The sequence below is a fragment of the Gryllotalpicola daejeonensis genome (assembly GCF_039538145.1).
GTDB lineage: Bacteria > Actinomycetota > Actinomycetes > Actinomycetales > Microbacteriaceae > Gryllotalpicola > Gryllotalpicola daejeonensis.
The window spans coordinates 2,348,499-2,405,339 of the sequence record NZ_BAABBV010000001.1 but is presented as its reverse complement, the minus strand read 5'-3'; the positions used below and the strand labels follow the sequence as shown (position 1 = coordinate 2,405,339).

51 protein-coding genes and 1 pseudogene (2 of these 52 running past the window's edge) are annotated in these 56,841 nt (G+C 70.9%); 17 read left to right on the top strand and 35 right to left on the bottom strand.

All coding sequences use genetic code 11. The features are described from left to right. Positions 1-704, top strand: the 3' portion of a protein-coding gene (locus ABD736_RS11710) for a 2-hydroxyacid dehydrogenase (RefSeq protein ID WP_344791950.1). Its footprint begins 244 nt before the window's first position; the window shows 704 of its 948 coding nt (coding positions 245-948); its start codon lies beyond the left edge, outside the window; its stop codon occupies positions 702-704. Between the two features lie 24 nt (positions 705-728). Here ABD736_RS11710 and ABD736_RS11705 read toward each other — a convergent pair whose 3' ends face one another. Continuing rightward, complete coding sequence (locus ABD736_RS11705; protein ID WP_344791949.1) at positions 729-2,015, bottom strand: Ig-like domain-containing protein; 1,287 nt, start codon at positions 2,013-2,015, stop codon at positions 729-731. A 347-nt stretch (positions 2,016-2,362) separates the two neighbouring features. On the opposite strand from ABD736_RS11705, the gene ABD736_RS11700 reads away from it, so the two are divergent. From ABD736_RS11700 to ABD736_RS11690, 3 genes are read left to right on the top strand one after another with little or no spacing between them, the layout of a single operon-like run. Then, positions 2,363-3,829, top strand: coding sequence for a lipopolysaccharide biosynthesis protein (locus tag ABD736_RS11700; RefSeq protein WP_344791948.1), 1,467 nt, complete (start codon positions 2,363-2,365; stop codon positions 3,827-3,829). Next, positions 3,829-4,812, top strand: a complete 984-nt coding sequence (locus ABD736_RS11695; RefSeq protein WP_344791947.1) for a polysaccharide pyruvyl transferase family protein — start codon at positions 3,829-3,831, stop codon at positions 4,810-4,812. The genes ABD736_RS11700 and ABD736_RS11695 overlap by 1 nt, the downstream gene beginning before the upstream one ends. Then, on the top strand, positions 4,809-5,669 hold the full coding sequence (locus ABD736_RS11690; RefSeq protein WP_344791946.1) for a glycosyltransferase family 2 protein: 861 nt from the start codon (positions 4,809-4,811) through the stop codon (positions 5,667-5,669). Before ABD736_RS11695 ends, ABD736_RS11690 begins: the two co-directional genes overlap by 4 nt. 12 nt (positions 5,670-5,681) lie before the next feature. On the opposite strand, the gene ABD736_RS11685 is transcribed toward ABD736_RS11690, so the two are convergent. Genes ABD736_RS11685 through ABD736_RS11660 form a run of 6 tightly spaced genes read right to left on the bottom strand, consistent with a single transcriptional unit; the run spans position 5,682 to position 13,303 of the window. After that, positions 5,682-7,172: a S8 family serine peptidase gene (locus tag ABD736_RS11685; protein ID WP_344791945.1), complete on the bottom strand. Its 1,491-nt coding sequence runs from the start codon at positions 7,170-7,172 to the stop codon at positions 5,682-5,684. A 19-nt stretch (positions 7,173-7,191) separates the two neighbouring features. Then, complete coding sequence (locus ABD736_RS11680; RefSeq protein ID WP_344791944.1) at positions 7,192-9,291, bottom strand: glycosyltransferase; 2,100 nt, start codon at positions 9,289-9,291, stop codon at positions 7,192-7,194. Further along, a complete protein-coding gene (locus ABD736_RS11675) occupies positions 9,288-9,881 on the bottom strand; it encodes an acyltransferase (protein WP_344791943.1) in 594 nt (197 codons plus the stop codon). Before ABD736_RS11675 ends, ABD736_RS11680 begins: the two co-directional genes overlap by 4 nt. Beyond that, positions 9,878-11,173 carry a wax ester/triacylglycerol synthase domain-containing protein gene (locus tag ABD736_RS11670; RefSeq protein ID WP_344791941.1) on the bottom strand — a complete coding sequence of 432 codons (1,296 nt, stop codon included), beginning with the start codon at positions 11,171-11,173 and terminating at the stop codon, positions 9,878-9,880. Before ABD736_RS11670 ends, ABD736_RS11675 begins: the two co-directional genes overlap by 4 nt. After that, positions 11,170-12,096 (bottom strand): glycosyltransferase family 2 protein, encoded by a 927-nt coding sequence (locus ABD736_RS11665; RefSeq protein ID WP_344791940.1) that lies wholly within the window; start codon positions 12,094-12,096, stop codon positions 11,170-11,172. Before ABD736_RS11665 ends, ABD736_RS11670 begins: the two co-directional genes overlap by 4 nt. Beyond that, on the bottom strand, positions 12,080-13,303 hold the full coding sequence (locus tag ABD736_RS11660; RefSeq protein WP_344791939.1) for a glycosyltransferase family 4 protein: 1,224 nt from the start codon (positions 13,301-13,303) through the stop codon (positions 12,080-12,082). The genes ABD736_RS11665 and ABD736_RS11660 overlap by 17 nt, the downstream gene beginning before the upstream one ends. Positions 13,304-13,492: 189 nt before the next feature. On the opposite strand from ABD736_RS11660, the gene ABD736_RS11655 reads away from it, so the two are divergent. The 5 genes from ABD736_RS11655 to ABD736_RS11635 are packed head-to-tail and all read left to right on the top strand — an operon-like array spanning position 13,493 to position 18,826. Then, on the top strand, positions 13,493-14,317 hold the full coding sequence (locus ABD736_RS11655) for a hypothetical protein (RefSeq protein WP_344791938.1): 825 nt from the start codon (positions 13,493-13,495) through the stop codon (positions 14,315-14,317). A gap of 18 nt (positions 14,318-14,335) precedes the next feature. Further along, a complete protein-coding gene (locus ABD736_RS11650; RefSeq protein WP_344791937.1) occupies positions 14,336-15,886 on the top strand; it encodes an O-antigen ligase family protein in 1,551 nt (516 codons plus the stop codon). After that, positions 15,883-16,752 carry a glycosyltransferase gene (locus ABD736_RS11645; protein ID WP_344791936.1) on the top strand — a complete coding sequence of 290 codons (870 nt, stop codon included), beginning with the start codon at positions 15,883-15,885 and terminating at the stop codon, positions 16,750-16,752. The genes ABD736_RS11650 and ABD736_RS11645 overlap by 4 nt, the downstream gene beginning before the upstream one ends. After that, positions 16,749-17,609, top strand: a complete 861-nt coding sequence (locus tag ABD736_RS11640; protein WP_344791935.1) for an SGNH/GDSL hydrolase family protein — start codon at positions 16,749-16,751, stop codon at positions 17,607-17,609. Before ABD736_RS11645 ends, ABD736_RS11640 begins: the two co-directional genes overlap by 4 nt. Next, positions 17,609-18,826: a right-handed parallel beta-helix repeat-containing protein gene (locus ABD736_RS11635; RefSeq protein WP_344791934.1), complete on the top strand. Its 1,218-nt coding sequence runs from the start codon at positions 17,609-17,611 to the stop codon at positions 18,824-18,826. The genes ABD736_RS11640 and ABD736_RS11635 overlap by 1 nt, the downstream gene beginning before the upstream one ends. A 48-nt stretch (positions 18,827-18,874) precedes the next feature. Here the strand turns inward: ABD736_RS11635 and ABD736_RS11630 are convergent, their stop codons facing one another. From ABD736_RS11630 to ABD736_RS11610, 5 genes and pseudogenes are all read right to left on the bottom strand, one after another. Continuing rightward, a complete protein-coding gene (locus ABD736_RS11630) occupies positions 18,875-19,822 on the bottom strand; it encodes a glycosyltransferase (protein WP_344791933.1) in 948 nt (315 codons plus the stop codon). Further along, complete coding sequence (locus ABD736_RS11625) at positions 19,822-21,279, bottom strand: sugar transferase (protein WP_344791932.1); 1,458 nt, start codon at positions 21,277-21,279, stop codon at positions 19,822-19,824. Before ABD736_RS11625 ends, ABD736_RS11630 begins: the two co-directional genes overlap by 1 nt. Before the next feature lie 112 nt (positions 21,280-21,391). After that, on the bottom strand, positions 21,392-22,582 hold the full coding sequence (locus ABD736_RS11620) for a glycosyltransferase (protein WP_344791931.1): 1,191 nt from the start codon (positions 22,580-22,582) through the stop codon (positions 21,392-21,394). Positions 22,583-22,593: 11 nt separating this feature from the next. Further along, positions 22,594-22,743, bottom strand: a pseudogene (locus ABD736_RS16380) (sugar O-acetyltransferase); the annotation flags it as partial. A gap of 535 nt (positions 22,744-23,278) precedes the next feature. Continuing rightward, the gene (locus ABD736_RS11610; RefSeq protein WP_344791928.1) at positions 23,279-23,767 is read right to left on the bottom strand and encodes a hypothetical protein; all 489 of its coding nucleotides are present in this window, start codon (positions 23,765-23,767) and stop codon (positions 23,279-23,281) included. A gap of 128 nt (positions 23,768-23,895) precedes the next feature. Between ABD736_RS11610 and ABD736_RS11605 the strand changes: the two genes are divergently transcribed. The 3 genes from ABD736_RS11605 to ABD736_RS11595 are packed head-to-tail and all read left to right on the top strand — an operon-like array spanning position 23,896 to position 25,710. Further along, the gene (locus ABD736_RS11605; protein ID WP_344791927.1) at positions 23,896-24,408 is read left to right on the top strand and encodes a sigma-70 family RNA polymerase sigma factor; all 513 of its coding nucleotides are present in this window, start codon (positions 23,896-23,898) and stop codon (positions 24,406-24,408) included. After that, positions 24,405-25,124 (top strand): anti-sigma factor family protein, encoded by a 720-nt coding sequence (locus tag ABD736_RS11600; RefSeq protein WP_344791926.1) that lies wholly within the window; start codon positions 24,405-24,407, stop codon positions 25,122-25,124. Before ABD736_RS11605 ends, ABD736_RS11600 begins: the two co-directional genes overlap by 4 nt. Positions 25,125-25,155: 31 nt before the next feature. Beyond that, complete coding sequence (locus ABD736_RS11595; RefSeq protein WP_344791925.1) at positions 25,156-25,710, top strand: COG4315 family predicted lipoprotein; 555 nt, start codon at positions 25,156-25,158, stop codon at positions 25,708-25,710. On the opposite strand, the gene ABD736_RS11590 is transcribed toward ABD736_RS11595, so the two are convergent. The 8 genes from ABD736_RS11590 to ABD736_RS11555 form a co-directional block, all read right to left on the bottom strand. Then, the gene (locus tag ABD736_RS11590) at positions 25,704-26,141 is read right to left on the bottom strand and encodes a hypothetical protein (RefSeq protein WP_344791924.1); all 438 of its coding nucleotides are present in this window, start codon (positions 26,139-26,141) and stop codon (positions 25,704-25,706) included. The genes ABD736_RS11595 and ABD736_RS11590 overlap by 7 nt on opposite strands. A gap of 74 nt (positions 26,142-26,215) precedes the next feature. Then, positions 26,216-26,965, bottom strand: coding sequence for an ABC transporter permease (locus tag ABD736_RS11585; RefSeq protein ID WP_344791923.1), 750 nt, complete (start codon positions 26,963-26,965; stop codon positions 26,216-26,218). 112 nt (positions 26,966-27,077) lie between these two features. Next, positions 27,078-27,539: a nucleoside deaminase gene (locus ABD736_RS11580; protein ID WP_344791922.1), complete on the bottom strand. Its 462-nt coding sequence runs from the start codon at positions 27,537-27,539 to the stop codon at positions 27,078-27,080. Positions 27,540-27,541: 2 nt separating this feature from the next. Beyond that, positions 27,542-28,999: a purine-cytosine permease family protein gene (locus tag ABD736_RS11575; RefSeq protein WP_344791921.1), complete on the bottom strand. Its 1,458-nt coding sequence runs from the start codon at positions 28,997-28,999 to the stop codon at positions 27,542-27,544. After that, positions 28,996-30,075, bottom strand: coding sequence for an FUSC family protein (locus ABD736_RS11570; protein ID WP_344791920.1), 1,080 nt, complete (start codon positions 30,073-30,075; stop codon positions 28,996-28,998). The genes ABD736_RS11575 and ABD736_RS11570 overlap by 4 nt, the downstream gene beginning before the upstream one ends. 46 nt (positions 30,076-30,121) lie before the next feature. Next, the gene (locus ABD736_RS11565; RefSeq protein WP_344791919.1) at positions 30,122-31,552 is read right to left on the bottom strand and encodes a peptide MFS transporter; all 1,431 of its coding nucleotides are present in this window, start codon (positions 31,550-31,552) and stop codon (positions 30,122-30,124) included. A gap of 66 nt (positions 31,553-31,618) precedes the next feature. After that, on the bottom strand, positions 31,619-32,842 hold the full coding sequence (locus ABD736_RS11560; protein WP_344791918.1) for a C40 family peptidase: 1,224 nt from the start codon (positions 32,840-32,842) through the stop codon (positions 31,619-31,621). Between the two features lie 249 nt (positions 32,843-33,091). Further along, the gene (locus ABD736_RS11555; RefSeq protein WP_344791917.1) at positions 33,092-33,838 is read right to left on the bottom strand and encodes a C40 family peptidase; all 747 of its coding nucleotides are present in this window, start codon (positions 33,836-33,838) and stop codon (positions 33,092-33,094) included. A 326-nt stretch (positions 33,839-34,164) separates the two neighbouring features. On the opposite strand from ABD736_RS11555, the gene ABD736_RS11550 reads away from it, so the two are divergent. Next, on the top strand, positions 34,165-34,614 hold the full coding sequence (locus ABD736_RS11550) for a GntR family transcriptional regulator (RefSeq protein ID WP_344791916.1): 450 nt from the start codon (positions 34,165-34,167) through the stop codon (positions 34,612-34,614). A 12-nt stretch (positions 34,615-34,626) separates the two neighbouring features. Here the strand turns inward: ABD736_RS11550 and ABD736_RS11545 are convergent, their stop codons facing one another. From ABD736_RS11545 to ABD736_RS11510, 8 genes are all read right to left on the bottom strand, one after another. Further along, positions 34,627-38,397: a proline dehydrogenase family protein gene (locus ABD736_RS11545; RefSeq protein WP_344791915.1), complete on the bottom strand. Its 3,771-nt coding sequence runs from the start codon at positions 38,395-38,397 to the stop codon at positions 34,627-34,629. Positions 38,398-38,412: 15 nt separating this feature from the next. Then, a complete protein-coding gene (locus ABD736_RS11540; RefSeq protein WP_344791914.1) occupies positions 38,413-39,435 on the bottom strand; it encodes a DNA-3-methyladenine glycosylase family protein in 1,023 nt (340 codons plus the stop codon). Positions 39,436-39,602: 167 nt separating this feature from the next. Beyond that, positions 39,603-40,712, bottom strand: a complete 1,110-nt coding sequence (locus tag ABD736_RS11535; RefSeq protein WP_344791913.1) for a bifunctional 2-methylcitrate synthase/citrate synthase — start codon at positions 40,710-40,712, stop codon at positions 39,603-39,605. A gap of 59 nt (positions 40,713-40,771) precedes the next feature. Beyond that, positions 40,772-41,683, bottom strand: coding sequence for a methylisocitrate lyase (gene prpB / locus ABD736_RS11530; RefSeq protein WP_344791912.1), 912 nt, complete (start codon positions 41,681-41,683; stop codon positions 40,772-40,774). A 10-nt stretch (positions 41,684-41,693) separates the two neighbouring features. Next, positions 41,694-43,229 (bottom strand): MmgE/PrpD family protein, encoded by a 1,536-nt coding sequence (locus ABD736_RS11525; RefSeq protein WP_344791911.1) that lies wholly within the window; start codon positions 43,227-43,229, stop codon positions 41,694-41,696. A 245-nt stretch (positions 43,230-43,474) separates the two neighbouring features. Beyond that, complete coding sequence (locus tag ABD736_RS11520) at positions 43,475-44,026, bottom strand: YbhB/YbcL family Raf kinase inhibitor-like protein (protein ID WP_344791910.1); 552 nt, start codon at positions 44,024-44,026, stop codon at positions 43,475-43,477. Positions 44,027-44,057: 31 nt separating this feature from the next. Next, complete coding sequence (locus tag ABD736_RS11515; RefSeq protein ID WP_344791909.1) at positions 44,058-44,816, bottom strand: polyprenol monophosphomannose synthase; 759 nt, start codon at positions 44,814-44,816, stop codon at positions 44,058-44,060. Positions 44,817-44,889: 73 nt separating this feature from the next. Continuing rightward, complete coding sequence (locus ABD736_RS11510; protein WP_344791907.1) at positions 44,890-46,998, bottom strand: S53 family peptidase; 2,109 nt, start codon at positions 46,996-46,998, stop codon at positions 44,890-44,892. Between the two features lie 109 nt (positions 46,999-47,107). Between ABD736_RS11510 and ABD736_RS11505 the strand changes: the two genes are divergently transcribed. The 4 genes from ABD736_RS11505 to ABD736_RS11490 all read left to right on the top strand — a co-directional run bounded on the left by ABD736_RS11505 (position 47,108) and on the right by ABD736_RS11490 (position 50,350). Further along, a complete protein-coding gene (locus ABD736_RS11505) occupies positions 47,108-48,043 on the top strand; it encodes an aldose 1-epimerase family protein (RefSeq protein ID WP_344791906.1) in 936 nt (311 codons plus the stop codon). Positions 48,044-48,133: 90 nt separating this feature from the next. Then, positions 48,134-49,075, top strand: coding sequence for an ABC transporter ATP-binding protein (locus ABD736_RS11500; RefSeq protein WP_344791905.1), 942 nt, complete (start codon positions 48,134-48,136; stop codon positions 49,073-49,075). Beyond that, positions 49,072-49,905 carry an ABC transporter permease gene (locus ABD736_RS11495; RefSeq protein WP_344791904.1) on the top strand — a complete coding sequence of 278 codons (834 nt, stop codon included), beginning with the start codon at positions 49,072-49,074 and terminating at the stop codon, positions 49,903-49,905. The genes ABD736_RS11500 and ABD736_RS11495 overlap by 4 nt, the downstream gene beginning before the upstream one ends. 34 nt (positions 49,906-49,939) lie before the next feature. Further along, entirely contained in the window at positions 49,940-50,350 is a 411-nt protein-coding gene (locus ABD736_RS11490) for a DUF1304 domain-containing protein (RefSeq protein ID WP_344791903.1), read from the top strand. A 12-nt stretch (positions 50,351-50,362) separates the two neighbouring features. On the opposite strand, the gene ABD736_RS11485 is transcribed toward ABD736_RS11490, so the two are convergent. The 7 genes from ABD736_RS11485 to hemQ all read right to left on the bottom strand — a co-directional run. Further along, on the bottom strand, positions 50,363-50,812 hold the full coding sequence (locus ABD736_RS11485; protein ID WP_344791902.1) for a hypothetical protein: 450 nt from the start codon (positions 50,810-50,812) through the stop codon (positions 50,363-50,365). A 130-nt stretch (positions 50,813-50,942) separates the two neighbouring features. Beyond that, entirely contained in the window at positions 50,943-52,310 is a 1,368-nt protein-coding gene (hemL, locus tag ABD736_RS11480; RefSeq protein ID WP_344791901.1) for a glutamate-1-semialdehyde 2,1-aminomutase, read from the bottom strand. Between the two features lie 72 nt (positions 52,311-52,382). Then, positions 52,383-53,363, bottom strand: coding sequence for a porphobilinogen synthase (gene hemB / locus ABD736_RS11475; RefSeq protein ID WP_344792251.1), 981 nt, complete (start codon positions 53,361-53,363; stop codon positions 52,383-52,385). A 45-nt stretch (positions 53,364-53,408) separates the two neighbouring features. After that, positions 53,409-54,197 carry a uroporphyrinogen-III synthase gene (locus ABD736_RS11470; protein ID WP_344791900.1) on the bottom strand — a complete coding sequence of 263 codons (789 nt, stop codon included), beginning with the start codon at positions 54,195-54,197 and terminating at the stop codon, positions 53,409-53,411. Then, positions 54,194-55,150 (bottom strand): hydroxymethylbilane synthase, encoded by a 957-nt coding sequence (hemC, locus tag ABD736_RS11465; protein WP_344791899.1) that lies wholly within the window; start codon positions 55,148-55,150, stop codon positions 54,194-54,196. Before hemC ends, ABD736_RS11470 begins: the two co-directional genes overlap by 4 nt. After that, positions 55,147-56,253, bottom strand: a complete 1,107-nt coding sequence (locus ABD736_RS11460; protein ID WP_344791898.1) for a ferrochelatase — start codon at positions 56,251-56,253, stop codon at positions 55,147-55,149. Before ABD736_RS11460 ends, hemC begins: the two co-directional genes overlap by 4 nt. Beyond that, positions 56,250-56,841: the 3' portion of a hydrogen peroxide-dependent heme synthase gene (gene hemQ / locus ABD736_RS11455; RefSeq protein WP_344791897.1), read on the bottom strand. It continues 152 nt past the right edge of the window; only the last 592 of its 744 coding nucleotides appear in the window; its start codon lies off the right edge, out of view; its stop codon occupies positions 56,250-56,252. Before hemQ ends, ABD736_RS11460 begins: the two co-directional genes overlap by 4 nt.

Here is a 56,841-nt window from a genome sequence, read left to right as displayed (position 1 = left end):
AGGCGGCCCTGCCGCCCGGACTCGTCTACGCCAATGCCTCGAGCGTGCACGAGACCGCGACCGCTGAGCTCGCGCTCGCGCTGATGCTCGCCTCGCAGCGCGGCATCGACGACTTCGTGCGGGGCGCAGAGCGCGGCGAATGGCGCGCGGGCAGGCATCCCTCGCTCGCCGACCGCGCGGTGCTCATCCTCGGGTACGGCGGCGTCGGGAAGGCGGTCGAGGCGCGGCTCGCAGGTTTCGAGGTGGGCCGGGTGATCCGCGTGGCTTCGCGGGCGCGAGAGGATGCCGCGGGCCACGGCCCCGTGCACGTGCACGGCATCGACGAGCTGCCCGAGCTGCTTCCCCAGGTGGACATCGTCGTCATCGGCACCCCGCTGAACGACAGCACGCGCGGCCTCGTCGGCGTCGCCGAGCTCGCCGCGTTGCCGGACGACGCACTCGTGGTGAATGTCGCCCGCGGGCCGGTGCTCGACACCGCTGCGGTGCTCGCCGAGGCCGGGCGGCTGCGCTTCGCGCTCGACGTCACTGACCCTGAGCCGCTGCCGGCCGACCACCCGCTGTGGCGAGCGCCCGGAGTGCTCATCAGCCCCCACGTCGGCGGCAACGCCTCGGCGATGGAACCGCGCATGGCCCGGCTGCTGCGGCGCCAGCTCGGGCACCTGCTCGCGGGTGAGGAGCCGGAGAACGTGGTGCTGCGCTCGTGACCCGGGCTCACCGCAAACCCGGGCTCACCGCAACGTGAGGGCGACGGGCGCGCTCGTCGTGTAGTTGCCGGCGACATCGCGGGCGACGGCGGTCACGGCGTAGGCGCCCTTCGGGAAGCCGGCTGTCGAGGCGGTGAGCCGGTAGGTGCCGTCCGCGGCCCTGGTCGCCGCGCCGAGTGTGAGGCCCGCCGCCCGGAAGATCACGTCGCTGAGCCCCACGTTGTCCGAGGCGGTGGCGACGAGTGTGACGGTCCCGGTCACCGTCGAGCCGGTCTTCGGCGATGAGATCGCCGTCCGGGGCGGCGTCGCGTCGGAAGTGGTGGCCGTCCCCGTGCCCTTGGGCGTATCGGCGCCGGCGATGGTCGCCGAGGTGGCGTCGCCGTCGATGTCGGTCGCTGCCCGCGGCACGGCGGCGGTGACGGGTTTCACGGTCGCATCCGACGCGGCGGTCAGGTGCAGGTCGTTGCTCGCCGGATCGGCGAACCGCACCGTTCCCGCTCTGTTCCCACCGGACTGCAGCAGCGGCAGGGTCGCACCGCACAGCTTCGTGTTCCATGAGCCGACGATGGAATCGGTCAGCGGCAGAGAGCAGTCGGCGAGGTAGCCGATGATGTTGCGGTCGGCGACCGTGCCCGGCTGGGTCCCGAGGCGCGCGGGGCCGGCGCCGAGCGTGTTGTCGCGCAGCACCAGGCCGACCGTGCTGGGCTCGCGCAGGTCGACGACCGAGCCGCCGCCGCAGCTCGAGGTGACGACGATGCACCCGCTGATGAAGTTGTCCTCGATGGTGACGCCGTAGATGCCGTGGCCCGCCCCGACGGAGAGGATGAGGCCCGAGTTGTAGCAGTTCGAGAGATTGTTCCGCCGCACGACCACGTTGGCTGAGTCGAAGATCTGGATGCAGTCGGCGTGCATGCCGTTGGCCTTCGCCTGGTTGTAGTTGCGCACGGTGTTGCCCTCGATGACGACGCCGTAGGCGTTGCCGACCTGGATGCCATCGATGGACGAGCCGTTCTCGAACAGCGAGCCCGTGACCCTCGCGTCCGTGCCGCGCACGAACAGGCCACCGCCGTTGACGTGCGCGCCGGTCACCGTGTCGCCCGTGCCGGTGAGATAGAACGCGGCGGTCACCAGCACGCCGCTCCAGGTCAGGTAATTCGCCTCACTGGTCACGGTGGTGAGCGTCGCCTGTGCGCCGGAGGCCGGCCGGATCGTCACGGGCGCGGCGGCGGAGCCGTGGCCGCCTTTGACGGTGAGCGACGGGTAGGTCCCCGCACCGAGCTGCACCGTCGCGCCGGCAGGTGCGGCTCCCACCGCCGTGGGCAGAGAGCACGGTGACGCGCTCGAGCAGGCGGATCCGGTCCCGCCGGGCGACGCATAGAGAGTGGTCGCGGCTCCAGCGGGAGTCGGCCTCGCCAGGACGCCGAGCAGAATCAGCGCCGCCGCGGCGCAGACGGCCACGACCCTGACTCGAAGAGCGTGCACCCGGTTGTTCTCCCACCCCAAAGCCATAGTCCGTACGGTGCGACAATCGCGGGCCCGCCGAAAGGGGGTTCCGCGAACGGCTGTGAACCTTTTACATCCCGGCAACATGAGGAAACATCATTGTCAACCTCCCAGGTGCACCCTGAAGTTCGAATCGCCTCTCCGAACGGACTCTGATGTCAGACGCCAACCGCTCGCTCCGCTCGCGAAGCCTTCTCGGTGGCATCTGGACCGCGTTGCAGCGCATCTACGGAAGCCTTCTGAGCGTCGTCACCCTGGCGCTGCTGTCGCGGCTGGTCGGCGCCGAGGACTTCGGCATCGTCTCGCTCGTGTCGGTCTTCGTCGGCATCCTGGCGCTGGTGGGCGATCTGGGGTTCACTCCGTCCCTCATCCGCGCCAGCGCGCCGTCGCGCGTGCAGATCAACACCGCCTTCTGGACGGGGCTCGCCATCGGAACCGCCCTCGGCGCGGCGCTCGCCCTCGCCGCCGCGCCGATCGCGGCGTTCTACGACCAGCCGCAGCTGACGCTCATGATCCGCGTGGCCGCGCTCATGCTGCCGCTCAACGCGCTGTGCGCCATCCCCACCGTCCTGCTGACGCGCGAGCTCAAGATGCGCCCGCTTGCGATCCGCTCCGCCGTGGGCGCGAGCATCGGCGCGGTCGGCGCGGTCATCCTCGCGCTGCTCGGAGCGGGCGCGTGGGCGCTCATCTTCCAGGGCGGCGGGAACATCCTCGTCGACATCGCGATCCTGTGGAGCGCGGTGTCGTGGCGGCCGCGCGCCGAATTCTCCTTCCGCGAAGCGTGGGCGATGCTGCGGTTCGGCCTTCCGACGCTCGCCACCCAGGTGGTGCACGAGGGCAGGGACCGGATGGTCGAGCTCGTGCTCGGCAAGCTGCTCGGCGCTTCAGCGCTCGGGTACTGGGTCGTGGCCACGCGCGTCACCTCCCAGCTGCTGACGCTGTTCGCCTCGGTCGTCAATGCTGTGGCGCTGCCTGCCTTCTCCAAGATCAGGGACGACCGCGCCCGCCTGCAGAACGCGGTGCGCCACGCCGAACGCGTGTGCGCGAGCATGGCGATCCCCGGGCTGTTCGCGATCGCCGCGGTCTCGCCCGTCGCCGTGCCGTTCCTCTTCGGCGGTCAGTGGGCCACGAGCGGCCAGATCGCACAGGTGACCGCCGTCACCGGGGCGATCACGGCGCTGCAGTGGCTCGACGGGAACCTGTGGTGGTCGCTCGGAAGGCCGGGGGTCGAGTTCGGCCTCGTGCTCACCATCTCCGTCGCCCACATCGCCGCCGTGTTCTTCGCCGCTCCCTACGGACTGCTCGCCGTCGCGGTGGCGCTGCTCGCGCGCACCATTCTGCTGGCGCCGCTGCGCGTGATCGCCCTGGTGAAGATCGGGCGGATGCCGCTTGCCATCTACCGCGACATTCCCGGCATCGCCCTGTCGGCCGGCGTCATGCTCGTCGCGATGGTCGCGCTGAGCGGCGTCCTTCCGCACCAGCCCGCGCTTCTCTATCTCGTACTCGAGGCCGTGGTCGGCATCGCCGTCTATGCCGGCGTCGGCCTGCTCGTGCAGCGCGCCGCCTTCCTCGAGCTGCGCACCGACGTGCTCCACATCGTGCGACGGCGGGCGGCCGCCTGATGCCGGCATCCACTGTCCGCGAGCTGCACGAGCTCGCCGTCGCGCAGCTGTCGGACGCTCTCGACGGCGTCGAGCATGTCGACCTGGTCGACTTCCCCGATCACCTGAACTGCGGCGACGCGGCGATCTGGCTCGGGCAACTGGCGGTGCTCGACCGGCTCGGCATCGGCATCCGCTCGGCGATGTCGCGACGCTCCTTCCGGATGGAGGGGCTCTCGCCCGACGGCGCCGTGGTGATTCAGGGCGGGGGCAACTTCGGCGGGCTCTACCCGAGTCATCACGCGCTGCGGCTGCGGCTGCTCGAGGAGCTGCGCGGCCGCTCGATCATCCAGATGCCGCAGTCGATCGAGTACCCGGGCGCCGAGCAGCGCGACGAGCTGCGGCGCGCCGTCGCCGCGCACGGGGCGGTCGTGCTGCTCGTGCGGGATCAGCGCTCGTTCGACCTCGCCGCTGCCGACTTTGACTGTGAGGTGCGGCTGGTTCCGGATGCCGCCCTGGCCCTCGGCCCGATGACCCGCCGCGAGCCGTCCGTCGCCACCGCCGTGCAGGTGCGCACCGACCGGGAGTCCACGGGCGCGGCCGGCCTCGACGGCTTCCGCTTCGACTGGTTGGACGCTCCCCTGACGGAATCACGGCGCCGCCTGCTCGAGTGGCACGAGCTGGTGTCGCGCGCCGCACGGAAATCCGGTCTCGGTGCGCTGCGCGCGGGCGAGATCCGAACGGCGAGGCGGGTCGCCGGGGCGAACCTGGCGCGCGCGGTGGGGCTGCTCAGCTCGGGGCGTGTGCTCGTGACCGATCGGCTGCACGGCCACATTCTGGCGACCCTGCTCGGCATCGAGCACGTGGTGGTGAACGACCGCTTCGGGAAGATCCGCGCCTTCTGGGAGACGTGGAGCTCAGGCATCCCGTGTGCCCATTTCGCCGACACCTGGGGCGACGCGGCCGCCGCACTGTCGGATATGGCGACGGAAGACGCGGCGTGAACGGCGCGATCGACGTGACCGTCGTCATCCCGTGCCTCGACGTGACCGGCGTCGTGGAGCGCCAGCTGCATGCGCTCGACGAGCAGGTCACGAGCGCGCGCTTCGAGATCGTGCTCGCCGACAACGGCTCGTCGGACGACCTGCGCGGCTTCGTCGCGCGTCTCGGCATGCCATCGGTGCGAGTCGTCGACGCGAGTGCGACCCCGGGCATCAACCACGCCCGCAACCGGGGTGTCGAGAGCGCGACGCCCGGCAGCTCACTCGTGATCTTCTGCGACGCCGACGACCACGTGCACCCCGGCTGGCTCGAGGCGCACTGGCAGGCCTACCTGCGCGGCGCCAGGCTGCTGGGCGGCGCACTGCATCGGGTGCTGCCCGACGGGTCGGAGCTCGGCTGGCAGAACTGCCTGCAGAACACGCTGCGCTTCCTCCCGTGGCCGACCGGCGCGAACTGCGCGGTGGCGACCGAGGTGTTCGCCGCGTGCGGAGGCTTCGACGAGTCCTATCGGGGCGGCGGCGACGAGACCGATTTCTTCTGGCGCGCGCAGCTCGCGGGCTACGAGCTCGTCGCCGTCGCGGACGCGCGGATCGACTACGTCATGCGCCCCGACGCGCGGGGCGTCTACCGGCAGAACGTGGCGTACGGCAAGAGCCACGTCAAGCTGTTCGCCGCCTATCGAGATCGAGGGATGCCTCGCTCGGCCGATCCGGCAATCCTGCGCCGCCTCGCCGTCGACGTCCTGAAGCTGCTGGGGCGCGGCTTTCGCCGCGACGACGCCTATCGCGTGTCGAAAGACGTCGGCTTCGCCGTCGGCCGGCTGCTCGGCTCTCTGGAGCACCGCACCGTCTACCTGTGAGCCCCTGCCTCGTCAGTGCTTCACGACGATGGTGACGCCGGCTGACGCCCCCACATTGCCTGCGGCATCCGTCGCCTTCGCGACCAGCGTGTAGCTGCCGCTCGGGTACGCGGCTGTGCTCACCGACGCGGACCACAGGCCGGATGCCTGGTGCACCGCCGTGGCGAGCTTGGTTCCGCCGACCCAGAACGCCACCCCGACGACACCGACCTCGTCAGAGGCTTGCGCCGTCGCAGCGCCGGACGTCGAGAAGACCGTGCCGGACGGCGGCGAGGTGATCGTCACCGTCGGCGGCGTGGTGTCCTTCGGCGGGGTCGGCGTGGGTGTCGGCGTCGGCGTCGGGGTGGGCGTCGGCGTCGGGGTCGGCGATGGCGTGGGCGACGCCGAGAGGGGCACGGTTGTCGCGAGATAGCCGTAGTACCTTCCGGCGATGGGGTGCACGGGGTCGCCCTGGAACCCGTGCCCGGCCGCGGCCTGCGCCTTCGCCTGCGCGATCACCGTCTGCATGATCTGGGTGGACGTGGCCTGCGTGGGCGCCGTCATCGCCGCGCAGCCGCCGCCCGGGCGCAGGCAGTCCGCGACGACCCCTGACACGACCGCGGTCGACATGCTCGTGCCGGACTGCAGGTAACCGATCCGGCCGCCCTTCAACGTCGAGTACGGGCATGCGCCCGGCGCCGCGATGATGTGCGACTGATCGGCCGCGCTGACGGCGTAGCCGCTGTTCGTGGCCGCCGTGTCGTCGGCCCACGGCATGCTGAACTGCGCGGTGCACGCGGCCGGAGGGCTCGCCGCCCCGCCCGGCTGCCCGTCGAAGTCCGCCATGTCGCTGGCCGCGAGCACCTGGTCGTAGGAGGCGGGGACGACCTTGGCGATGTCCACCGGGCTGTTCGTCGCCGCGGCGACGACCACGATCCCCATGCCCGTGATCGTGCAGATGGCCTGGTGGATCGGGTCACCGTTCGTCTTGCCGCAGTTGCCGTCGTCGGTTCCCGCCGTGCCGAGGCTCAAGTTCACCACGCGGATGTTGTCGGCCTTCGCGTTGGCGATGACCCAGTTCAGGCCGCACAGCATCGTCGTGGGCGTGCCGGCGTTCTTGCTGTCGAGGATGCGCACGGAGTAGAGCGGCGCACCCGGGGCGACGCCGACGATGCCGGCACCGTCGTCGTAGGCGCCGATCACCCCGGCGACCGCCGTGCCATGGCCGTTCGCGTCGCCTGCCGTGCCCGAGCCGAAGCAGTTCACCTGCGCCTTGAGGTTGTAGTCGCTGCGCTGCTCGGACCCGGAGTCGAGGATCGCGACAGCCGGCCCCTGGGCCGGCGCGCTCGCGCCGCTGCCGGCATTCACGGGCGGCAGGTTCGCCTGCACGGTCTTGACCGCGGGCGGCACGATCTGCGCGCCCCAGGCGGGTCGCTCGGTGGCCAGCACGGTGGCGAGCGCGAGCACTCCGACCGCGCCGAGCACGGTCACGCGGCGGCGATTCAGTCCACGACGGGTGTCCATGTTCGCTCCTTACGTCTCCTTACGTCGTCTCCGGCCGGCGCAGCACCGCGCGATACGCGGCGAGGGTCGAGTCGGCGATGGCCTCCCACTCCAGTGCGGAGAGGTCGGCGACCTCTTCCCGAGGCTCATCGCGGGCCCAGGCGAGCGCGTCGGCCAGCACCGACTCGTCGAACTCGCCCTCATAGGTGCGCACCCACCCACCGCCCACCAGCTCGGCGAGCTCCCCCATGGCGCCGATGCGCGGCACGAGCACGGGGCGATTCGCCGAGAGGGCCAGGATCGCCGACCCGGAGTTCTCGATCGCCCGATACGGCAGCACGACCAGGTCGCTGGCGCGCAGCCAGTCGACGACGCGCGCCGCGGGCTGGAAGGTGAGGTCGAGCAGGACCCGCGGGTCGCCGGCAGCAGCCCGGGTGATCCGCTCACGCTCGTCATCGCTCGACGGCCGGCCCGCGATCGCGAGCCGCGCGTCGACGTCGAGCGCACGGAAGACCTCGAGCAGGTGCGGCACGTTCTTGTACGGCCGCAGCTGCCCGACGGACGCCGCAACCAGATCGCCCTCGCTCAGGCCGAGTCTGGCGCGCGCCTCGGCTCGCGGCACCGAGAAGTCGTAGTCCGCCCGGTAGTGCCCGTGCGGCGTGACGAAGGCGGGCCTGCCGGCGAGCTCGGGGTAGCTCGCCCTGGCGGCCTCGACGCCATTCGCGGACAGCGACAGGATGCCGTCGACGTTGGCCACCAGCAGCCGCCGCAGCCGCGCGCGCAGCGCCGGCGTCGAGCGCTGTTCGTGATCGACGACGTTGTGGACGGTCCACACGACGCGAGTGCCGCGCAGGCGGGCGAGGCGCAACGCGCCGAAGAACAGCACAAGCCGCGCCCTGACCCGCCATGGCCGATGCGCGGACAGGAACGTGAGCTCGGGCCAGTGCAGGTGCACCACATCGACGTGCGCGGTCGCGAGGCGCCAGTAGCTGAGGTCGCGCACGGTCACTCCGAGCGCACTCATACTGCGGTAGAGCCGCGCGGTGTAGGGGTTCGCGTGCGCGGTGCGGAAGGCGGGCTCGGCCTCCACGACCATGCCGCCCCTCTGGCCTCGCAGCGGCTGCACGGGCGCCTGGCCGAAGAGCCGGTCCTTCGCCGCCGGATATCCCGCGGACCAGTCGGATCGGCGCCGCCAGACCTCGCTCCACGTGCCCTCCGCGCGTCCGAGGGCGCGCTCCAGCAGGGCGCGCACCAGGGTGCCCGTCTTGAGCAGCGCGATGCCGGCTGCGGCCCGACCAGCCGACCAGCGCAGTCTCAGCAGGGTGGCCTTCCCCGCCATCACCATGCTCATCTTGCGGCCGTTGCGCTCTCGGCCCGACTCCGACGTCGAGCCGCCGACGGTGTGCACGATCGTCGCCGCCGGCACGATGACGGGCCGCAGGCCGGCCGCGGAAGCCCGCAGCGAGAAGTCGGCGTCCTCGCCGTACAGGAAGTACCGCTCATCCATTCCGCCGAGGCGGTCCCAGTCGGCGCGGCGCGCCAGCAGCAGGCATCCGGTGATCACGGGCACCTCCCGCACGGTGTCGCGCGGCCACCAGCCCAGGGACTCGGGGTCGAACAGCCGTGACCGCGCAAATGCGGTCGAAAGTCCCGAGGCGAAGCACAGCAGCGACCACAGGGTCGGCGCACCCCAGCACGACGACGGCTCGAGCGATCCGTCCGCGGCGAGGGTGCGACCGCCGTACAGCCCGTGCTCCGGGTGCGCTACGGCGAATTCGACGAGTGCGGTGAGCGCCCCGGGCAGCACGGTCGTGTCCGGGTTGAGCAGCAGCACATACTCCCCGGGGGCGCGAGCGACGCCACGGTTCACCCCGGCCGCGAAGCCGAGGTTCGTGCCGGCGTCGATGACCTCGACCCACGGGTGCCGCGCCCGCAGCGCCGCGACGGACCCGTCGACCGACCCGTTGTCGACGACGACCGCAGAGACCGCGAGCCCCGGCGCTCCCGCGGCATCCGCCGCGAGCGAGTCGAGGCAGGCCACGGTCTGCTCCCGGGTGTTGTAGCTCACGATGACGACCGTGATCGCCGTCACGGCCGCGTCGACGGCCGTCGGCGACGGGGTCGGCGTCGCCGTACTCACGGGGCGACCTCTTCGAGGTCGCCCTCCGCCGCACCGTCCGCAGTCGGCGCCCCGGCACCCGTCACCCGTGGCTCCGGCCGGTGACCGAGGATCCGCGCCGGAACCCCGCCGACGATCGCGTTCGACGGCACATCCTTCGTGACCACGGCGCCCGCGCCGATGACGGCGCCGTCGCCGATCGTGACACCCGCCACCACGACCGCGTTCGCGCCCAGCCAGACATCGGCGCCGAGCACGATGTCCCGCTCGGCCTTGGGCTGGTCCATGACGGGAACGCCCTGTTCGAGGCCGTAGTTCGATGCGGTCAGAGTGACGTGCGGCCCGAGCAGGCACTTCGGCCCGAATACGATCCGCCCCGTCGAGTCGCCGGCCCAGACCACACAGTGCTCACCGAGGTGCGTGCCATCGCCCACCCAGATGCGCTCGCCGTTGCGGAACGACACGTTCGGCGCGATTCGCACGCCCGCGCCGCGGTGCAGCCTGGCCAACTGATCCACGTGGGAGTAGGCGGCGAAGTTCGCCAGCTTGAGCGCCTGCAGGTACGTGCGCGGGTTGAGCAGCGTTCTGACCGCATCCCTGACCGTGCTCATGGGGCGACCCCCTCTGCCGCGGCGAGCGCCGACCAGGCATCCGCCAACTCGTCTTCGACAACCGCGCGGATGGCGGCCGGGTCCAGCCCAGGCGCGCTCAGCGCCGTGAAGCTCAGCCCGCCCGCGTACGACGAGGCGAACAGCCCGAAGCGCGAGCCGGGAATCGGCACGGGCCACAGCAGCACGCTGCGCACGGCGGCCCCCCCGATCGCCGCGGGGCTGCGGCGGTACGGCAGGTACGAGGCGTACGCACCCGATTCGGCAGACGAGAGGTCGCCCTCGCCGCTGCGACCGAAGGCCCTGACCTGCGCGTGCACGGCAGCGACGACGTCGGCAAGCGGCGCCGCGCGCGACACCGCGACGCGCAGCATCACGATGCTGTTGCGCACCGCCTGCGCCTCGCGTCTGCGTCGTGAGACGGGGATGGCGACGGATGCTTCGCCCGGGCCGTCCTCGAGGCGAGCCACCACCCGCAGCGCGAGCGCCGTGACGAGGTCGCTGACCCCGCCGCCGAGGCGTTCTGCCAGCTGAGCAGCGGGGGCGAGCTCGGTGAACCAGTACGCAGCCGCCGGCTGCGGCGCGAACAGTGCGCGCAGTCCCCTGCGGTCGATCGCGCGGTTGCGCGCGGGGCGCAGCAGCCGGCCGCCCCAGCGACTGAGGCGCTTCCGGAAGGGCTTTCGCCAGTACTCGTGCCACGCATCGCGTGGCCCCGTGCGCGCACGCAGCCACCGCCCCCACACCACCATCAGGCCGCTGAGACGGCTGCGCGGGGCGGCCCCAAGCCGGGCCGGCGCGCCCGGTCCGTCGCCAAGGAGCGCGTCGACGAACTTCAGCGCGAACAGGGCATCGCCGAGGGCATGCTGGGCGCTGCCGATGATCGCGAGGTCGCCGTCGGCGCGCTCGACGACGCAGTAGCGCCAGAGCGGTCGGTCGCGCAGGCGCGGCACGTTGCCGGCGCCGGCGAACAGCGCGGGCTCCTCGGCTGCGGTCGGCACGCGGGGGAACCAGCCCACGTGGTAGCCGGCGTCGAGCGGCCCTGCGGGGACCCACATCGGCGCCGTCAGGCCGAGCGGCGCGTCCATGAGCCTCATCCGCGTCTCAACGAAGCGCTCGCCGACCGCCATCAGCACGGCCTCGAGGCGCTCGCGATCGATCGCACCGTCGATCCCGCGGAACGGACCCGACTCGACGATGATCGTCGCGGTCGGCCACATCGCCTCGAACTCGATCGAGGTGCGGATGAACTTCTCATCGAGCGTGCGCATCAGCTCGACCTCAGTGAGCGGGCTCACGGCTGCTTCCTGGTGCTCCATGCGCCCTCGATGAGGATCGGCTCCGGGCGCTCGACGTCGACGAACAGCGCGCCGCGCCGGGGCACCCGTGCTGCGGCCGCGATACCCTGCTGGATCCCTTTGAGCAGCGCCCGCCGCGCGGCCCGCTCGCGCGGGTTCGGCCCGCGCAGGGCGGCGAGCGCGGCGCGGCCGATCAGCAGGCCTGCCATCGCGATGCCGATGAGCGGCCGCATCCTGATCCACTTGTCCGCCATCGCGCCGGCGCCGAGGCCGTAACCCCGATAGAGCGCGACATGGTCGCCGTCCTCGCGGGTGAAGATGTGGTGCACCGTCACCGTAGTGTCGGAGACGATCGTGTAGCCGGCCGCGAGCACGCGGCAGAACGCGTCGAGGTCTTCGGCGCCCGCGAAGCGACGGCCGGCTCCCAGCACCTCGTCGAAGCCGCCGAGACCCAGCATCAGCTCGCGACGGAACGACATGAATGCTCCGTGCCCCGCGTCGACGCCGCGCAGCACGCCCGTGAGCCGTTCGACGTCGCCGGCGGCGGCGCCGGCAATGAGCGTGTGATCCAGCATCCGCCCGGTCACGGCGCCGACGCGGGGGTCGGCGAAGTGCGTGAGAACGCCGTCGACCCAGCCGGGAACGGCGACGCAGTCGTCATCGGTGAAGAGCACGATCGGCCGGTCGACGGAGGCGAGGCCGAGGTTGCGCGCGATCGACAGGCCGGGCACGTCAGTGCGGACGTAGCCGACGGATGCCTCGCGCGCGACGCGGCGCGTCTCGTCGGTGCGCGATCCGGAATCCACGACGAGCACTTCCACCCCGGCCGGCGTGGCCGCGTTGATCGACCGCAGCGCCTCGCGGAGCATCGGCGCGCGATCCCGGCTGCAGACCACGACGACGAGGTCAGCCGGCCCGTACATGCGGACCCTCCCCTGCGGCCGCTCCGAGGGCGCCGGCGTGCAACCACGCCGCCTCGCGGTAGGCGTCCGCGAGCCGCGTGGCAGCGGCCGCCCAGCCGAGCTCTTCTGCGCGAGCCGCCGCCGCTTTCGACATCCGCTCGAGCAGCGCCGAGTCGGCGGCGAGCCGGTCGAGCTGCGCGGTGAGCTGGGCGACGTCGCCGACGCGATGAGTGAGTCCCGTGACGCCCTCGATGAGGTCGGCACCCGCGGCGGTCGAGACGAGCGGCACACACCCCGCGGCCTGCGCCTCGTAGGTGACCAGCGCACTGCCCTCCTCCACGGTGGGCAGCAGCAGCACGTCGGCGCGGGCGAGAGCGGTGGCGGCGTCGCTCGTGAAACCGGCGACCTCGATGCCGGGCTGATCGAGCAGCGGGCCGAGGACCGCTCGGTACTCGGGCAGGAAGTCGCCGTGGATCGTCAGGATGCCGTCGCGAGACGCCCGCGAGGCGCGCCAGGCGCGCAGCGCGTGGTGCAGGCCCTTGCGCGGGTCGCAGCGACCGAGGAAGACGGCGCGCAGGCCACGGCCCGTGCGCGGCGCGTGCACGCGCGCAGCGTCGATCCGGGCGCCGTAGCGATGGCGCAGCAGCCGGGCCGGGGAGAACCCGCGGTCGAGGAATGTCTGTCGCACCGCTTCAGAAGGGGTGAGCAGCGCGGTCGCCGTGTCGTACTCCGCCTGCTCGCGGTCGAGCCGGCTCTGCGAGTAGGTGTGCGACCCCCCTTTCGCCTGCTCGATCCCCAGCGCGCGGTACTCGTCGGCCACGACGCGGTAGGCGTGGGCGGTATGCGTATTCGGCACCTCGCGGACCGACGGGATGCCGAGCTCGCGCGCCGCTGCGAAGGTGCGCGGCCCGTTCAGCGGCCAGCCGTGCACGACGTGGACGTGCTGATCGGCGGCGATTCTGCGCAGCGCACGCGCCGTGAGCAGGTCGTGCAGCGCGAACGCATTCTCACGCCCGATCACGCGGTGCGGCAGCCGCGCGCGGCCACGCTGCAGGGTGGTGAGCACGCTCGCGGCGCCCGGTACGGGCCGGCTCACAGAGGCGGCGACGACGTGCACGCGGTGGCCGGCAGCGGCGAGTTCTGCCGCCTGATTCCAGGCCGTCCAGCCGATCCCCGCGTCGCCCAGCGCGTGCGGGAACGCATAGAAGACGGTCAGCGGCTCGGCCATGGGTATAACCGTGCGGCAGACCGCTTCCGGCCGGAAGTGAATTTGAGGATCCGTCGTGAATCTTTTACATCACGGCAACATGAGGAAACATCATTGTCAACCTCGCGGGTGCACGCTGAAGTTCGACTCAAGCTCGGGTGCGGTGCCGCACCACCCCACCGATCCCCAATGCGAGAGAAGGCGACGCATATGGACGTTCCGCAGTACCTCAGAGTCCTCTGGCGCTACAAGTGGCTGCTCGCGGTCGGCGTCGTCATCGCCGCGATGGCGGCCATGGTCGCCGGTTTCACGCTGGTCGACGGCAAGCTGGTCTCCCGCACGACGCAGCAGTACACGGCGGCGACGACCGTGATGCTCGGGTCGGCGGACCAGTCGATCTACACCGACCAGCAGGTGGGGCCGACCCAGGCGCCCGGTCAGCCCGTGCAGCAGACCAACCTCGCCCAGACTGCGGTGATCTACGCGTACCTGATCTCCGGCGACACGATCAAGCATCAGGTCGAGGCCAAGATCGGCACCTTTGGCCAGGACGACCTGCTGACGGCGGTCAGCCGCACGACTCAGCCGGCCGGAAACGAGCAGTTCCCCGGCAAATACGCGCTTCCCATGATCAACATCGTCGGCGAGAGCGACTCGGCCGCCCGAGCCGAGACGATCTCGAGGACGGCGGCCGACGCGTTCAAGGGCTACGTCGTGGCTCAGCAGGTCCACTCCAAGGTCGCGCCATCCGATCGCATCCAGATCACGACGATCACCTCGGGCGCTGCCGAGGCGGTCGAGGGCTCGAACCCGGCGATTCCGATCGCCATCACCGGCGCCGGTGTCCTGCTCGTCTTCGTGGCCCTCGCCTTCGTCCTCTACAACATCGCCCTGTCCCGTGAGCGGCAACGGGCCCGACGCGCCCGCGCCGCGCGTGCGAGCATTCCGGAGCTGGACAGCGAGCCGTCGCCGGCGGCGCTTCCGGCCGCGTCTGCGGATGCCTTCACTCCCCCGCGCACGGTCATCGACGCCTAGCGCACGGTCGAGGCAGAGATGAAGACGCGGGCCACCGTCTCCGCAGCGCTGCTCGCGGCGATCGCGCTCGCCTCGGCACTCTGGGTTCCACCGCTCATCGGCGGCGGCATCCTGATCGGGGTCTCGGTGCTGTACCTCGCCCGCAAGGCGCTGTTCACCTGGGCGTCCGCGCTCATCATCCTGGCGAGCGTCGTCATGTTCATCCCCGTGCGGCGCTATGCGATCCCGATCCCGCTGCCCTTCCAGCTCGAGCCCTACCGCCTCGTGATCGTGGCGATCATGCTCGCGATGGTGGTCGCTCTGCTGATCGACCCGCGCTTCACCTGGAAGCCGGTCAAGTTCGGAGCCTCCATCGGGGCGTTCTTCCTCGCGATGGCCCTCTCGGTCGCGACGAACGTCGCGTACATCTCCGAGAACGACCTCGGTGGGACGGTGCTCGGCCAATTCATCAACTTCGGCCTGCTGATCAGCGTCTTCTTCATCATGCGCCAGCTCCTTCGGAGCGAGGGACGGGTGCTGCTGCTGATCCAGTTCTTCGTGTGGTCGGCCGCCGTGGTCGCGTTCTTCGCCGTGGTCGAGAAGGTGACGAACGAGAACGTCTTCCTCGACCTCGGCAAGGTCTTGCCGCTGAAGCTGATCAGCGACCAGACGCAGTCGTTCCGGGCAGGCGGCGATCGCTCGTACGCCTCAGCGCAGCATCCGATCGCACTCTCGGTGATGCTGTGCATGGCCTTGCCGTTCGCGGTCTGGCTGTCGAAGCACGGCGCGAAGCCCGTCAATCGCATCAGCCGCACGATCGTCTACGGAGTGCTCATCGCGGTGATCCTGCTCGGCATGACGACCGCGGTCAGCCGCACGGCGGTCATCGTCATCGCCGTGATGATCCTGCTCACGCTGACGCTGCGGCCCCGGCTCGCGGCGATCCTGATCGGCGCCGCGGTGCCCGCGCTGCTCATCGGCGCCGTGGCCCTGCCCAAGCTGATCGGCACGATGATCGGCTCGTTCCTGGACCCGAGCCAGTTGCTCGCGTCGCAGTACACCTCGGCCGGCTGGGGCGGCGCAGGGCGCCTCGCCGACCTCGGGCCGGCGATGGCGAAGGTCGCGGCCCATCCGTTCTTCGGCACGGGGTTCGGCTCGCGGGTGCTCGTCGGGCCGAACGCGAACGCCGTCATCCTCGACGACCAGGTGCTCGGCACACTGCTCGAGGCCGGCGCGGTCGGCGTGCTGGGCCTCGCGATCTTCATGCTCGCCCCGCCGTTGCGCCTCATCGCCTTCGCCCTGCGCAGGGACGTGCCGCCCCGGTACGCCCAGCTCGCGTTCGCCTGCGCCGTGTCGTGTGCCGGCTACATCGCCGCCCTCTTCTTCTATGACGCCTTCGGGTTCCTGCAGACCTTCTTCATCCTGTGCTGGGTCTGGGCCGTCGGCGCATGGCTGCTCAGCGAATCGCCCCTGCTGGGCGGCGAGGTGGCCGGTGTCGAGCTCGCGGTCCAGACCGAGCGCCGCCGTCGGATCGCCACCCCAGCGCTTCCCCCGAGCCACACCCCCGAGCCCGAGAAGGTGACCGCATGACCGACCGCCCGCACCCCTACGCGATGAGCGTCATCATCCCGGCGCACAACGAGGAAGCCGTGATCGCCCGCCTGCTGACTCGCCTCGTCGCCGGCGACCCCGAGGAGCGGCTCGAGCTGATCGTGGTCGCGAACGGGTGCACCGACGACACCGCGCGCGCCGCGGCATCCGTCGACGCACGCATCCGCGTGCTGGAGATCCCGGTCGCCTCGAAGCCGTCCGCTCTGAACGCGGGCGATCGCGCCGCGAGCACGTTCCCGCGCGCCTATGTCGACGCGGACGTGCGCGTCGAGTCGCGGGCACTGCTCGCGGTGGCCGAGCTGATGGCCCGTGAGCCCGAGGTGCTCGCCGCCGCCCCCGCGCTGTCGATCGATCTGTCGCATTCGAGCCTGGCCGTGCGGCTGCACTACCGCATGTGGGCGCAGAGCGATTATCGCCGCGAGGCGCACATCGGCTCGGGCGTCTATGTGCTGTCGCAGGCGGGCAGGGCCCGCTTCGGCGCCTTTCCGTCGCTCATCGCCGATGACCGGTTCGTGCAGCAGCTGTTCGCTCCCGAGGAGCGCCGGACGCTTGCCGACCACACGTTCTCGATCTCGGCCCCGGCGACCCTCGATGCGGAGATCGCCAGGGCGACGCGCATCGCGGCAGGCAACGCCGAGCTGCAGCGCAGCGGCCTCGTTCGCGAGGCACCGGCGACGGCGCACCCGGCCACCGCGCTACTGCGCAGGGTCATCGGGCATCCGCGGCTGTGGCCCGCGCTTGCGGTCTACTGCTACGGCAAGGCGGTGCCTCGCCTTCGGGCGCGCAGGCAGGTGCGCGCCGGCTTGCCGATTCTGTGGAACCGCGACGAATCGAGTCGGGTGTGAGACGTGCGCGGGTCGTCGCGACGCTGGTCGCGGCATCCCTGGCTCTGCTCGCGTTCACCGCGTGCTCCGCACCGGGCGGCGCCGCGGCGACGCAACACGACGCGGCACCCGGGCTCATCGACGGCATCACGACCATCGGCGTGCTCGGCGACTCCATGAGCCTCGGCGTGAACGCGTGCGGGCACCGCGGCGCATGCACCCAGGCGTCCTGGGTCATGGGCTCCGACAGCGAGGTCGACTCGCTCGCCGCCCGCATCGGGAAGGCGACAGGCCATCGCCCGTCGATCGCGAACGGCGCGGTCGACGGCGGCACGGTCGCGACGATGCTCGACACCGTTCCCCAGGTGATCAGCGCGAAGCCCCAGCTCGTCACCGTGCTGATCGGCGCCAATGACGCCTGCAAGCCGTCGTTCGACCAGATGACCACGGCCGCTCAGTTCCACGCCGACTACGCGCAGCTCATCGGCGACGTGGCGACCGCACTGCCGAAGGCACGCATCCTCGCCCTCTCGGTGCCCGACCTGAATCGGCTCTGGGGGCTCGGCCACGGCAACAGCGCCGTGGCCGCGGCCTGGAGCAGAGCGCCCGGGTGCCGCTCGCTGCTCGGCGACGCCGGTTCGCTCGCCCCTGCGGATGCCGAGCGGCGCGCCGCGGTCGGCCAGCTCGTCGACCAGTACGACGAGGCCATCGAGGATGTCTGCGCGCAGCACCCCACCTGCAGCTGGGACGGGGACGCCGTGCATCGGCACGGCTTCTCCTCCGCCGAGATCTCCCGCGTCGACTTCTTCCACCCGTCGGCCGCCGGGCAGGCTGCGATCGCGCGGCTCGCGTGGGCGGTGCTCGCGAAGGCCGAGTGATGTCCCGGCGGCGCTCTCTCGTCGCGGCCGCCGCCCTCGCGGCCGCCGTCATGCTCGGGGTCAGCGGCTGCTCGGGCGGTCTGCTGAGCACCCTGCACAAAACGGCGCACGAGGTCGAGTCGCCCGGCACGCCGCCTGCTGGCGGACCGGCGATCACCGAGAGCCACGTCGCGCCCGACGGCACGGGCAGCAGCTGCACGAGCGCGAAGCCGTGTGAGCTCGCGACCGCGGTCGCCCGCGCCGCAGCGGGAACGACGATCAGGCTCGCCGGGGGCAGGTACCCGACGACCCGGCTCTCGGCCGACGGCGCACCGCACCTCGCGGGCGCGCACGGGAACGCGACGATCGAGCCGGAACCGGGCGCGCACCCGGTCTTCGGAGCGCTCACGAGCGCGGCGCCGCACCTCACCTGGACCGGCATCACGGTGACGGTGCAGTGGTATCTGAACAGCGGCGCCGTCGGCACCGTGGTCGACGACGTCACGGTCGACGGCGGCGGTCTCTTCGTGCGCTCCTCAGACGTGACGGTGAAGAACTCGGAGTTCAAGAACGGGTCGTCGATCGACGGCATCCAGGTCGGGCTCTCGAACAACGTGCTGATCGAGGGCAACTCGGTGCACGACTACAACCAGGACAAGAACGACAACCTGCACGCCGACTGCATCCAGGTGTTCGACTCGTCGCACGTGACCATCAGGGGTAACCGACTGAAGAACTGCTACAACACCGGGCTCATCATCTCGGTCGGGGCCGGCAAAGGCATCCACCAGCTGACGGTCGAATCGAACTTCATACAGGGCTGCATCACGATCACGCCGCACTGCCGCGGCGGGTCGTCGGCGGCCCTTCAAGAGAAGAGCGCGACCGACCTGGTCGTGCGCGGCAACACCTTCGCGAACGGCTCGGTGCGGCTGGTGAAGACCCCCGGCCTCGTGTTCGACCGCAACATCGTCGGCTACATCTCCACGTGCGACGCACCCATGACGAACTCGATCATCGAGTACTGGAACACGAAGATGTGCGGGACGCCCGCAGTGGTGTCACGGGACGGAAACCGCGCGGGCACCGTCACCTTCCGCGATCAGGCGAGCGGCGACCTGCGACCGAGGGATGCCCGCTCCGTCACGATCACGCCACAGGGCTCCCTCGGGCCGCTCTCGGAGGACCTGTTCGGGAAGAGGATGCCCGCGGACGTCGCGGGCGCAGCGGCCCCGTAGCGCGCAAGCCGCGCGGCTACGCGGCTACGCGGCTATGCGAATACGCGGCTACGCGACGAGTTCGAACCGCGGGGGCGCCGCGGTCGTCGCACTCAGCGAGGCTGCGAGCACGAGGTCGTCCATCGTGAGGTCCTCCGCGTGCCGCATGAGCGCGAGGCCCCGCCTCTCAAGCTCGCGGGCGATCTGCACTTGATGGTCGTCGACGTGCTCGTGGAACTTCGCGAGCCGCGGCACGAGCACGGGCACCTTCCCGTTCTCGAGCGCGGTGATCGCCGTGCCGGTTCCGGCATGCGCGATCACGACGTCCGCCTCACCGATCGCCTGGGCCAGCTCGGCGTGCGGCACCATGGGCCGACCGGGGATGCCGAACTCGGAGACGTCTTCTGTGCCCGTCTGCCAGAGCACGTCGCAGCCGTCGAGCAGCGGCGCGAGCGCGCGGTAGAGCCGGTGGAACGGATAGCCCTCCTGCGTTCCGACCGAGACGACCACGCGCGCGATCCGCCGCAGGCCGGAGGTCCCGGCCGGCCGGAACGAGTCGAAGATCGAGCCGCGGTACCTCCATCGCTCGTTCTCCCAGACGGGGTACTGCGTGTACGTCGGAATGTGCCCGTTGCGCGCGATCAGCCGCCCCGAGAGGGAAGGCCCCTCGGCGCGCGCCGCCGACTCGATGTAGTGTGCAGGGATGCCGTGCTTCACCGCCACAGGCAGCACGGCCACAGCGGGGCTCGACCCCGTCGACACCGCCATCGAGAAGCGGTTCGTCGCGAGCAGCAGCTCGCCGAAGGCGCGCAGGCGCAGGATGTTGGTGGCGTCGCGCGGCGCGGCGAACGGCGTGAAGATGACTTCACGCTCGGCCAGCAGCGACTCGCTGAGCCCATTGCGGAACGTCAGCCACAGCTGCTGATCCGGCGCGATGCCGATGCGCTCGGCCAGCGCGAAGAGCTGCTTCAGGTGGCCGCCGCCCGAGCAGACGAGCAGCACTCTCTCCTTCGTCATCAGTACGCTCCTTCGTGAGTGAGCACCGTCCGCGCCGTGCGCAGAAGGATCATCATGTCGTTCGTCAGGGACCAGTTCTCGACGTACCAGAGGTCGAGCTTGACGCTCTCCTCCCAGCTCAGCTCGCTGCGACCGGAGACCTGCCACGGCCCGGTGATTCCCGGCTTGATGAGCAGTCGGCGGTTCGCGCGGCCCTCATAGTGGTCGACCTCCCTCGGCAACGGAGGCCGCGGGCCGACCAGGCTCATCTCGCCGCGCAGCACGTTGAGAAGCTGAGGCAGCTCGTCGAGCGACAGGCGGCGGATGACCCGCCCGACGCGGGTGACGCGCGGGTCGTCTCTCATCTTGAACAGCGGCCCCGCGCCCTCGTTGCGCTGCGTCAGCTCAGGCAGTCTGGCCTCTGCGTCCACGACCATCGATCGGAACTTGAGCATCGCGAAGCGCCCGCCGCGCATGCCGACCCGCTGCTGGCGGAAGAGCACGGGGCCGCCGTCTGACATCACCGCGAGCGCCACGACGAGCATCAGGGGGCTCGCGACGATCAGCCCGACCGCCCCGACGACGATGTCGAACGCGCGCTTGACGGTGTAGTTGAATCCGGAGAAGCGGGGAAGGTCCACATGCACCATCGGCAGACCCTCGACGGGGCGCCAGTGCATGCGCGGGCCGGCCACTTCGATCAGCCGTGAGACGAGGATCAACTCGACGCCTGAGTCCTCGAAGGCCCAGCCGAGCTCGCGGATCTGCTCATTCCCCCCGGGCAGACCGCCTGCGATCATCACGGCGCGCGTGCGACTGCTGCGGACGGTGTCCACGAGCTCATCCAGCTGGACCCGGGGCAGAGCGGATGCCGGCCCGTTCGGCTCGCGGTCATCGGTGAGCGCTACGGCGATGGCCTTGTAGCCGGCCCGGAGCTGGCCGCGTAGCTCGGCCACGGCACGCTCGACCTCGGCGCCGCCGCCCACGACGATCGCACCGGTGAGGCAGCGCCCCGCTCGGCGCATCGCGTGCACGCGCCCACGCCAGTAGAGGCGGCCGGCCAGCAGCAGCGCGAGGCCGAGCGGCAGCGCGATGGCGAGGTACCCGCGCGCGATGGTCAGCTGCGCGAGATACGCGAGGATCGCCAGCAGCCCGAAGGTGAAGAACGTGGCGTTCGCCACCCTGCCGTATTCGGTGAGCCCGACCCCGAGGATGCGGCGATCGCGCGATCGCGTCGCCCACAGCCCGAGCAGCCAGGCGAGCGCCACGATGAGCGCGAGCCCGCGGTACTCGATCGAATGCGGGGCGGTGCCGCGCAGGCCCGCCGTGCCGAAGCGCCCGAGCTGGGCGACCGCGATGGCGACCACGATGGCGGCGGCATCCGTTGCGACCAGCGCGAGCTGAACGCGCCGCTGCCAGGCGAGGCGGAGCGGTTGCGGCGCCACCGCGAGGCGGACAGGTACTGCGGATTCGGACATCTCGTCCTCCACGCATCGGGGGTTGTCACGGGCTGGTGTCCCCCACGCTAGGGTCACGTGCGGCCGCAAAACAGAGCGATCGTCAGGTTTTTACGTGAGTGTTTGTCACTTGTCACCTGGGCGAAATGTCGGCGACGGCCGGCAGCGCCAGGTCGAGGAGCACGCGGTGCCGAGAGCGCCATGAGTTCTCATCGACGAAGCGCTCGCGCTCGGATTCGGGGGCGCGGCCCAGCGCCAGAGCGGCATCCGTCGCGCGGGCGAACGCCGCCACGTCCTCGGTCAGCAGCACGCGGGGCCCGAGGCCGCGAACGGGCGGCAGGTCGACCGCCAGCACGGGCGCCCCCGCCGCCAGATACTCATAGAGCTTGAGCGGACTCATCGCCTCCGTGAGCGGCGTGCGCCGGTGCGCGAGCAGCGCGATCTCGGCGGCGCGCAGCACGGCGACGAGCTCGGCGCGGCCCACGTGGGGCGCGATCGTGATGTTCGCCACTCGGCGCAGCGGCGCGACCTCGCGCTCATCGGGCACCGACCCCAGAAGCACGATCGACAGCTCGGGACGTGCGCGCGCGAGCGAGGCGATTCCCTCGACGTCGATTCTGCTGTCCAGAGTGCCGACGTGCACGGCGCGGGGCCCCGGCAGCGCAGCGAACCATGCGGGCGGCGGGTGGGCGGGGCCGAGCCACTCGCGCGGGTCCACGCCGTTCGGAACCACGGCGGACGGTCCGCGCAGCCCGCCCGGGTCTGCGGCCGCGATGCGGTCCACGATCTGCTTGCTCACCGCGGTGACGGCGATGCCGCGGCGCGCGATGCGTGCGTACGCCTCCGCGTACACGTCCCACCAGCGCCGCTTCGCCGGGGTCGTCAGCCAGTCGTCTCGCCCGAAGTACGACACGGAGCCGGCCCATTCGAGCGGCGCGAACCCCGCCACCACCGGGTTCGTGGTGATGACGGCGGGGCGCTCGAGGGCGAAGCGGCTCGCAGCTCTGCGCAGCGCGCGGTCGTAGGCCGCGTATTGCCGCTCTACGACCTCGGGCGCGGCCGAGTCTGCGCGAGCCAGCCGGGTCGGCTCGACGAGATGCCTGGTCGCGGTCGCAGGAAAGGCGGCCTGGTCGCGCAGCACGCGATGCGCAGCGACCGACACCACGGAGCGGAACGGGTTCGCGACGAGCAGGCGGCCGATCGCACCGCTGTCCTGCTCGGCGATCAACGTCTCGAGGATGCGATCCGGCGGCCTCATCATCTCCCGCGCCCGCGCGTCGGCATACGTCTCGTAGGAGAACGTGAAGATCGCGTCGAGCGCCACGACCGCCGCCCCTACACTGCGAGCTGTCGGACGACGCGCGCGGGCGCTCCGACGGCGACGCTGCGGGCGGGGACGTCTTCGCGCACGACGCTGTTCGCGCCGACCACCGCACCCGCACCGATGGTCACTCCGGGCAGCACGACGACGTTCTGGCCGAGCCACGCGCCGCGGCAGATCCGCACCGGAGCCACGCGCTCCAGCGGCTGGTCACGGATGTACCGGTCAGGGTCGGCGAAGCCGTGCATGTGATCCGAGATGTACACACCGCGCGCGAGCTCCACCCCGTCTTCGATGATCACGCTCATCACCCCGGTCACTGAGGTCTGGTGCATGCGCACGCGGTCACCGATCACGATCACGGGTCCGGTCGCCGTGCGGTCCGGTACGAGAAGCCACGAGCCGGCGGCGATCAGGCACCCCTCGCCGACAGCGATCTTGTCCCGATTTCCCCAGCGGAACGGCAGCAGAATTCGACTGCCTCTGCCGAAGCGGGCGAAACCCGGCGCCGCCAGCACGCTGAACGCAGCGTCGCGCGCAGTCTGCGCCAGCTTCAGGAGATCGACGGGCATGGCCTGAGGATAAGTCAGCGAACAACACGGCAGTGAGGGACGCTCACAAATGTTTACTCACCGGAAACACCCCTATTACGGGGGCTGGGCCTCGAACCGAAGCCGTGAGGCCCGCGCACCCGGTGCGTCAGAGGTGAAGCCCGCCCCACACCGCGCGAGAACCCGAGTCGCCGATCAGGAAGATCTCGACCAGGAATCCCACGCCGATCACGGCGGCAGCGACCCACACGACCACCGTGCCGCCCCAGCGCACGCCAGAGGTGAGCCGCACGTCGAAGCCGGGGCCGAGCGCGAAGCGCCACCACACCCACTCGGCGGCCGCGACGACGAACAGCGCGATCGACCAGGGCAGCAGGCCCTCGCCGCGCTCGACGTGGGTCGCGAGCGCAGGCGTCGTGCCGACGACGGACTGCAGGTACTCCCCCGCCTCGACCGTGATCGGCGTCAGCACAAGGATGGCGAGGCCCGCAATCGGCGTCACGACGCCCAGGCGACGCCGCGCGGCGGGCCAGAACGCGTGCAGCAGCACCGCGATCGCGGTGAGCGGGCCGCCGACGACCATGAAGTGGACGAGCAGGATGTGCAGCGGGAGTCCGGCGAAAGTGTGCAGGTTCACAATGACCGCACGTTATCGAGGCAGTTGAGGTTCATTCTGAGAATGCGAGCGCCCGCGATCGTGGGTGTCGGGCAGGGCCGATTGAACCGGATGCCTGTCCCTTCCGTGTCCTCGGTGAGGAGGTGCGTGTGCCGAACGACGAGGACGCGCTGCTGCGCGCGCTGCACGACGAGCACGCGCGCCCGCTGTGGCGCTATGTGATGTCGCTCACCGGCGATGCCGCGCAGTCGGAGGACATCGTGCAGGAGACGCTGCTGCGCGCCTGGCGCAAGCCGACGGTGCTCGATCAGCGTGTGGCATCCGCTCGCGCCTGGCTCTTCACGGTCGCACGCAACCTGGTCATCGACGATGCGCGCAGCGCGCGCCGCCGGCACGAGACGCCCACGGCCGTCGAGACGATGCCCGAGCCGATCGCGGCCGACGAGACCGAGCGCATGCTCGACGCGTGGCTGATCGGCGACGCCCTCGCCGCGCTGAGCGAGGAGCACCGAAAGGTGATCGCGCTCGCGTACTACGGCGGCCGCTCGGTGGCCGAGATCGCCGGAGAGCTCGAGATTCCGGAGGGCACCGTGAAGAGCCGCTTGCACTACGGGCTGCGGGCGCTGCGCCTCGCGCTGCAAGAGAAGGGAGTGACGCGATGACGGATGCCGCGAGCGGGCAGCAGCCCGTCGAGAACGTGCACGAGTGGGATGCCGCCTATGTGCTGGGCGCCCTCTCGCCCGATGACCGCCGCCGCTTCGAGGCGCACCTCGAGGAGTGCGCGGACTGCCGCGCCGCCGTCGGGGAGCTCGCCGTGATGCCCGCGCTGCTGTCGCGCGTGCCGAACCCGCTCGCCGCGGAGCGCGCAGCCGCAGGATCGCCTTTCGAGACGCAGCCTTCGGCGCCTCCTGCGGGTTCCGACCTGCTCGCCGCGCTCGCCCACCGCGTCCGCCGTCGGCGCCTCGCCCGGCGCTGGGGCCTGGCCGCGGCATCCGCTGTCGCCGCGCTCGCCATCGCCGCCGCGATCGTGCTGCCCGCGCGCCTGAACGCCCCGGACACGCGCATCACGCTCGCGCAGACCGTGCAGAGCCCGATCACCGCGACGGTCTCGCTGACGAGCAAGCGGTGGGGCACCGAAATCGGCATGACGTGCGGCTATGCGGAGCAGCCGGCCGGTTTCGAGGTGAGCTACCGCAGCTACGCGCTGTATGTGACGGATGCTTCCGGCCGCGCGACCCGCGTCTCGTCGTGGTCGGCGTGGCCGGGCTCGGAGATCCACACCTCGGGCGCGGTCGACACGCCGAAGGCGGAGCTGCGCACCGTGCAGGTACGCGATGTGAAGACGGGGACCGTGCTGCTCAGTTCGCCGGTGAGGTGAACCGGGCGCCGTCGCGTTACGTGACACAGGCATGAGTAGGAAAACAATTGCACTGTCCGTAGCCATCGGCTCTCTCGCCGCACTCGTGCTCGCGGGCTGCTCGGGCAACACGGTCGGCTCGGCCGGCGCTTACGGGGGAACGACTCCGAAGGCCAGCTCGTCGCCGGCCGGCGGCGGCTCCTCCGCCTCCTCCGGCGACACGCTCACCACCGCCTCGAGCTCGCTCGGGAAGATCGTGGTCGACGGCAAGGGCATGACCGTCTACTTCTACGGCAAGGACACGAAGGGCGAGAAGTCGTCGGCCTGCACAGGTGTCTGCCTCGCGCTGTGGCCGGCGGTGACGGCATCCGGCACCCCCAAGGTGACGGGCGTGACGGGCAAGGTGGGAACGATCGCCGGGCCGAACGGCACGAAGCAGGTGACGATCGACGGACTGCCGATCTACACCTTCTCGGGCGACAGCGCGGCGGGCGAGGTGACCGGTCAGCTGTACGAGAACGAATGGTGGGCCGTCGCCCCTGACGGCGCGAAGATCACGACGTCCGCGTCGACCTCAGACGGCTCGGGCTCGGCCGGCGGCTACTGAACCGACGACACGTCGACAGTGACGGTGCCGAAGGGGAAGGGTGCGATCCAGCTGTTCTCGAACGGCCAGCCGGTGATCGGGGTGGTGAAGAACCACACCAGCGCGATCACCAGGGAGCCGAGCGCAATGGTGACGACGACGCGCGATGCCCGCCGCAGCACGCGGATCGCCGCCGCCTCGTCCGGGGCGGAGCGAATCACCCAGCTGACAGACGCGAAGAACACTGCCGCGAGCGCGAGGAAGACGAACGGACTCGGGTGCAGCGTGAGAGTGACGTCTGCGGTGCCCCGCGTCGCCGTCAGCGGAAGCGCATACACGAAGCCGAACACGATCGCATTGATCACCAAGCGGCGCGTGTGCCAGAGGATCTCAACGCCGGGAACTCCGCCGACCCGAGCGCGCCTCGACGCCTGGCTGGTGTCTGTCGACATGGCTCGCTTTCTTTCGCGCTCTCTGGTGAGCTGCACTCATCTTGGCAAGCGCGGCGCGTGAGCGGAATACCGCGCTACGTGAGGATCGCCGGCCGCACGCGCACCGGCGCGAGCCACGCGGTCAGCACGACGGCCACGATTGCGCCGCAGCCGATGATCGACGCGAGCACCACGATCTGAAATCGCCCGGCTTCGAGCGGTGAGACACCACCGAAGACGGCGCCAACGAACGCGCCGGGCAGCGTGACGAGACCCGTCGTGCGGGTCTGGTCCGTCGTCGGCACCAACGCGGCGTGGATCGCCCGGCGCACCAGCTCGCGCGTCGCCTCACGGGGGCGTGCGCCGAGCGCGAGCCAACCCTCGACGTCCTCCCAGCGGTCGTCGACCAGCTCGACGAAGCGCCGGCCGCTGAGCGTCGCGATCGTCATCGCGTTCCCGATCACGATCCCGCCGATCGCCAGCGCGTAGCGCGGCGTGAAGTCGATCGCGCCCGTCAGGAACACGATGGCGAGGCTGATCAGGATGCCTGCCCCCATCGCCACCGCGACGGGGACGTACCGCTCGCGCAGCACTCCGAGCCGCCGCGCCGCCGTCCACGACGCGACGGCGAACATGACCACGAGCGCGGCTGCGATCAGCAGACCGCTGCGGATGATGCCCGACAGCACCAGGCTGATCGCCGCGAGCTGCAGCGTTCCGCGCAGCACCGCCCATGCCGGCGCGAACGGCTGTGGCGCCCGCATCCAGACGAGCAGTCCGGTTGCGAGCGCCACGAGCGCGAGCACGCCGACGAGCGACAGCGCGATGGTTCTGGCGTCGATCATTGGCACCAGCGCTCGGCCATTGCGAGACTCCCGCAGTTCCTGAGGAGTGCCGCGAAGCGCCGCGTCTCGAAGGGCCGCAAGCTCCGCGGGCTCCTCAATGATCGAATGCCGGTCACTCCTCGCCGATGTCCTCGTTCCACAGGTGCGGGTGCTCGTCGATCCAGCCGCTCATCAGAGCGATCAGCTCTGGATCATTGACGATCGTCACGTCGACACCGTTCTCGGCGAGCCAGTCCTGGCCGCCGCGGAACGACTGGTCATCGCCGATGATCACCCGGCCGATGCCGAACTGGCGCACGAGGCCGGAGCAGTACCAGCACGGCGAGAGCGTCGTGACCATCACCGTGTCGCGGTACGAGCGCTGACGGCCGGCGTTGCGGAAGGCGTCCGTCTCACCGTGGATCGACGGGTCGTCCTGCTGCACGCGGCGGTTGTGCCCGCGCCCGAGCAGTCGGCCGTCGCGGGTGAAGAGGGCGGCGCCGATGGGGATGCCGCCCTCAGCCAGCCCCGCCCGCGCCTCTTCCACGGCGACCGCCAGCTTAGCGGCATCCGTCTCATACAGCGCGTCAGCCACAGCTAGGCCACCTCGTCCGCCGCGTCGACACCGACCACCAGATCGGGCTCGCTCTCGAGCGGGCCGCCGAGGCGCACCTTCAGGGCAACGAACAACGCCCAGTAGATGACGGCGGCCAGCACGAAGCCGACGAACGGCGTGATGTCGCCGATCGGCGACGTTCCGCCCTTCGGCGTGGTCGCGGTGACGATGAGGCCCGCATAGAACGTCTGGTTCGAGAACAGCCAGATCGAGATCGCGCCGGCGACGACGAGCGCGATTGGCCCGGCCCAGTTCCGGTACTTCGCGTGGTCGGTGACCAGCTCGGCGATCGACGTGCCGCGCCGCAGGAAGCGGTCGACGAGCACGACGCCGAGCCAGGGCGCGATCCAGTAGGCGATGACGAGCAGGAAGTTCTCGTACCACTCCTCGAAGTGCGCGTCGAGCACCGCGATCAGGGCGATGACGAAGCCGATGATGCCGAAGCCGAGCGCGATGATCGCACGGCGCAGCCCGAAGCGGATCTTGATGCCCGCCGCGAGGAACGACATGGCCCCCGAGTAGATGTTGAGCGCGTTCGCGGCGATGGCGCCGACCGCGATCGCGAGCAGCGTGAGGTCGCGCAACCAGGTCGGCAGCGAGTGCACGAAGCTGTCGGTCGGGTTCTCACCCGGGAACAGGATGTAGACGGATGCCGCGCCCGCGATCATCAGCACCGTGCAGCTGACGAAGTCGCCGAGGCCGGCGGCCAGCCCGAGCTGCAGCTTCGAGACGTCCTTCTTCTGGTAGCGCGTGTAGTCGCTGGCGTACGGGTTCCAGCCGGCCGCGTACCCGAACGCCGCCGACACGGTGAGCATGAAGCCCCCGAAGTGCCAGCCGGCGCCCTTGGGGGCGGCCCCGTCACCCGTGTGCGCGAAGATCACGATGCACGCGATGAGGAAGATGATGCCGAGCACGATGGCCGCGTAGCGCTCGAAGTGCTGCACGAGGTCGTGGCCGACGAAGGCGAGCCCCACCTGCACCACGACCACGATGACGAGCGCGAGCCACGCAGGCATACCGGTCAGGGCGCTCAGCGCGAGCGTGCCGCTGACCGAGTTGGTCGCGAACCACCCGAGCCCCGCCATGATCGTGTTGATCGCCGCGGGCAGGATGTTGCCGCGCGTGCCGAACGCCGTGCGGCTCAGCACGAGCTGGGCGAGGCCCTCGCGGGGGCCCCACGTCGACAGGATGCCCTGGGTCAGCGACCCGAGCGCGTTGCCGATCACGATCGCAAGAATCGCAGCGGGCAGATTCAGCCCGAAGAAGGCGACGGCGATCAGGCCGACATAGACCGTGGCGAACTCGAGGTTGGGCGAGCTCCAGGTCGCGAACAGCTGCCACGGCGAGCCGTGCCGGCGATCTGCCGGGATCGCCTCGATGCCACCGGGCTCGATGATCGTCGAGGCGGGGGCCGCAGGCGCGGTGGGGGTTGAGGTCATGAACGGATCGTATCCGGCTGCCCGTTTCGGCCGCGTTTCCGCTCGCCGAAGACCTCGATCAGCACCGCGATGACCACGGCGACTGCCACGCCGATGAAGGTCTCGATGCCGCGCTGCCAGATCAGTGCGCCGAGCGGCTGCGGGCCGCCGAGCTCGCCGATCACGAGCACGAGAGGCGTCAGGAAGATCAGCGCCAGCGAGTAGTTGCGCACCACGACGAACTCGGCACCGGCCTGCAGCACGACGACCAGCGCGATCGCGAACAGGCCGGTGGGGTGGGTGAGCAGCAGCAGAGCGCCGATGGCGAGGCCGAGCATGGTTCCGACGAAGCGGTGCGTCGCCCGCAGCACGCGGTGGTAGGTGCCGGGCACCGAGAGCGCCGCGATCGCGGTGACCATCGCCCAGTAGGGGTGCCCGATGCCGATCACGGCGGGGATCGCCCCGGCCACGCCCGCGCCGACCAGGAACAGCAGCGCGTGCCCGACGTGCCCGCCGTCATACGGGGGCACGACGATCGGCTTCGTGTACGGGTTGTGCAGGCGCCCTTCATGCGCCCGCCAGATCAGGCGGCCCACATACCCGATGAGCACGGCGAGAACGACGGATGTCAGCGCCACGACGAACCCCGAGGCGTAGACCGCGGGCGTCAGCGGTGCGAAGGCGATCGCGGCGAGGCTGAACACCTGGAACATCGGCCCCGGCGGCGTCCAGCGCACGCGATCGGCGAGCAGTGACGCCCCGAACGCCCAGAGGGCCGCGACCGGGATGACGAGCAGCGTGCGCTGCGGCGAGAGCGCGATGGCACCGCCGACGGCGATCGACAGCAGCTGGGCGCCGCCCGCGATGAGCTGCAGGCGCAGCCGGGAGACGTGAGGGAAGTTGCGGCCGTAGACGCTCGTGAACGCGCCGAACACCGCGAACACCGCGAGGTCGGTGCGCCCGGCCGCCCAGAGCGCGACGAGCGGGATCGCGGTCGTGAGCCCGACCCGCAGCGCCGCCCAGTGGTCGCGGTCATACGGGTTCAGTTCGAGAAGCTCCCGCCAGCGAGGGGTCAGTCCGCGTGGGGCATCCGTCATGCCTTCAATTCTCGTCGCTCGGCGCGCGCCGCCCGACGCACGTCACTCAGCGCACGGGCGCGATCAGCCGCTTCACCCACGGCGTCAGCGCGGCGAGCGCGAGCCCGAGGACGATCGCGATGCCGCCGAGGATGCCGAAGTAGGCCGCCTCGGTGCGTGCGGAGTACAGCGCCGACAGCTCGCCCGAGATCGCCGTGCCGAGCGCGACGGAGAGGAAGAACAGCGCCACCATCTGGGTCTGGAACGCGGCAGGCGCCAGCTTCGTCGTCACCGAGAGCCCGACCGGCGACAGCAGCAGCTCGGCCACCGTGAAGACGAAGACGATGCCGACGAGCGCGAGCAGCGGCGTGGAGTTCTTGCCGCCGCCGACGAACGGCAGGAACAGCAGGAACGCCGCTCCCATCACCGCGGTGCCCGCGGCGAATTTGTAGGGCGTGGCGGGCTGCCTGGAGCCCAGCTTCTCCCAGATGGCGGCGAACACGCCGGACAGGATGATGATGAACACCGGGTTGATGGACTGCACCCAGGACACCGGCATGACCCACCCGAACAGCGAGCGGTCGAGCCGTTGGTCGGAGTAGATGGTCAGCACCGTGAACTGCTGCTGATACAGCGACCAGAACGCGACGGATGCCACGAACAGCGGGATGAAGCCGAAGACGCGGCGTCGGTCGTCGGCAGTGATGTCCTTGCTCGACAGGATCACCGCGAAGTAGACGATCGCCGCGGCGACCGTGACCCAGATCACGATCTGGGCGAGGTACTCGGCGCGGATCACGTGCGTGAGCACGAGCACCGCGATGAGGACGATGGCGGCGATCGCGACGCCGATCCAGAGCGGATAGCGGCGCCGCGGCAGCGGGTCGGGCACCTCGCGGGCGACGGCGGGAAGCTCGCGGCGCCCGAACGAGTACTGCGCGAGGCCGAGGAACATGCCGAGTGCGGCCAGGCCGAACCCGAAGTGGAAGCCGATGGTCGACTGCAGGAGCCCGGTCAGGATCGGCCCGAAGAACGCACCGAGGTTGATGCCGAGGTAGAACAGGCTGAAGCCGGCGTCTCGCCGCGGATCGCCGGCCTCATACAGCGTGCCGACGACGCTCGTCGCGTTCGCCTTCAACCCGCCGGAGCCGAGTGCGACCAGCACGAGGCCGACCCCGACGCCGAGCACGCCGGGAATCAGCGCCAGCGCGATGTGGCCCAGCATGATGACGATCGCGCTGAAGAACAGCACGCGCTCGCTGCCGAGCAGGCGGTCGGCGACCCACGCTCCGATGATCGTCGAGAGATAGACCGCGCCGCCGTAGGCGCCCACGATGCCGGCCGCCGTGGTCTGCGGAATGCCGAGGCCGCCCTGCGATGCCGAGTAGTACAGGTAGATGAGCAGGATGCCCTGCATGCCGTAGAACGAGAAGCGTTCCCACATCTCGACACCGAAGAGATGCACGAGCGCCCAGGGTTGCCCGAAGAAGGTGCGCATCGCATCGAGGCTAGGCGCTCGGCGCGCGCGCCGAAAGGAGGGCGAGCCGATCGAGCGGCCGACGCGCTACTTCCCCGCGGGCAGGATGCGCGTGAAGTGGATGCCCACCGGGCGCCAGACGTCGACCGACTCGATCGAGACGCGGCGGCCCGGCGCGGGTGCGGCGATCACCTGGTTCTCGCCGAGGTAGATGCCGACGTGGTCCTCGTTGTCGAAGACCACCAGGTCGCCGGGCTTCGCCTGCGCCTCGGTGATCACGGTGCCGCGCGCGTCCTGCGTGGGCACGTAGTGAGCAAGGGTGATGCCGATCGCGGCGTAGGCCTGCATCGTGAGCCCCGAGCAGTCGATGCCGACATGGCTGCTGCCGCCGAGGACGTACGGCGTGCCGATGTAGCTCAGCGCCGTCTCGACGATCCGCGCGCGGGTGCCGCCCGCGGCGAGCGCGTCGACGATCGCGGGGGCCGCGGTGCCGACGTCGCCGCCGCCCTCCTTCTCGACGATCGCGGCGATCGCGGTGGCCGCGTAGTCGTTGTCGTCGAGGGTCGGCGAGGTCACGTTGTCGGCGATCTGCAGGATCTGCTGCGCCGTGTGCCCGTGCGCGTCGACCGTCGCGGGCCCTGGCGTCTGGGCGGTCGCGGGAACGACGAGCCACAGCGAGGGGATCAGCACGACGGCCCCGAGACCCGCTGCCAGGGTGCGACGGGCGCTCTGGCGCTTCGGCTTCGCGGCCGCGGCCGTGATGACACGGGCGGGCTTCGGGTCGAACGACGCCGGCCGCACGCGGTGCGAGTGGATCAGATCTTCCGTGCGGCGGGCGTTCTCGGCCTCGACAGCGGACTCCGTCACAGCCGTGGGGTCGGCCGCGATCACCGGCTCGACGTCGATGGCCGCAGTGTCACCACGATCGGGACTGACCGCGTCGGGCATCCTGCGCACCGCGGCGAGCTGCTCTTCGGCCTCGCGCAGCGCACGCGCCTCGCGGCGCGTCATGGGCTGCGGCCGGTCGGGCAGCTCGACGGGGCTGGAGCCGGGAGCGGGGGCGGCAGAAGCAGGTGCGGCCGAAGCTGGGGCCGGGGATGCCTCGAGCGGCGCTTCGATCACGGCGGGCGTGTTCAGAGCGACGGCGGCCCACCGGTTCATGACCTGCACGGGGATCTCGCGCGTCTGCGGGATCTCGTGCTGGTCGTGCAGGGCGGCGACCTCTGAGGTGGCGATCTCGCCGGCGTCTGCCAGGTCGGCGATCAGAGCATCGAATGCATCAAGGGACGCGTCGATCCTCCGTCTCGCCATAGCTCTTCTCCCTCAGCCGCCGGGGCATTACGGCCCGTGTTGCTCTGTCCCCCGAAGCGCCGACCCGAAGGTCGACCTGGCGAACCTATCAGACCCCCAGTTCGGGACTCCACGGGGCGCTCCCAGATTTGGGGTGGTGAGCAACAATCACCGGCGTTCGATGCGCGGGAAGCACAATTCCCGCGCCCACGAGAAGGCCGGGGTCACACGGGAAGAGCGAGCCGCACGAGACGAGCGAGCTCGGCCGGTTCAGTCGCCCAGGATGCGGGTGAAGTGGTAGCCGATTCCGGACCACTTGCTGACCGGCTCGATCTGCACGTTGCGGCCGGGCTCCGGCGCGGCGACCAGCAGTCCCTTGCCCAGGTAGACCGCGACGTGCTCTTCGTTGTCGAACACGATGAGGTCGCCGGGCTTGGCCTGCGAGGCGCTGATGCGGTGGCCGACGCCGTCCTGAGTCGGCACATAATGCGCGAGGTGGATGCCGACGGTGGCGTACGCGACCATGGTGAGCCCCGAGCAGTCGATGCCGGACTTGCTCGCACCGCCGAGCACGTACGGCGTGCCGAGATAGCTGAGCGCCGCACCGACGATGCGCAGGCGCTGGCCGGGCGCAGCGCCGAGCGCGCTCGCGGTCGACGTGAGCGTTGCCGAGTCGGTCTGCGGAGCCGCCGTGTGCAGCTCCTGCGGCACGTTCGGCGGGGTTGCGGTGAAGGTCTCCAGCTCGGCCTGAGGCGCGGTGACCTTGCTCGAGACGTCGAGCGACTGGATCTCGACCGACTTGGCCGACGAGGTCAGCGCGGCCGATGAGGCCGAGTGAGCGACGGTGACGGATGCCGCAGCGGCGGCGTGCACCGGGGACGCGGCCGCGGTCGCGGCGTGGGCGGGGATGGCGATGGCGAGGCATCCGGTGATCGCGAGAGTCGTACCGGCGAGCAGGCGAGCGGATCGCCTGCGAAGCCAGCCGTGAGTCGGGTGGGTAGGCAGGGAGGGGCGCATCTCTTTCGGGCTCGGCGCGGGGCAAAGGGAGCCGCCGCGCCGCTTTCGGGTCGGGGAGGGAGTACTCGGTCGTTCTCAGCGGGCGTTCGTGCCGGTCGAAAGGGGACGACCAGCGGGCCCATGGCCAAGAGCCCCGCCGTCGGGGCCGTCCGGAACTCTATGCAGAGGCTCTGCACCGAAACCCTCAGGTAGACAGGTCGTGCGGCACTGTTGCGTAAGACACCAAATTGATGCGCTGCTACGCCGGGCATTCGCCGGGGATTCCAAGGTTTCGGGTTGCAGCCGGTCAGGCATCCCCTGTTGGATATATGGAGTGACCTGCACAAATGGGGCGTGCACGTTCGCGTGGGGACGTACGTGCTCGACCACCGCCTCACGGCTGCCGGGACCATCAACGGGGGAAATCTGGCATGGAACTGAGAATTGACGGCACAAACCCTGCACCCGCCTCGGAGCAGGTGCGAACCCAGCTTCTGAGCGGGGTTCGCGACGGCTCGCTGCCCCCAGGAGCGAAGCTTCCGACCGTGCGCAGGCTGGCCGATCAGCTCGGTATCGCGGTCAACACGGTGGCCCGCGCCTACCGCCTTCTCGAAGAAGACGGAATCGTCGAGACGTTCGGCCGGCGGGGGTCGTTCATCGCGAAGCAGGGCGATGCGATCCAGCAGCAGCTTCAGGCCGCGGCCACGCAGTTCGCGCGCAAGGCCGCGAACCTCGGGGTCCCCGCGAAGGATGCGGAGCGCGCGGTGGTCGCCGCCATCAAGGCCGAGCTCTCGTAGTGTCGCGCTCTCTCAGATGAGGCCGTCCGTCAGGTTCCCCACCGCGCCGTAGCGGTGGTTCGTGATCGAGATCGCCTGCTCGCGGAAGAACGGCAGCAGTTCGACGCGCCCTGACGCGGTGACGGGTGCGTCATAGATCGCGACCTCGGGGTCGCCGCGCAGGGCCCGTGCCGCAGCCAGCCCGTTGCCGCCGATGAGCCGGATCCGGTGGATCGGCTTCGGGTGAGCAGCGGGGCCGCCGACCTCGATCGTCTCGGGCCGGAAGGTGAGGCGCGCGAGCCAGGCCTCGTCCTCCTCGACCTTGACGGGCACGCTGTGCGCCTCGAGCCACGCGGCGATCCCCGCGGGGAGCGGCGTGCTGGTCGACACGTCGTAGCGCGCACGCGAGACGCAGGCCGCCGCGAGCACGCGCAGCAGTTCGGGAAGCGTGCCGTCCGGTCCGAGGCGGATGCTGACGGGCACCGGGCGGTAGCGGAACAGGTTGCGCTCGGCGGCGAGGCCCGAGGCATCCGTCACCCGCCCGTACTCGGTCGCGTACGCGATCGCATCCGACAGCGCCGAGCGGCGCACGAGGTCGAAGTCGGCGTACGACATCTCGGACTGCCCGAGCTCGATGAGCTGCTGCACGTCGTGGTCGAGACCGCGCAGATGGAGGCTGTTGCTCTGCTCGCCGGGCACGCTGACCCAGCTGCCGAGCGGGAACAGCGTGTTCGGGCCGCCCGCCTTGACCGTCGGGCCGACCGCCGACTTCTTCCAGCCGCCGAACGGCTGGCGCTGCACGATCGCGCCCGTGATGTGGCGGTTGACGTAGAGGTTGCCGGCCTCGACCGATCCCAGCCACTGCCCGATCTCGCGCGGGTCGAGCGAATGCAGGCCCGCCGTGAGGCCGTAATCGACGGCGTTCTGAAGCGCGATCGCCTCGCTCAGCGTGCGCGCCCGCATCACGCCGAGCACCGGGCCGAAGAACTCGGTCAGGTGCGTGCGGCTGCCGGGGGCGACCCCGGTCTTGATGCCGGGAGACCACAGCCGCCCCGGCTCGATGCCGTCCCGGTCGACGGGCTTGGGGCGCACGAGCCAGGTCTCGCCCTCGTCGAGCTCGGTCAGCGCCCAGTGCAGCTTCTCTGAAGGGGGTTCGATGAGCGGGCCCATTTGCGCCCAGGCATCCGTCGCCTGCCCCACGCGCAGGCTGCGCGTCGCATCGATCAGCTGGCGTCGGAAACGCGCGTCGTCGGCGACGGAGCCCACCAGGATCACAAGGGATGCCGCAGAGCACTTCTGCCCCGCGTTGCCGAACGCGCTCTTCACGATGTCAGCGACGGCCAGGTCGTAGTCGGCGCTCGGCGTGACGATGATCGCGTTCTTGCCGCTCGTCTCGGCGAGCAGCGGCAGGTCGGGGCGCCACGAGCGGAACAGCTGTGCGGTCTCGAACGACCCGGTGAGCACGACGCGGTCGACCCGGGTGTCGGTGATGAGCTCTTTGCTCTGCTCCGAGGCCTCGTCGATGTCGACGAGCGCGAGGGCGTCACGCGGGATGCCGGCCCGGTGCAGCACGTCGACGAGCACCGCGGCGCAGCGCTTCGCCTGCGGCGCGGGCTTCACGATCACGCCGCTGCCCGCGGCGAGCGCCGAGAGAATGCCGCCGGCGGGAATCGACACCGGGAAGTTCCACGGCGGAACGACGACGGTGAGGGCACTCGGCTCGAACCGCGCGCCCTGCACGGTGTCGAGCTCGCGGGCGAGCGCCGCGTAGTAGTGCGCGAAGTCGGCGGCCTCGCTGACCTCGACGTCGGCCTCGGCCAGCGTCTTGCCGGTCTCGGCGACCATGACCTCGATGAGCTGGTCGCGGTTGGCGGAGATCGCGAGGCCGGCGAGCGAGAGCACGTCGGCGCGCTCGCTGCCGGGGGCCTGGGCCCACCGCACCCCGGCGGCGCGCACGGCGCCGATCAGCTGGTCGAGCTTGCCGCTGTCGGCGACGCGGGCGGCGACGACACCGGCTATGCCGAGGTCGGTGCCGGCGGCGCGACTGAGCAGGCGCTTCGCCCACGCTCGGTTCGCGGCGAGCGCCGGGTCGGTGTCAGAGACGTTGCGGAAGGTCTGGCGGTCGCCGCGCGCCTGCCACTCGGCGGGTGGCGGCGGGGCGAAGGCGTCCTTTCGGCGGGTGTCTGCGGAAACCCACGCGCTGTCGTGCGGCAGCCCGAGCACGGCGATCGTGAGGCTCGCGTCGCGGGAGGCCTGGCGGGCGGGGTCGACCGGGTCGACGTGCGGGTGGAAGAGCGCGGTCGCGTTCTCGTCCTGCCATTCGCGGGCGCGGTCCTGCCGGCGGTTCGGCAGGGGCGCCGCGCCGATCGGCTCGCGCACCGCGTCGTAGCGCTCGACCGCGTCGAGGAACCGGGAGCACTCGCGCTCGAAGTACTCGTCGGCGTTCGCGCCGGCGCCGCCGGTCAGCTCGAACAGCGCCGACATGAAGTTCTCGGGCGAGCCGTTCTCTTCGAGCCGCCGCACGAGGTACGAGATCGCGACGTCGAACTCCTCCGGCCTGACGACGGGCGTATAGAGCGTCAGGCCTCCGACGGTTCTGGCGACAGCATCCGTCGCCATCCCGAGCAGCATCTCGAAATCGATCCGGTCGCGCACGCCGCGCCTGCCCGCGAGCTCCCACGCGAACGCGACGTCGAACAGGTTGTGGCCGGCGACGCCGATGCGCACGGCATCCGTGTGCTCGGCGGTCAGCGCCCAGTCGAGCACGCGCTTGTAGTTGACGTCGGTGTCGAGTTTGCTGCCCCAGGTGGCGAGCGGCCAGCCGTGCAGCTCGGCGTCGACGCGCTCCATCGGCAGGTTCGCGCCCTTGACGAGGCGCACCTTGATCGGGGCCCCGCCCGCCGCCCTGCGCGCCTGGGCCCACTCGGTCAGGTCCTGCAGCGCGTCCAGCGCATCGGGAAGGTAGGCCTGCAGAACGATGCCGGCCTCGAGGTGCGCGAGGCGCGGGTTCGAGAGCACGCGCTTGAAGACCGCGATGGTGAGATCGAGGTCGCGGTACTCCTCCATGTCGAGGTTGATGAACTTGCCGCGGCCGGGCGCGACCGAGGTCTCGCCGCCGAGGCCCGCGAGCTCATAGAGGGGAACGAGGCGCTGGCTGATGCGCGCCACCGCGTCGTCGAAGCCCCACAGGTTGACGTTGCTGACGACGTTGCTCACCTTGACGCTCACGTAGTCGACGTCGGGGCGCTCAAGCAGCTCACGGACGCCTGCGAGCCGGTTCCCCGCCTCCTCTTCGCCGAGCACCGCCTCGCCGAGCAGGTTGAGGTTCAGGCGGTGGCCGCCCTTGCGCAACTCGGCGAGAGCGGGGCCGAGCTTCGCGGGGGTCGCGTCGACGACCAGATGCCCGACGAGCCGCCGCAGAGCCGCGCGGGCGGCGGGCACGACGACCCACGGCAGCACCGGGCCGAGCTGGCCGCCGAGGCCGAGCGCGGTGCGCAGCCCGCCGTGCAGCGAGGAGGGCACGCGGCCCGAGAGCTCGTGCAGCTTCCGCGCTGCGACGGTCAGGTCGCGGGGCCGCGCCACGCCGTCGACGAACTGCACCGCGAAGTCGAGGCCGCCCTCGTCGCGCAGCAGCTCGGCGAGGCGCCGGGCACCGCTCGGCCACTGCTGCGGGGGCTCAGCGAGCCACTGGCGCACCTGGTCGATGGCCGCGGCCGCGATGCTCTGCAGCTCGCTTTCAGGGCTGCTTTCCGGGGTGCCGGAACTGCGCGCGTCAGCGCTCGGATCGCTCTCCCCACGGGCCATGTGGCCAGGATATTTCTAGCGACGCCGATGATCGGTGATCGTCGCCCGCGGGCCGCGTCTCTCAGGCAATTGCCCGCTGAGCAGGATGAGCCGAACCACGCGCTGACGCTGCCCCGCCCAGGGGACGAGCAGCTCGAGCATCCCCTCGTCATCGCAGTGGCGATCGCCCGCGAGCGCGTAGCCGACGAAGTGCGACACGTGATAGTCGCCGACCGAGACCTGGTCGGGGTGGCCGTGGCTGCGTTGCAGGGTCTCGGCGACGGTCCACGGGCCGATGCCGCGCAGGCTGGTGAGGGCGGCGATCGGGTTCGGGCCGTCGGCGGCACGCTCGATCGCCTGTGCACGGGCGGCCGCCTCCACGAGCGTGCGGCTGCGCGTCGGGTCGACGCCGGCCCGGTGCCATTCCCAGCTCGGAATCGCGCGCCACACCTCGGGCGTCGGCGCGACCCGCAGGTTGCGGGGCATGAGGTGCGCGGGGCCGGGCGGCAGGGTGCCGAAGCGCGACACGAGCCGCGCCCACTCGCGGTAGGCCTCGAGACTCGTCACCTTCTGCTCGAAGATCGCGGGCGCCATGGCTTCGAAGACGCGGCGCGTGGCGGGCAGGCGCAGTCCTGGGTTCCGGCGCAGGGTCTCGGCCAAGAACGGATGCCGGGACAGGTCGAGCTGCGACCAGTCGTCGCCTGCGCCGCAGAGCTTCGGCACGCCGTCGATCGCCCACTCAGCGCCGGGGCCCCAGGCTTTCGCCGTGATCGGCGCAGCTCGGCCGCCCTGCTCGAGCCGCAGGGTCACCGGGCCGTCAGGCGTCGTGAAGGTGCGCCAGACGACGGCGTGGTGCGAGGGGTCCCACTGGGTCGTCGGGTCGTACGGCCCGCGGCCGAGCGGCGCCAGCGTTGCACGAAGGTCGATGGGCTCGGCAGGCGCGTAGGTGGTCGAGAGCGGCGCGGTAGAGAGCGGCGCGGCGGTGACGGCCGGCGCGGATGCCGGGTCGGATGCCTCTTTTTCGGCCCAGGCCGAGGGTGAGGCATCCGTCAACGTCATGCGCTCACGCTAACCCGCGCGACTGACAGCGCTCGTCAGCGCGCCGCGCTATGCCTCGCGTTGCGTCGCCGCGCGTCGCCCCGGGTTTGCGCACGAGTACGCAGTACTCGCGCTCAAGCGGCGCGTATGGCCGCGAGTACTGCGTACTCGAAGAGGCAGGCGGCGCCTCAGACCGCGCGCTGCTCGGGGCCGACGTACTTCGAGAGCGGCCGAATGAGACTGTTGTGCGCCTGCTGCTCGATGAAGTGCGCCGTCCAGCCGGTGACGCGCGCCGCCGCGAACAGCGGGGTGAACGTCGGGGTGTCGAAGCCCATCAGGTGATACGCCGGGCCCGACGGGTAGTCCAGGTTCGGCTTGATGTTCTTCGCCGCGCCCATCGCCTGCTCGAGCGCGGTGTAGAGCTCGAGCAGATCCGGCCGGTTGTAATGCTCGACGAGCGCGTCGAGCGCCGCCTTCATCGTCGGAACGCGCGAGTCGCCGTTCTTGTAGACGCGGTGGCCGAAGCCCATGATCTTCTTCTTGTTCGCGAGCGCGTCGTCGAGCCACTCCTGCACGTGAGCGGCAGAGCCGATCTCGGCGAAGGTCGCCATCACGGCCTCGTTCGCGCCGCCGTGCAGCGGACCTTTGAGCGCGGCGATCGCGGCGACGACGCCCGAGTGCAGGTCGGAGAGCGTCGAGGCGACGACACGGGCCGTGAACGTCGATGCATTGAACGAGTGCTCTGCGTAGAGCACCATCGACTGCCGGAAGGCGTCGATGACGACGGGGTCGAGCAGCTCGCCGAAGGTCATCCAGAGGAAGTTCGATGCATAGTCGAGGTCCTCGCGCGCCGGAATCGGGTCCATGCCGTGACGGTGGCGCTGGTCATAGGCGACGATCGCCGGCAGCTGGGCGAACAGCCGCACCGACTTCTCGTAGTCGCTGCGCTCGTCATCGGGGAACCGGGTCTCGAGCGCGCCGAGCAGGCTGACCGCGGTGCGCAGGACGTCCATGGGATGCCCCGACACCGGCGTCTGCTCGATGAGCGCGCGCACCTCGGGCCGCAGCTCGCGCTGCCCGCGCTCGACGGCCTCGAACGCCGCGAGCTCTTCCGCGTTCGGCAGCTCGCCGTGCCAGATCAGGTAGGCGACCTGCTCGAACGAGCACTTCGCGGCGAGCTCCTGCACGGGGTAGCCGCGGTACAGCAGCGAGTTCGTCTCCTGATTGACCGACGAGATCTCGGTCGTGTCGACGACGACGCCGGCGAGGCCCTTGTGGATCTCGGTCTGGTCAGTCATGGCTCCTCCTTGAGCTGGTTGGGTGTCGAGACGCGCGCTCCGCAGGCTACGCGAGCTCCTCAGCCATCGGTCGGTCGAGAGACGTCGAAGTTGAAGATGCCCGAGTCGAACGCGTTGTAGCCCTGGTAGTCGATCAACTCGTACAAGTCTGCGCGGTGCTGCATCTGGCCGGTGAGGCCCTTGAGCGACCCTGCGGTGTCGAGCCCGTCGAGCCCGCGCAGCGCCGCCCCCATCGCGAGCCGCAGCAGCGACACCGGCCAGATGACGATGTTGACGCCGACGTCGCGCAGCTGCGACACCGTGAACAGCTCGGACTTCCCGAATTCCGTCATGTTGGCCAGGATCGGCACATCGACGGATGCCCGCACCGCGGCGAACTCGTCGAGGGTGGCCATCGCCTCGGGGAAGATCGCGTCGGCCCCGGCATCCACCAGCGCCTTCATGCGGTCGATCGCGCCGTCGAGCCCGACGACGCCGCGCGCGTCGGTGCGCGCCATGATCAGCAGGTTCGGGTCGCGGCGGGCGTCGACGGCGGCGCGGATGCGCTTGATCGCCGTCTCGTCGTCGACGACCTCTTTGCCGTCGAGGTGGCCGCAGCGCTTGGGGTTCACCTGATCCTCGATGTGGATGCCGCCCGCCCCGGCATCCTCAAGCTCCTGCACGGTGCGCGCCACGTTCATCGGCTCGCCGAACCCCGTGTCGACGTCGACTAGCGTCGGCAGCTCGGTCATGCGCGCGATCTGCTTCGTGCGCCCGGCCACCTCGGTCAGCGTCGTCAGGCCGATGTCGGGCAGCCCGAGGTCGGCCGACAGCACCGCGCCCGAGACGTACACGCCGTCGAAGCCGCGCTGCTCGATCAGCCGCGCCGACAGCGGGTTGAACGCCCCGGGGAAGCGCAGCAGCTCACCGCTCGCGAGCCGCTCGCGGAACGCCGCGCGCTTGGCCGCGGCCGTCTGCTTCGCGTAGAGCATGTCGCCCTTCTTAGAACAGGCCGTCAGGCACGGATGCCTGCGCCAGGTGGCCGTACTTCGCGGTGAAGCTCAGCTGCCCGAGCTCGTCGGCGGTCAGCTCGGGAAGGCGCTGCGCGATGTCGAGGAACCGATCGATCTCCTCCGGCTCGAGGGCGGCTTCGGCCAGCGTGCGGAACTTTCGCACGTAGTCCTCGCGCGCGAACGGCTTCGCACCGTAGGGGTGCGCATCGGCTACTGCGATCTCGTCGGTGATGACCGAGCCGTCGGTGAAGCGCACCTCGATCGCGCCGCCGAAGGCCTGCTCCTTCGGGTCGAGCGAGTGGTAGCGGCGGGTCCACTCGGGGTCCTCGACCGTCGTGACCTTCTTCCACAGCTCGACCGTGTCGGCGCGGTGCGTGCGCTCGGGGTCGTAGGAGTGCTCGTGGTCCCACCCGCCGTCCTGCAGGGCGACGGTGAAGATGTAGGGCACCGAGTGGTCGAGGGTCTCGCGTGAGGCGTCCGGCGAGTACTTCTGCGGGTCGTTCGCGCCAGAGCCGATCACGAAGTGCGTGTGGTGCGAGGTCTTCAGCACGATCGATTCGATGCGCGCCGGGTCGTCGAAGATCAGCGGGTACTCGTTGTGCAGCTTGCGGGCGAGGTCGATCCAGGCCTGGGCCTGGTACTCGGCCGAGTGCTCTTTGGTGAACGAGTCGAGAATGGCGCGCTTGGGCTCGCCCGCCCCTGGCAGCGAGACCTCATACGAGGCATCCGGCCCGTCCAGAAGCCAGGCGATGACGCCGTCTTCGCCCTCCCAGATCGGCGTCGGGCTGGTCTGGCCGCGCATGGCCCGGTCGATCGACTCGATCGCGACCTTCCCGGCGAGCGCCGGCGCATAGGCCTTCCACGACGAGATCTCGCCCTTGCGCGACTGGCGCGTGGCGGTCGTCGTGTGCAGGGCCTGGCCGATGGCCTGATAGATCGTGTCGGCGCTCAACCCGAGCAGCGCGCCGATGCCGGCCGCCGCGCTCGGCCCGAGGTGGGCGACGTGGTCGATCTTGTGCTTGTGCAGGCTGATCGCGCGGGCCAGGTCGATCTGCACCTCGTAGCCGGTGGCGATGCCGCGCACCACGTCGGCGCCGGTGAGACCGCGCGCGGCCGCGTGCTGCGCCACGGCGACCACGGGTGGGATGTTGTCGCCCGGGTGCGAGTACTCGGCGGCGAGGAAGGTGTCGTGGAAGTCGAGCTCGCGCACCGCGACGCCGTTCGCCCACGCCGCCCACTCGACCGAGGCGCGCCGGTTCAACGCGGTGCCGAAGACGGTAGCACCCGCTCCCCCGATCGAGACCGGGTGCGCGAGCGCCTGGGCGCGCGCGGCGGAGGGAGCAGGGCGAACGAGGGATGCCGCGGCCACCGCCGCGTTGTCGATGACCCTGTTGACGACCATCTCGGTCACGTCGTCGTCGACGGGGGTCTGGTCGGTCGCGAGCTGCGCGATCTTCCAGGCGAGCTGGTCTTCCTTGGCCAGGTTCTCGTCGCTGCGATGGACTCGGAGGCGATGCGTTTCCACGTGGTCACCCTACCGAGGGGCACTCCACTCCCACTCTGTTGACATGCCCTCCCCCACAACGCTGCTCACGTTCGGCGCCGCCGCCTTTGTGCTGATCGTGATTCCGGGGCCGAGCGTTCTGTTCACCGTCGGCGGCCACGGCGCCTCGCGAGCGGCGCCCCGCCTGAGCGGCACACAAACGCGCGAGGGGCACACGATCCGGCCAGAATCGTGTGCCCCTCGAGGGGAAGTGCGCCCCTCGCGGCTCAGCTCGCGTCGTCGGCCGAAGCCGTCGGCACCAGAATCGCGCGCGCCAGGGTGTGGAAGTGCAGGTTGAAGCCGAGGATGGCGGGGCTCGCGTCCTCGGGAACGTCGAGGCTCTCGACGTCGACGGCGTGGACGACGGTGAAGTAGCGGTGCGTTCCGGTGGCCGAGGGCGGCTCGGCTCCGGTGTAGGCGCGTTGGCCGAGCTCGTTGCGCAACATCACGGCGCCGGCGGGCAGGTTCGCGCCGCCCTCTGCGCCCGCGTTCTCGTCGAGCTCGGTGACGGATGCCGGAATGTTGAAGACGGCCCAGTGCCAGAAGCCCGACCCGGTGGGGGCGTCGGGGTCGAACTGGGTGACGGCGAAGCTCTTCGTCTCGGCCGGGAAGCCCGACCACGAGAGCTGCGGTGAGACGGACGAGCCACCCTGGCCGGGCGAGCGGTGCACGGCCGGGATCGGCTGGCCGTGGTCGACGGAGGAACTCGTGACGGTGAAGGACCCGAACTCGCGCAGCTGGGCGAGCTCTGCATAGGGGTCGTGCCAGGTTTCAGTCATGCTTCGAGCCTAGGCCGGGGTGCCGACGCGGTCAGCGGCGATTTCGGGCGATCGCCCACCAGGTGACCCGCAGCATCGCCTCGGCCACGATGCCGACGGACATCTTCGACGCCCCGCGCTCCCGCTCGACGAACGTGATCGGCACCTCGGCGACCGTGAGGCCGGCGCGCACGGCGCGCACGAGCATGTCGACCTGGAACGCGTAGCCGTGGCTGTGCACCGTGCCGAGGTCGAGCTTGTCGAGAGCGGATGCCTGGAAGGCGCGATACCCGCCCGTGACGTCCCGCACGCCGAGCCTCAGCACGAAGCGGGCGTAGGCGCTGCCCGCGCGCGAGATCGCCTGCCGGTACCACGGCCAGTTCTCGACCGCCCCGCCCGCGACCCATCGCGACCCGAGCACCAGCTGCGCGGCACCCGCGCGCTCAAGCAGGCGCCCCAGCTGCTCGGGCTGGTGCGATCCGTCGGCGTCGAGCTCGACCAGGATCGTGAAGCCGCGCGCCATGCCCCAGCGCATCGCGTCGATGTATGCCCGGCCGAGGCCCTGCTTCCCCGGGCGGTGCAGCACGTGCACGTGGCCGTCGGCGGCGGCGAGCGCGTCCGCGAGCTCGCCCGTGCCGTCGGGTGACGCGTCGTCGACGACGAGCACGTGGGCGTCGGGCTGCGCGGAGCGCACGCGGCCGACGATCCACTCGACGTTCTCCCGCTCGTTGTAGGTCGGGATCATCACCAGCACGCGCGGGAGTTCGGGCGAGGGCTGGGCCTCTGGCACGGTCTCGGGTTGGGCAGTCACCAGGAAGAACGCTATCGGGCCGGGGGCGCGGCGCGCGTGCGGCGTCGTTCCGTGGCGCGGACCGCGACCCGCACTAACGGCGCAGCACGGCGGCGAGCTTCGCGAGGTTCGGCGTTCCGAGCCCTGTCGCCGGGTTGTAGCGCATGTCCGGCGTGCCCGTATAGAAGAGATTGTCGTTGCCCCCGCCGGTGGTGCTCAGCGCCGTGAAGGGCGAGGTGCGCCCGGCGGCCGCCCGGTAGATCGACGGGTTCCAGAACCCGCCGCGCCCCCGGTTCGCCTGGTTGATGGTCGCTGCGGCTCCCGCGAGCTGCGGGGCGACGATGCTCGTGCCGCCGACCGGCATGATGCCGCCGTACAGCGGCGAGTAGACGAGGTACCCCGTCTCCGGGTCGGCGTCGGCGGAGACATCCGGGATCGCACGGCCCGTGGCGCGCCCGTGCACGATGGCCGGCGTCGGATTGGCGACCCAGTCGGTGGGCAGCGTCAGCCCCGGCGCGAGCCTCTTCGGAGTCGTCGAGGTCAGGTTCCGCACGGCCGTGAAGCTCTGGCTGCCCGAGACCAGCCGCTGATACGCGGGCATCGGCTGCGTCTGGCTGTAGCCGCCGCCCCCGCCGTCGACGAACGCCATCGCGGCGTCCTGGAAGCTCAGCTCGTACAGGCGTGAGGTCGGCCCCCACAGGTACGCCGAGCTCCACGCGCGCTCCGTCGGCACGGCGAGGGTTTCGTGCACATCGGCGGTGGAGCCGTACAGCTCGACGCTGAACGGCAGCGTCGTGCCGCCGGCGGCCGTGACGAACGGACTCGCGGCGAAGGCGTTGACGCTCAGGTTCGTGGTCATGAGGTCGGGTTCCGCATAGGACGTATAGGCGCCGAAGTCACCGCTCGCGACGAAGGTCGACTGGCCCTGCGCGGCGAGCTCGAGGAACGCGAGATCGAAGGCGTCACGCCACCCGTTCGGCGCGGCGCCGGTGGCCTGAGCCCAGGCGACGAGCGTCTCGGAGTTCGCCCAGCTCATGCTCACGGACCCCGCCGTGTTCTCCACGGCGGCCTGGAACAGCGCATCGATGCCGCCCAGGTCGGTGTTCGGCGCCTGGTAGACGACGATGTTCGCGCCGGGCGCGACACCGCCCGCCTGCTCGACGTCGAGGTCGGTCTCGTCGGAGTCCGCGCTGTCGACCGCGCTGGGGCCGCCGTCGACGTTGCGCACGGTGACGGTGCGGGGGCGCTGCGGCGTCTCGGAGAGGCTCTGCCAGAAGTATTCGGGCGAGCCCTCATCGAGCGCGGCGAAGGTCACGATGCCGACGGTCTGCCCGGTGCCGTCGGCGCCGCGGCCGACCCCCGTCAAGCCGTACTGCGTCGCGAAGTCCTGCGGAAGGTTGCAGTCCCGCGGCAGCCCCAGCGTGATCTCCGCGCACTCTTCCTCAGAGATCACGCCGGTCTTCCGAACCGCGGCGGCGACGGTGGCGGGCTTGATCACGGGCGCGGCCTTCGTGGGCAGCGCCCCAGGCGCCGCGGCTGCCGCTGCACCCGACGCCGGCAGCGTCTGCGGCAGCACGTTGCTCTGGAACGCGGCGTAGTTGCTCAGCCCGAAGATCGCGGTCACGCTCTGGGCGAGATCGCGCGGCAGCTGCGGCGCCCGCGTCGGCGCGTGCACGTTCTGCGTGCGGCCCGGCTTCTCACCGTGGCGACCGGGGCGGCCAGGAATCCGATATTGCTTCTGGCTCACGTTGAGCGCGCGGTCGTAAGCCGACGCGGTACCCGACGTCTGCACGTCGAGCCTGTTCGCGAGCACGGTCGAGCGGATGCCGTAACGAGCCAGATAGCTCGTCAGAGCACCGATCGTGCGCGAGGTCTGCCCGTAGCTGGCGGCGAACTGGCTCACCGACAGCCGGTGCTGCGGGCCGCCGACTGCGCCTGCGAGCACTGCCTGCTGCAGCTGCGCGATCCCGCGGCCCCTCAGTACGAAGGTCACCTGCTCAGGCGTCGAGCCGGGGGTGTCGCCGAAGGCGGTGGCGCCGGGCAGCTGGGCCCCAGTGGGGCCGGAGGGCACCTGCTGCCACGACGGCGATGGCGCGGGCGACGCGACCGCGACTCCTGCCGTTCCCAGCGTGATCAGCGCGCTGAACGCAGCAGCCAGCGCGAGACGGCGGCGCAGGGGTCGAGGGCGGTGGAGTCGAGGCACCCTCGCATATTAGGTACCGCCTCCGACATCCGATAGATCCGCAGGGGTGAGGCCGCGCGACGACGTTCCCGACCGGCGCCGGCCCCCTCTCAGCCGATAGCGTTGCCGTATGACGCGCCCACTGTCCGGCACCCAGTACGAGCTCACCTTCGGCGAATACCGCGCCACGATCGCGTCGGTCGGCGCCACGCTGCGCTCCCTCACGTTCCAGGGCCGCGACCTCGTCGTGCCGTTCGACGCCGACACCGTGCGCCCGGCCTACCGCGGCGCCGCGCTCGCGCCGTGGCCGAACCGCATCGGCGGGGGCGCCTACCGCTTCGACGGCGTCCTGCAGCAGGTGCCGCTCACCGAGCCGGAACGCGGCAACGCCCTGCACGGGCTCGCCAGCTGGCTCGACTTCGGCGCCATCGAGCAGACTCCCTCGCGCGTCACGCTCGCCGCGACGATCGTCGCGCAGCCGGGCTACCCGCACCGGATCGAGGTCGAGGTCGTCTACGAGCTGCGCGAGAGTGGGCTCTACTCCGCGATCACGGGAGCGAACAGCGGCCCCGACGCGGCGCCCTGGGGCACCGGACCGCACCCCTATCTCGTCGCCGGCGACGGCCACGTCGACGACTGGTCGCTGCTGCTGCCGGCCGACGAGGTCCTCGAGGTCACGCCCGACACGCTGCTGCCGCTCGGCCTGGCATCCGTCGACACGGCGAACGAGGGCGCGTGGGACTTCCGCGAGGCGCGCACGATCGGCGACGTCTTCATCGACCACGCGTTCACGTCGCTGACGCGGGATGCCTCAGGCAATGCGTCCGTCGAGGTGCGCACGGCCGACGGCCAGGGCGTCGCGATCACCTGGGACGCGGTGTGCCCCTGGGTGCAGGTGCACACCGCCGACCAGCCGCAGCCTGAGCTGCACCCCGAGCTGCACCGTGTCGGTCTCGCGGTCGAGCCCATGACCTGCCCACCGGATGCCTTCAACTCCGGCACCGACCTGATCGTGCTCGCTCCGGGCGAGTCGCACACCGCGGGCTGGACGATCTCGGCGCTCTAGGCCACGCAGCACACCCCCTCCCCCGTTCGGGGGCCAGGCGGTTAGGGTGGAAATGCTCCACCCCCGCCGCCGACCCCGACGAGGAGGGCCATGCCTGGGAACACTGCGCCCCGCGGCGCGACCATCGAGATCGCGGGCCTCACGAAGCGCTTCGGCCACGTCACCGCGGTCGATGACCTCACGTTCTCGGTGCACCCCGGGCGGGTGACCGGATTCCTCGGCCCGAACGGCGCGGGGAAGACGACCACCCTGCGCATGCTGCTCGGCCTGGTGCGACCGACCTCCGGCCGCGCGACGTTCGATGGAGTGCGCTACCGCCGCCTCAGCCGCCCGCTCATGACCGTCGGCGCGGCGCTCGAGGCCTCGAGCTTCCACCCCGGCCGCAGTGCGCGCGACCACCTGCGCGTCTACGCCCAGGCCGGCCGGGTGCCCGCGAGCCGGGTGAGCGCCGCGCTCGCGACGGTCGGCCTCGCCGCGCACGCCGACCGCCGCGTCGGCGGCTACTCGCTCGGCATGCGCCAGCGGCTCGGCCTCGCGTTCGCGCTGCTCGGCGACCCCGGCGTGCTCGTGCTCGACGAGCCCATCAATGGCCTCGACCCGGAGGGCATCCGCTGGATCCGCCAGTTCCTGCGCCGTCTCGCCGCAGAGGGCCGCACCGTGCTCGTCAGCTCGCACCTGCTCAGCGAGGTGCAGCAGAGCGTCGACGACGTGATCGTGATCGCGAAAGGTCGGCTGGTCTACGCCGGCGAACTCGCGGGACTGGCGAGCGCTCGAGGCCGTGCGGGGCAGGCATCCGCACCCGCCGTCATCGTCGACTCGCCCACCCGCGACGTGCTCGCGCACGCCCTCGCCGACGCGCGGCTCGCGTTCGAGCAGACGGGTGACGGATTCCTCGTCAGCGGCGCCGACGCGGCATCCCTCGGGCACCTCGCCTTCACCTCGGGAATCGAGCTGAGCCAGCTGCGCCCGGCCACCCAAGCCGGCGCCATCGAGGACACCTTCATCGAGCTCGTCGGCGAGGGCGGCCTGTGATGGGGCCCTTCGCCGCGGTGCGCGCCGAGTTCACCAAGATCTTCACGACGCACCTGTGGTGGGTGCTCGCGCTCGTGCTGCTCGTCTACCTCGGCGCGCTGACGGGCGGCCTGGGCACGCTCTTCGCCGGGCTGCAGAGCGGGGCGATCGAGGCGCGCGGCGGCCACGTGCCGAGCTTCGGCGACCTCGCCCCGCCGCTCTACAGCTTCGCGACCTCGATCGGCTACGTCTTCCCCGTGCTGTTCGGGGCGCTCGTGACGGCCGGCGAGTGGCGCCACCAGACGATCACGCCGACCTTCCTCGCGAACCCGCACCGCTTCCAGGTGCTGTGGGCGAAGATCTGCTCTGCCGTGGTTTTCGGCGCGGGCTACGGGGTGCTGGCGCTCGCGGCCTCGGTCACGGGCGGCGCACTCGCGCTGCGCCATTTCGGCCTCGACCCCGAGCTGGGCGAGGTGAGCACGTGGCACCTGTTCGTGCGCGCCCTGGCCGCGATGGCGCTGTGGGGATTCGTCGGCGTCGGCCTCGGCGTGCTGGTGCCGAGCCAGGCCGCGGTCATCGTGACGATCCTCGCGTTCACGCAGTTCGTCGAGCCGCTGCTGCGCCTCGCCGCCGCGTTCTCGGTGCCGACCGCCGACGCGGCGAAGTTCCTGCCCGGTGCCTCGAGCGACGCGCTCGTCGGCGCGAGCTTCCTCGACCTGCAGAACAGTGCGGAGGGCACGATGGTCGTCGCCCACCTCGACTGGCAGCACGGCGGGCTGATGCTGATCGTCTACGGCGCGGCCGTGACGGTGATCGGATGCCTCACCACGTGGCGCCGCGACGTGTCGTAGCCGGCGCGCGGCGCTCGAGAGGCACAGTTGAGGCATGATCCTCGTCATCGCGTGCGTGATCGTCTGCCTCGCCGCCGTGCTGCACGTCTACATCTTCTGGATGGAGAGCTTCGGCTGGCGGCGTCCCGTCGTCTGGCGCCGCTTCAACGTCGCCGATCAGGAGCAGGCGGATTCCACCGCCGAACTCGCCTACAACCAGGGCTTCTACAACCTGTTCCTCGCGGTCGGCGCGATCATCGGGGTGGTGCTGCTGACGGTGAGCAGCCCCGGCCGGCCGCCCCACGACGCCGGGTACGCACTCGTCTTCCTGAGCACGGGCAGCATGCTCGCGGCATCCCTCGTTCTTCTCACACTCGGGCGCCGCTTCGCAGCGGCCGCGCTCACGCAGGGTCTCGCCCCGCTCGTCGGACTCGGCCTCACGGTGATCGCCGCGACCACGGCGTAGCCGGCGCGGCGCTCAGCTCTCGCCGGTGCCGTTGCTCTCGGCGCCGATGGGGTCGCGCAGCGCTTCGATGAGCTTCGCGGCGTGGGTGGTCGAGACGATCACGCGGTCATAGCCGTCGGCGATCGCGGTCTTCTCAGCTTTGGGGGTGCCTTCGCCGTCGCCGTCGCCGCCCGCGAGGTCGTCCTGCGCGATGTCGATCACCACGGCCGGGCGCGACTTGCCCTTGACGATCAGGAAGTCTTTCCCGCCGTGGTACTTCCAGGTGCCGATCGCGAGCGTGAGCGGAATGGCGGCGCCGGGCACCCGCACCCCGCGGATCCAGATCCACGGGTCCTGGGTGATCGCGACCGAGCGGATGGCCGAGCGGGGAATCACGAGGTCGTCCCTGCGCAGCGCGAGCACCTTCTCGGCTGCGCTCAGGCGCACTTCGAGGCGGTCGCGGTGCACGTGCAGATCGGCCATGGCTCTAGTCTGCCGTGCTCCTCATTCCGCGTCGCGGATGCGGGCCCTTCCCGCGTCGAGTACGCCGTATTCGCGACAAAGGCGCGCCCATGAGCGCGAATACTGCGTACTCGATTGTGTGGGCGGTGGGCTAGGCGGATGCCTCAGCCGCCGCGCGCGCCGCCGCGGGCAGCGCCTCGACGATGCGGCCGAGGGCGGCCTCGTCGTGCGCGGCGGTGACGAACCAGGCCTCGAAGACGCTCGGCGGCAGGGCGACGCCCTGGTCGAGCATGCTGTGGAAGAACGGCCCGAAGCGGAACGCCTGCTGCGCCTGCACCTCGGCGTAGTTCACGGCGGGCGTCGGCGCGAACAGCACAGAGAACAGGTTCCCCGCGCGCTGGATCGTGTGCTCGACACCGGCTGCGGCGAGCGCGGCCGAGACCTCCTGCTGCAGCAGCGCACTGACCTCGTCGAGACGCGCATAGACGGCCTCGTCGGCCAGGCGCAGGGTCGCGAGCCCCGCGGCCACCGAGAGCGGATTCCCCGACAGCGTGCCCGCCTGATAGACGGGGCCGACCGGCGCGAGGTACTCCATCACCTCGCGGCGGCCGCCGAGCGCTGCGAGCGGCATGCCCCCGCCGATGACCTTGCCGAAGGTGACGAGGTCGGGCGTGTAGGGCTCCTGCGAGAACGTGCGATAGCCCTGACCGTCGCTCTCGACGCCGAGCTCCGCAGAGTCGATGCCCCAGAAGCCCTTCGCCGAGACGCGGAAGCCGGTCAGCACCTCGTCGAGGATCACGAGCGCGCCGAACTCGTGCGCCAGCTCGGTGAGCGCGGCGTTGAACCCGCGCTGCGGCGCCACGACACCCATGTTCGCGGCGGCGGCCTCGACGATGACGGCGGCGATCTCGCCGGGGTGCAGCTCGAACGCGGCGCGCACGGCGGCAAGGTCGTTGTAAGGCAGCACCAGCGTCTGCGCGGCGATCGGCTCGGGCACCCCGGCCGACGCGGGCAGCGCGAGCGTCGCGACCCCAGAGCCCGCCTCGGCCAGCAGGCCGTCCGAGTGGCCGTGGTAGTGGCCGGCGAACTTGATGAGCAGCGGGCGCCCGGTGAACCCGCGGGCGAGGCGGATCGCGGTCATGGTCGCCTCGGTGCCGGTGGAGACCAGGCGCACCTCGTCGACGAGACCGCCGGCGGCGGTGCCGCCACCGAGTCGCTCGACGACGAGCTCGGCCAGCTCGGTCTCGACGGGAGTGGTCGCACCGAACGAGAGGCCGCGGCCTGCGGCATCCCGCACTGCTTCGACGACTTCGGGGTGCGCGTGACCCAGGATCGCGGGCCCCCAGGACGCGACCAGGTCGACATACTCGCGGCCCTCGACGTCGGTGACGTAGGCGCCGCGCGCCGACGTCAGGAAGCGGGGCGCGCCGCCCACCGAGCGGTACGCGCGCACGGGCGAGTTGACCCCGCCGGGGATGACGCGCTGGGCGCGCTCGAATGCTGCTTCGTTAGTCGTCATGTCGGTTCACTCCGATGGTTGAGGAGCTCGCGGAGCCTGCGGAGCGCGCGTCTCGAAACCTGGCTTGGGAATTCAGCGATCGAGCAGTCGGGTCGCGACCTCGACCGCCCAGTAGGTGAGTACGGCGTCGGCGCCGGCGCGGCGGATGCCGGTGAGCGTCTCGAGGATCGCGCGGTCGCGGTCGATCCAGCCGTTCGCGGCGGCGGACTCGATCATGGCGTACTCGCCGGAGACCTGATACGCCCACACCGGAACATCGGAGACGGCGGCCACGTCGGCGAGCACGTCGAGATACGCCATCGCGGGCTTCACCATCACGATGTCGGCGCCCTCAGCCAGGTCGAGAGTCGCCTCGCGCAGGCCCTCGCGGCGGTTCGCCGGGTCCTGCTGGTAGCTACGCCGGTCGCCCTTCAGTTGGCTGTCGACGGCCTCGCGGAAGGGTCCGTAGAACGCGCTCGCGTACTTGGCCGAGTAGGCGAGGATGCCGACGTCCGGGAATCCGTTCTCGTCGAGCGCCTCGCGGATCACGGCGACCTGGCCGTCCATCATTCCGCTGGGGGCGACGAGATGAGCGCCGGCGGATGCCTGGGCCAGCGCCATCTCGGCGTAGCGCACCAGCGTCCGATCGTTGTCGACGTTCCCCGCCTCGTCGAGCACGCCGCAGTGCCCGTGATCGGTGAACTCGTCGAGGCAGAGGTCGGTCTGGATGACGAGCGTGTCACCGACCTCTTCCTTCGCGATGCGGGTGGCGACGTTGAGGATGCCGTCGGGGTCGGTCGCGCCCGTGCCCGTGGCGTCGTGCACTTCGGGCACGCCGAACAGGTTCACGCCACCGATGCCGGCCTCGGCCGCCTCGTGCAGCGCGGCCTTGAACGAGTCGAGGGAGTGCTGCACGACGCCGGGCATGCTCGCGATGGGCTGCGCCTGAATTGCGCCCTCGCGGATGAACATCGGCAGGATCAGCTCGGCGGGGTGCAGCCGGGTCTCGGCGACCAGCCTCCGCATGGCCGCGGTGGAGCGCAGTCGGCGCGGACGAACACGGGGATGCAGCACGTCACTCACGTGTTCGAGCCTATTCCGGTGCGCCTGGGCGCCCGCTTACGGCCGTCGCGACCGGGATGCCTGCACGACGGCGTCGATGAGCGAGTCGGCCGACCGCTCGGCCGCGATCAGGTGCACCGTCAGGCCGTAGTCGCGGGCGTCGTGTGCCGTCTGCGGACCGATCGCGGCGATGAGCGTGCCCGCGGGAATCGGGCCGAGCTGAGCGGCCACCTGCTCGGCCACCGACCCGGACGTCACGAGGATGGCGTTGATGTTCCCAGCCCGCACGTCATTCACGATCTTCTCGTCCACAGGCACGCCGACGGTGCGATACGCCACCACGGCATCCACATGGTGCCCGAGGTGCGCGAGCCCCTCGGTGAGGGTCGGCTTCGCGATCTCAGAGCGCAGGGTCAGCACCCGCAGCCCGGCGGCGCCTCCGGTGGCCTCAGGCCACTCGCTGAGCAGACCCTTCGCGGAGTTGTTCTCATCGGGCACGAAGTCCACGCGGTACCCCGCCGCGACCAGCGCGGCAGCCGTCGTCTCGCCGACCGCCGCGACCTTCGTCGTCGCGGGGATCACGGCGCGATAGCTCTGCAGCACGTCGACCGTGGTGGCGCTCGTGGCGGTGACCCAGTCGTACTCCCCGGCGGCGAGCCGCTCGAGCGCGGCCGTCACGACAGCGCCGTCGGCCGCCGGCGCGAAGTTGATCATGGGTGCGATCACCGGCTGAGCGCCCTGCGCGCGCAGGTCGGCCGCCACGGTGTCGCCCCACGGACCACCGCGGGGCACGAGCACCCGCCAGCCGCCCAGCGGCTTCTCGGGCGTCGGTCGCGATTCGCTCATGCGAGGTCCTTCGCTCCGCCGGCCAGCAGTTCGTCCACCGTGCGCTGCGCGACCTCGGCGGCCGTGTTCAGCAGGTCGACCGCCGACATCGAGTCGAGCACCGCGGCGTGGCTCGCCGTGAGCGACGTCGAGCCGTCGAGCGCGTAGACCGTCGCGGTCAGGAACAGCATGCCGTCGTCGACGATGGCGGTCGTCGCGACCGGCGCTGCGCAGCCCGCCTCGAGTCCGGCCAGCACGTCGCGCTCCGCGCGCACCGTCGCGCGCGTGGTGGCGTGGTCGAGTTTTGCGAGGCCCTTCTGCAGCGCGCGGCTGAATTCCGTGCCATCGGATGCCTGGTCCGCACGCACCTCGAGGGCGAGCGCCCCCTGCCCCGGCGCCGTCGGCCAGTCAGACAGCGAGAACCGCTCCGTGACAGCATCCGCCTTCTCCAGCCGGTCGACGCCCGCCGCAGCCAGGATCACCGCGTCGACCTCGCCGGACGTGACTTTCCCGATGCGGGTGTCGATGTTGCCGCGGAAGTTCGCCTCGACCTCGAGGTCGGGGCGCAGGGACTTCAGCTCGGCGATGCGCCGCGGCGAGCCCGTGCCCACGCGGGCGCCCTCGGGCAGCGTCGCGAGCGTGAGCCCGTCGCGGGCGACGAGCACATCACGGGCATCCGCCCGCTTCGGCGTCGCCGCGATCGTGAGACCCGGGTACGGCGTCGTGGGCAGGTCCTTGAGCGAGTGCACGATCACGTCGACATCGCCGGCGAGCAGCGCCTCGCGCAGCTCGGTGGCGAATACGCCCATGCCGCCCATGCTCGCGAGGTTCGCCTTCGAGGTGTCTCCGTGCGTCGTGACGGTAACGAGCTCGAACTCGAGACCCGCGGCGCGTGCGAGGTCGCGCGCGGCCTGCCCGCTCTGCGCGAGCGCCAGGGCGCTTCCTCGCGTGCCGACGCGGATCGTGTCACTCATCGCGCGGCGGCCTCAGCGGTTTCGCGCGCGATGTAGGCGCCGACCGTCTCGTGGTCGGGCCACGGGCCGAGCGCCGTCAGGTGCGGGCGCTGCTCGACCGGCGTGTTCTCGAGGCGCTCGACGATCAGGTCGACGAGGCCCGCGACGAACGCCGGGTGCACTCCCGAGGTCGGCACGCGCTCGAAGGCGAGGCCGGCCTCTGCGGCGCTCTCCTTCGCCTCGTTGTCGAGGTCCCAGAGCACCTCCATGTGGTCGCTCACGAAGCCGAACGGCACCACGACCACGGCCGAGGCCGTGCCTTCGTCGTGCAGGTCGGCGATCACGTCGTTGATGTCCGGCTCGAGCCACGGCACACGCGGGTCGCCCGAGCGCGACTGGTAGACGAGCTTCCACGGCACCTCGGCGCCCGCGGCCTCATTGACAGCCTTCGAGATGACCTCGGCGACGGCGAGGTGCTGCGCCTCATAGGCGCCGTGCTCGCCGAACTCGGGGCCGGAGGCCTTCGCGGCGGCGGTCGGAATCGAGTGGGTGGAGAAGAGGATCTCGATGCGGGGCGCCGCGTGCCCGGCATCCGTCAGTCTCTTCACGGCCGCCTGCGTGCCCTCGATCAGCGGCGTGACGAAGCCGGGGTGATCGAAATACTCGCGGATGCGGTCGACGGATGCCGTCTCGGTCAGCCCATTGTCGGCGAGCGCCTTCTCGAAGTCCTCGCGGTACTGGCCGACGCCCGAGTAGCTCGTGTAGGCGCTCGTCACGAGGCCGAGCAAGCGGGTGTGCCCGTTCGCGGCGGCTTCGGCGACGGCATCCTTGAAATACGGCGCCCAGTTGCGGTTGCCCCAGTACACCGGCAGCGCGATGCCGCGCTTGCTCAGCTCACCCTCCAGCGCCGCCTTGAGCGCGCGGTTCTGCGCGTTGATCGGGCTCACGCCACCGAAGTGGCGGTAGTGGTGCGCGACCTCTTCGAGGCGCTCGTCTGGCACGCCGCGGCCGGCGGTGACGTTGCGCAGGAAGGGGATGACGTCGTCCTGGCCCTCAGGGCCGCCGAAGCTCGACAGCAGGATCGCGTCGAACGGATAGGGGTGATCACTCACGTGGTCGGTCAAGAAACAACCTCCGGGATTTCCGCCGTGACGATGCGTCGGCCGGTGAAGAACGGCACCTCTTCACGAACGTGCAGGCGCGCCTCTGTGTAGCGCAGCTCACGCATCATGTCGACGAGATCCGACAGTTCGTCGGCCTCCATCGGCAGCAGCCACTCGTAGTCGCCGAGCGCGAACGCGGCGACCGTGTTGGCCAGCACGCCCCTGAACGCCGCACCCTTGCGGCCGTGATCGGCCAGCATGCGCCGCCGATCCTCATCAGGAAGCAGGTACCAGTCGTAGCTGCGGTTGAAGGGGTAGACCGTGATCCACTGCTTGGCGTCTTTGCCGCGAAGGAATCCCGGAACATGGGCTTTGTTGAACTCGGCCGCGCGGTGCACGCCCATGGCGTTCCACGTGGGGAGCAGGTTTTTGAGCAGGGCGGTGCGGCGCAGCTCGCGCGCGACGGCCTGCAGGTCTTCGGGCACCGGGCCCCAGATCCAGAACATGAGGTCGGCGTCGGCCTTGAGGCCCGACACGTCGTAGAAGCCGCGCAGCGTGACGCCGCGCGCGGCCGCGTTCTCGACGACTCGGTCGATTTCCTGAACGGAT

Excerpts from the sequence above, each read along its gene's own strand:
- ABD736_RS11575 (WP_344791921.1), bottom strand. The coding sequence starts at position 28,999 with ATGACCTCAACCCCCACCGCGCCTGCGGCCCCCGCCTCGACGATCATC.
- ABD736_RS11585 (WP_344791923.1), bottom strand. The coding sequence starts at position 26,965 with ATGATCGACGCCAGAACCATCGCGCTGTCGCTCGTCGGCGTGCTCGCG.
- ABD736_RS11625 (WP_344791932.1), bottom strand. The coding sequence starts at position 21,279 with ATGTCCGAATCCGCAGTACCTGTCCGCCTCGCGGTGGCGCCGCAACCG.
- prpB (WP_344791912.1), bottom strand. The coding sequence starts at position 41,683 with ATGCTCTACGCGAAGCAGACGGCCGCGGCCAAGCGCGCGGCGTTCCGC.
- ABD736_RS11545 (WP_344791915.1), bottom strand. The coding sequence starts at position 38,397 with ATGGCCCGTGGGGAGAGCGATCCGAGCGCTGACGCGCGCAGTTCCGGC.
- ABD736_RS11645 (WP_344791936.1), top strand. The coding sequence starts at position 15,883 with ATGACCGACCGCCCGCACCCCTACGCGATGAGCGTCATCATCCCGGCG.
- hemL (WP_344791901.1), bottom strand. The coding sequence starts at position 52,310 with ATGACGACTAACGAAGCAGCATTCGAGCGCGCCCAGCGCGTCATCCCC.
- ABD736_RS11505 (WP_344791906.1), top strand. The coding sequence starts at position 47,108 with ATGACGCGCCCACTGTCCGGCACCCAGTACGAGCTCACCTTCGGCGAA.
- ABD736_RS11565 (WP_344791919.1), bottom strand. The coding sequence starts at position 31,552 with ATGCGCACCTTCTTCGGGCAACCCTGGGCGCTCGTGCATCTCTTCGGT.
- ABD736_RS11520 (WP_344791910.1), bottom strand. The coding sequence starts at position 44,026 with ATGACTGAAACCTGGCACGACCCCTATGCAGAGCTCGCCCAGCTGCGC.
- ABD736_RS11550 (WP_344791916.1), top strand. The coding sequence starts at position 34,165 with ATGGGGCGTGCACGTTCGCGTGGGGACGTACGTGCTCGACCACCGCCT.
- hemC (WP_344791899.1), bottom strand. The coding sequence starts at position 55,150 with ATGAGTGACACGATCCGCGTCGGCACGCGAGGAAGCGCCCTGGCGCTC.
- ABD736_RS11500 (WP_344791905.1), top strand. The coding sequence starts at position 48,134 with ATGCCTGGGAACACTGCGCCCCGCGGCGCGACCATCGAGATCGCGGGC.
- ABD736_RS11560 (WP_344791918.1), bottom strand. The coding sequence starts at position 32,842 with ATGGCGAGACGGAGGATCGACGCGTCCCTTGATGCATTCGATGCTCTG.
- ABD736_RS11595 (WP_344791925.1), top strand. The coding sequence starts at position 25,156 with ATGAGTAGGAAAACAATTGCACTGTCCGTAGCCATCGGCTCTCTCGCC.
- ABD736_RS11675 (WP_344791943.1), bottom strand. The coding sequence starts at position 9,881 with ATGAGCACGGTCAGGGATGCGGTCAGAACGCTGCTCAACCCGCGCACG.
- ABD736_RS11655 (WP_344791938.1), top strand. The coding sequence starts at position 13,493 with ATGGACGTTCCGCAGTACCTCAGAGTCCTCTGGCGCTACAAGTGGCTG.
- ABD736_RS11570 (WP_344791920.1), bottom strand. The coding sequence starts at position 30,075 with ATGACGGATGCCCCACGCGGACTGACCCCTCGCTGGCGGGAGCTTCTC.
- ABD736_RS11660 (WP_344791939.1), bottom strand. The coding sequence starts at position 13,303 with ATGGCCGAGCCGCTGACCGTCTTCTATGCGTTCCCGCACGCGCTGGGC.
- ABD736_RS11485 (WP_344791902.1), bottom strand. The coding sequence starts at position 50,812 with ATGGCCGATCTGCACGTGCACCGCGACCGCCTCGAAGTGCGCCTGAGC.
- ABD736_RS11540 (WP_344791914.1), bottom strand. The coding sequence starts at position 39,435 with ATGACGTTGACGGATGCCTCACCCTCGGCCTGGGCCGAAAAAGAGGCA.
- ABD736_RS11650 (WP_344791937.1), top strand. The coding sequence starts at position 14,336 with ATGAAGACGCGGGCCACCGTCTCCGCAGCGCTGCTCGCGGCGATCGCG.
- ABD736_RS11635 (WP_344791934.1), top strand. The coding sequence starts at position 17,609 with ATGTCCCGGCGGCGCTCTCTCGTCGCGGCCGCCGCCCTCGCGGCCGCC.
- ABD736_RS11700 (WP_344791948.1), top strand. The coding sequence starts at position 2,363 with ATGTCAGACGCCAACCGCTCGCTCCGCTCGCGAAGCCTTCTCGGTGGC.
- ABD736_RS11490 (WP_344791903.1), top strand. The coding sequence starts at position 49,940 with ATGATCCTCGTCATCGCGTGCGTGATCGTCTGCCTCGCCGCCGTGCTG.
- ABD736_RS11470 (WP_344791900.1), bottom strand. The coding sequence starts at position 54,197 with ATGAGCGAATCGCGACCGACGCCCGAGAAGCCGCTGGGCGGCTGGCGG.
- ABD736_RS11685 (WP_344791945.1), bottom strand. The coding sequence starts at position 7,172 with ATGGACACCCGTCGTGGACTGAATCGCCGCCGCGTGACCGTGCTCGGC.
- ABD736_RS11555 (WP_344791917.1), bottom strand. The coding sequence starts at position 33,838 with ATGCGCCCCTCCCTGCCTACCCACCCGACTCACGGCTGGCTTCGCAGG.
- ABD736_RS11590 (WP_344791924.1), bottom strand. The coding sequence starts at position 26,141 with ATGTCGACAGACACCAGCCAGGCGTCGAGGCGCGCTCGGGTCGGCGGA.
- ABD736_RS11535 (WP_344791913.1), bottom strand. The coding sequence starts at position 40,712 with ATGACTGACCAGACCGAGATCCACAAGGGCCTCGCCGGCGTCGTCGTC.
- ABD736_RS11630 (WP_344791933.1), bottom strand. The coding sequence starts at position 19,822 with ATGACGAAGGAGAGAGTGCTGCTCGTCTGCTCGGGCGGCGGCCACCTG.
- ABD736_RS11695 (WP_344791947.1), top strand. The coding sequence starts at position 3,829 with ATGCCGGCATCCACTGTCCGCGAGCTGCACGAGCTCGCCGTCGCGCAG.
- ABD736_RS11600 (WP_344791926.1), top strand. The coding sequence starts at position 24,405 with ATGACGGATGCCGCGAGCGGGCAGCAGCCCGTCGAGAACGTGCACGAG.
- ABD736_RS11665 (WP_344791940.1), bottom strand. The coding sequence starts at position 12,096 with ATGTACGGGCCGGCTGACCTCGTCGTCGTGGTCTGCAGCCGGGATCGC.